Consider the following 57,671-nt stretch of genomic DNA (forward strand, 5'->3'; position numbering starts at 1 on the left):
CACCACCTTGAGTTTCAGGTTGTGGGCCATGGCGATCACGGCCGAGGTGATTTCCATGTCGTCCTGGTTGTCCGGGATTTCATGGATAAAGCTGCGGTCGATCTTGATGATGTCGATGGGGAATTTTTTCAGGTAGCTCAGCGACGAATAACCGGTGCCGAAGTCGTCCATGGCCAGGGTCAGGCCGAAGCTTTTCAACTGGTCCAGTTGCTGGCGCGTGTCTTCGGTGGCCTCCAGCAGCAGGCCTTCGGTGAGTTCCAGCTCCAGCAGATTGGCCGGCAGTTCTTCTTCCTTGAGGATGCTGGCGATGGAGGCCACCAGGTCCGGGTCGGAGAACTGCTTGGGCGACAGGTTGATTGCCACCTGCAGGTTGCCCATGCCGGCGGCGCTCAGTCGCTTGCTCATGCGGCAGGCCTGGCGCGCGATCCATTTGCCGATAGGGATGATCAAACCGGTTTCTTCGGCCACGCTGATGAACTGGTCGGGGCGGATCATGCCTTTTTCCGGGTGGTTCCAGCGCAGCAGCGCTTCCATGCCCAGCAGGCGGCCGCTGCGCAGGCACAGCTTGGGCTGATAAAACACGTCCAGCTCGTTTTGCGTCAGCGCGCGGCGCAGGTTGTTTTCCACGAACAGCTTGTAGCTGGCCTCGGCATTCAACGCCTCGGTGAACACCTGTACCTGATGTTTGCCGTTGGCCTTGGCCTTGTGCAAGGCCAGGCCTGCGTTGCGCATCAGCGTCTGCGGGTCGCGGCCATGCAACGGCGCGCAGGCCAGGCCCACGGAGCCAGTGACGCTGATCAATTGGTTGTCGACGAACATCGGCTTGTCGAGCGTGGCCAGCAGTTGGCTGGCGACCTGCTGGCCGCTCTCGAGGTCGGTGTCGTCGAGCAGCACCGCAAATTCGTTACTGGCAAAGCGCGCCAGGCTGCCGCTGCTGCTCAGGCTGTTGCGCAGGCGCCGGGCGAGGCTGATCAGCAGCTTGTCGCCGGTCTGGTGGCCGAGGCTGTCGTTGATGCGCTTGAAGTTGTCGATGTCCACCAGCAGCAGGCTGATCGGGCTGTCGCTGTCTCGGGCAAAGCGCTCATCGAGGTTGCGGATGAACGCCGGACGGTTGCCCAGGTTGGTCAGGTTGTCGGTGTACGCCAGGCGCTCGATACGCTGCTGGGCCAGCTTGGTCTGGGTGATGTCTTCGTAGATGCCGATGTAATGGGTCAGCTCACGGTTGTCGCCGTACACCTTGGAAATCGACAGCTGGCCCCAGTAGGGTTCCAGGTTCTTGCGCCGGCTCTTGAACTCGCCCTGCCAGCTGTTGCTCTTGGCCAGGGCCGAGGGCGCGTCGAACAGCAGCTCACTGAGGTTTTCCAGGGCCGGCAACTGCGCCAGGCGGTGGCCGTGGACCTCTTCGGTGCTGTACTGGGTGATCGCGGTAAAACTGGGGTTGACGTACTCCACCACGCCGTCGCAATTGACCAGCAGGAAGGCATTCGCGCTTTGCTCCACCGCACGCTGGAACAGGTGCAGTGCGCTGGTGGCGGTGCGCCGGTTGTGGTTGTTGATGACCTGGGCGAACTGGTCCGCCAGCTCGCCGGCAAACGCGATTTCATCGGACTGCCAGGCGCGCGGGCTGCCGCCCTGTTCCAGGCACAGCACGCCCACCACCTGGCCGTCCACGCGAATGCTCGCGTCGAGCATGGCGTAGGTGTCATTGGCGCGCAGGGTCTCGGCCATTTCCCGGGTGCGCGGGTCGCGCATGGCGTTGTTGGCGTCGATGGCGCGACTGGTATGCAGGGCCTCCAGGTAGTCGGGGAAGCCGCTGGCGTCAATCGGATCGGGCAGGTGGTGGCGCCCTTCGGCATGGTTGTACGCCGAGATCGGCACCAGGCGCTGGCCTTCGAGGTTCCAGATACTGGCGAAATCGATCTGGTAGATATCGCAGGCGCTGCGGGTGATCAGCTCGGCGGCTTCCTGCAGCGAATTGGGGGTGGTGTAGCGCTGACGGGCCAGCAGCAGGATCAGCTCCTGCTGTGCGCGCACCCGCTCAAGATGTTGCAGCTGTTCCTGTTGCGCGCGCTGGTTGAGTTCCAGGGCGATCTGCAGGCGGCTGTTCTGGCTTTCCAGGTCGACAGTCGGGGCGGTGGAGGGCAGCTCGTTGAACAGGCCGTCCACGACCATCAGGTAGCCGCGCAGCAGGTGGCGGTTGTGCTGTTTGTAGGCCTCGCCCATTTCCAGCAGATTCAGCGGGCCGTCGTTGGTGTGCAGGGTATAGCGCACCAGGTAGTGAGGGCTCTGGCTCAGCTGTTGCTGGATGGCATCGTGCAGTTGATAGCGCGCCTGTGGCTCCATCAGGCTGGCGTAGGGCGTGCCGAGCAGGGCACACAGTTCCACCGCCGACAGGCCGAATTGGCGTTCGCAATTGGGGTCCAGGTACAGCAGGGCCCAGCTTGCCTCATTCAGCCGCTCGAAACGCAGCATACCCAGGCGCGAAGGCACGGGTAATTGCGTCACTACCTCGGCCGCCATACGGGCGGCATCGGGCTGGCTTTTCATGGGGAAGCTCACTTGAAATAACGCACTTGGCGCCGGGCTCACGCCCTCTTGACTGTTGCTTGTGGCAAGGTTGCATCATGCAGCACAGGCTGACAAGAGAGGATGAAGGCTAAGTGCTATAAGGCTGTTATCGGCCGGCTGGGGGATTTCTGCAGTCGGGTTGATCAAAGGTGTACAAACCTGTTTGCAAAGCCATTGCCTGTGCGGCGTACGCGCAAAAAAAGCCCCGCCATGTGGCGGGGTTGAGGTACGAGCGTGGCGCTCGAAAATCGGTGCAACCCGGCCTCCCCGATGAGGGAGAGGCCGGGTGATGCTTACAGCAGGATGGTGCGGATGTCGTTCAGCAACTGGCTCAGACGCTGGGTGAAGCGCGCAGCCGCGGCACCATTGATCACGCGGTGATCGTAGGACAGCGACAGCGGCAGCATCAGTTTCGGCTGGAACGCTTTACCGTCCCACACTGGCTGGATAGTCGCCTTGGATACACCCAGGATCGCCACTTCCGGCGCGTTGACGATTGGCGTGAAGCCAGTGCCGCCAATGTGACCGAGGCTGGAAATGGTGAAGCAGGCGCCTTGCATGTCGTCGGCGGTGAGCTTCTTGTCACGGGCCTTGGCAGCCAGTGCAGCCGCTTCGGCAGCCAGTTGCAGCAGGCTCTTCTGATCAACGTTCTTGATCACAGGCACCAGCAGGCCGTCCGGGGTATCAACCGCAAAACCGACGTTCACATACTTCTTGCGAATGATCGCCTTGCCGCTTGGCGCCAGCGAACTGTTGAAGTCCGGCAGCTCCTTGAGCAGGTGCGCGCACGCCTTGAGCAGCAGTGGCAGCACGGTCAGCTTGACGCCGGCCTTCTCGGCCACGGCTTTCTGCGCAACGCGGAAAGCTTCGAGGTCGGTGATATCGGCCTGGTCGAACTGGGTCACGTGCGGGATGTTCAGCCAGCTGCGGTGCAGGCTCGACGCGCCGATTTGCATCAGGCGAGTCATCGGCACTTCTTCGGTCTCGCCGAAGCGGCTGAAATCCACGACCGGGATCGGCGGAATGCCCGAACCACCGGTGGCAGCGCCGGCAGCCGGAGCTTCCTTGGCCTTCTGCATCATGGATTTGACGTAAACCTGCACGTCTTCCTTCAGCACGCGACCATGCGGGCCAGTGGCCGACACAGCGTTCAGCTCGACACCGAATTCACGGGCCAGTTGGCGAACCGCAGGGCCGGCGTGAACCTTGGCACCGCTTGGCGCAGGTGCGGCAGCAGCCGGGGCCGGTGCGGCCTCGGCTTTTGCAGCCGGTGCCGGGGCGGCAGCGGCCGGAGCAGCTTCAGCCTTTGCAGCAGCCGGAGCGGCGGCGGGTGCTGGAGCGGCAGCCGGTGCAGCGCCTTGTACTTTCAGCTTGAGGATGAAGTCGCCAGTGCCGACTTCGTCTTCCAGCTTGACCGCGATGCTTTCCACTACGCCGGCAGCCGGCGACGGGATTTCCATGGAGGCCTTGTCGGACTCCAGGGTGATCAGCGACTGGTCGGCTTCGACGGTGTCGCCCACCTTGACCAGCAGCTCGATGATCTTGGCCTTGCCCGACGAACCGATGTCCGGGACGTGAATGTCCTGGACCGTGGCTTCTGCGGGTGCAGCAGCCGGGGCCGCAGGGGCCTCGGCAGCGGCAGGTTTTTCCGCGGCCGGCGCGGGGGCGGCGGCCGATTCAGCCTTGGCGGCAGGGGCTGCATCGGCAGCACCTTCGACTTCCAGCTCCAGCAGTTCGTCGCCTTCTTTCAGGCGATCGCCCAGCTTCACTTTCAGGCTCTTGACCACACCGGCCTTGGGAGCAGGGATTTCCATGCTCGCCTTGTCCGACTCGAGGGTCAGGATGCTCTGGTCGGCTTCGACGGTGTCGCCGACCTTCACAAACAGCTCGATTACTTCACCTTCACCGCTGCCGATGTCAGGTACGCGAATGAGTTCGCTCACAAAAAATCTCCTCAGCAGTCCAGTGGGTTGCGTTTTTCCGGGTTGATCCCGAACTTGACGATGGCGTCAGCCACCACCTTGGGTTCGATCTCACCACGGTCAGCCAAGGCTTCCAGGGCTGCCAACACCACGAAGTGACGGTCAACTTCGAAGAAGTGACGCAGCTTCTTGCGGCTGTCACTGCGGCCGAAACCGTCGGTGCCCAGGACTTTGAATTCCTTGGACGGGACCCACTGGCGAATCTGTTCAGCAAACAGCTTCATATAGTCGGTGGAGGCAATGACCGGACCTTTACGGCCGTTCAGGCATTCTTCGACATAGCTCAGTTGCGGCTTCTGGCCTGGGTGCAGGCGGTTGTTGCGCTCCACGGCCAGGCCGTCGCGACGCAGTTCGTTGAAGCTGGTAACGCTCCACACGTCGGCGCCGACGTTGAATTCGTCACGCAGGATCTTCGCCGCTTCACGCACTTCGCGCAGGATGGTGCCGGAGCCCATCAGTTGCACGTGGTGCGCTGCTTCCTTGGTGTCTTCTTCGAGCAGGTACATGCCCTTGATGATGCCTTCCTCGACACCGGCCGGCATGGCTGGCTGTTGGTAGGACTCGTTCATCACGGTGATGTAGTAGAAAACGTCCTGCTGCTGCTCGGTCATCTTCTTCATGCCGTCCTGGATGATCACCGCCAGCTCGTAGCCGTAGGTTGGATCAAAGGTGCGGCAGTTCGGGATGGTGGCCGCGAGGATGTGGCTGTGACCGTCTTCGTGTTGCAGGCCTTCGCCGTTCAGCGTGGTGCGGCCGGCGGTGCCGCCGATCAGGAAGCCACGGGTACGGCTGTCGCCCGCTGCCCACGCCAGGTCGCCGATACGCTGGAAGCCGAACATCGAGTAGAAGATGTAGAACGGCAGCATTGGCTGGTTGTGGCTGGAGTACGAGGTGCCGGCAGCGATGAAGGAGCTCATGGCGCCCGCTTCGTTGATGCCTTCTTCGAGGATCTGGCCTTTCTTGTCTTCCTTGTAGAACATCACTTGGTCTTTATCGACTGGCTCGTAGAGCTGGCCGACCGAGGAGTAGATGCCCAACTGACGGAACATGCCTTCCATACCGAAGGTACGCGCTTCGTCCGGGATGATCGGCACGATACGCGAACCGATTTCCTTGTCCTTGACCAGTTGCGCGAGGATGCGCACGAAGGCCATGGTAGTGGAAATTTCCCGGTCGCCCGAACCGTCCAGGATCGCCTTGAGGGTATCGAGTGGAGGCGTAGGAATATCGAACGACTTGGCGCGGCGCTGCGGTACGAAACCGCCCAGTGCGGTGCGACGCTCGCTGAGGTAGCGGGCTTCGGCGCTGTTTGGCTCTGGCTTGAAGAACGGCAGGTTTTCCAGCTCTTCGTCTTTGACCGGAATGTCGAAGCGATCACGGAACAGCTTCAGGCTGTCGACGTCGACTTTCTTGGTGTTGTGCGCGGTGTTCTTCGCTTCGCCGGCACCGGTGCCATAACCCTTGATGGTCTTGGCCAGGATAACGGTCGGCTGCTCTTTGTGGTTGACCGCCTGGTGGTACGCCGCGTAGACCTTGTACGGGTCGTGGCCGCCACGGTTGAGTTTCCAGATCTCGTCGTCGGACAGGTCGGCAACCATCGCCTTGAGCTCAGGCGTGTTGAAGAAATGTTCACGCACGAACGCGCCGTCTTTGGCCTTGTAGTTCTGGTACTCGCCGTCGATGACTTCGTCCATGCGACGTTGCAGGATACCGTCGACGTCCTTGGCCAGCAGTGGGTCCCAGAAACGGCCCCAGATGACTTTGGTCACGTTCCAATGAGCGCCACGGAACACGCCTTCGAGTTCCTGGATGATCTTGGCGTTGCCGCGAACCGGGCCGTCGAGGCGCTGCAGGTTGCAGTTGATGACGAAGATCAGGTTGTCGAGCTTCTCGCGGCCGGCCAGGGAGATGGCGCCCAGGGATTCCGGCTCGTCGCACTCGCCGTCGCCCAGGAAGCACCAGACTTTCTGCTTGCCTTCCGGGATGAAACCACGGGCTTCCAGGTACTTCATGAAGCGTGCCTGGTAGATCGCCTGGATCGGGCCCAGCCCCATGGAAACGGTTGGGAACTGCCAGAAATCGGGCATCAGCCAAGGGTGCGGGTAGGACGAGAGGCCCTGACCGTCGACTTCCTGGCGGAAGTTGTTCATTTGTTCTTCACTGATGCGGCCTTCCATGAACGCACGGGCGTAAACGCCTGGGGAGGTGTGGCCCTGGAAGTAGATCAGGTCGCCGCCGTGTTCGTCGGTCGGGGCCTGGAAGAAGTAGTTGAAGCCGATGTCATAAAGGGTTGCGCTGGAAGCGAAGCTGGAGATGTGACCGCCCAGGTCCGAATCTTTCAAGTTCGTGCGCATTACCATCGCCATGGCGTTCCAGCGTACCAGCGAGCGAATGCGGCGTTCCATGAACAGGTCGCCAGGCATGCGTGCTTCGTGGGTAACGGGGATGGTGTTGCGGTATGGCGTGGTGATGGCGTAAGGCAACTGCGAGCCGCTGCGGGTCGCGAGTTCGCCCATACGGGTCATCAGGTAATGAGCACGGTCTTCGCCTTCTTTGTCGAGAACCGATTCCAGGGCGTCCAGCCATTCCTGGGTTTCGACGGGATCGAGGTCTTGCATGGCTTGCTCCAGGGCGGAAAGGCTACCAGAATCGGTTGCCTGAAGTTTGCGACTGGCCTTGTGGGCAGACGACATAAATTCTTGGATGGCCGAAGGTTGCTTCGGCGTCCTGTAGTTTTACTACAAATCGTCGGCCATTTCAGCCTTTCGAATGTATATACGAGTAGTAAAACTACACAAGACCGAGCGTATGGCTCGGTCTGGCTGGTGAGCATAATCGTTAATGTTGATCTTTTGCGAACAAGAAAAGGTTCAAGTTTGATGTTACCTGCCAAGATTAATTTAATTTCAGCTATTTCTAACTTTTGTTCGACAGTTCTTCACCGAGCGCGGTTCTCGCGTTCACCTCTACAGGCCATTTACACGCCGATCAAGGATAGACCATGAGCCTTCCAACGCTGGCCGAACTGCCTGCCATTCTCTTGCCATTTGCCCAGCGGGCCGAGCAGTCATTTCGTGACGCCGTGGCCGCGCTGGACGACGATAATGGACTGTGTGCGTGGACGCCGCAACGGTGGGCAGAGTTTACCCGTGTATGCGCCGCCAGTGATTTTGTCATTGAACAAAGCGTTCGTGACCCTTTGATGTTGCTTGAGCTGGTGGCCTGGGGCGAGCTGGATCGCGGCTTTGCACCGGGCGAGCTGTGCAGCCAGATCGCCGGTGCCGTGCAACAGGCGCAAACGGAAGATGAACTGGGTCGTCTCCTGCGGCGCCAGCGCACGCGCCAGCAAGTGCGCATCATCTGGCGCGACCTGACCCGCCAGGCCGACCTGGTGCAAACCTGCCGCGACCTCTCCGACATGGCCGACGCCTGCATCGACCAGGCCTATCAATGGCTGTACCAGCGCCACTGCGTGCAGTTCGGCACGCCCACCGGTCGGCGCAGCGGCGAAGCCCAGCACATGGTCATCCTCGGCATGGGCAAGCTCGGTGCGGTGGAGCTCAACCTTTCGTCGGATATCGACCTGATCTTCGCCTACCCCGAAGGCGGCGAGACGGTGGGGGTGAAGCGCTCCCTGGACAATCAGGAATTTTTCATTCGCCTGGGTCAGAAGTTGATCAAGGCGCTGGACCCGATGACCGTCGATGGTTTTGTCTTTCGCGTCGACATGCGCCTGCGCCCCTATGGTTCTGCCGGCGCGCTGGTGCTCAGCTTCAACGCGCTGGAGCAGTATTACCAGGATCAGGGCCGCGACTGGGAACGCTACGCGATGATCAAGGCGCGGGTGGTGGCGGGCGATCAGGTGGCCGGCACGGTGCTGCTGGATATGCTGCGACCGTTCGTCTACCGCCGTTACCTGGATTTTTCGGCCATCGAAGCGCTGCGCACCATGAAGCAGTTGATCCAGCAGGAAGTGCGGCGCAAGGGCATGGCCGAAAACATCAAACTGGGCTCGGGCGGCATTCGCGAAGTGGAATTTATCGCCCAGGCGTTCCAGCTCATCCACGGTGGCCGCGACCTGAGCCTGCAACAACGGCCGCTGCTCAACGTGCTGGGCACCCTCGAAGGCCAGGGCTACCTGCCGTCGGCGGTAATCGCCGAGTTGCGCAATGGTTACGAATTCCTGCGCTACACCGAACACGCGATCCAGGCGATTGCCGACCGCCAGACGCAGATGCTCCCCGACAGCCCGGAAGACCAGGCGCGCATTGCCTTTATGCTCGGGTTTGCCGACTGGACGGCGTTCCATGAGCGCCTGATGCACTGGCGTGGCCGCGTAGACTGGCACTTCCGCCAGGTGATTGCCGATCCGGATGAGGAGGAGGGTGAAGAAAGCGAGTTGGTCGTGGGCGGTGAGTGGCTGCCATTGTGGGAAGAGTCCCAGGATGACGACGCGGCCTGCCGCCAACTGGCCGAAGGCGGTTTCACCGATGCGCCCAAGGCGCTCAAGGCCCTGGCCGGCCTGCGCAGCAGCCCGCAATTGCGGGCCATGCAGCGTCTGGGGCGTGAGCGCCTGGATGCGTTTATTCCGCGCCTGCTGGCGCAGGCCGTGGAGCACGCCAACCCGGACCTGGTGATGGAGCGGGTATTGCCGCTGGTGGAGGCCGTCGCCCGCCGTTCGGCCTACCTGGTGCTGCTCACCGAAAACCCCGACGCCCTGCGCCGCCTGCTGACCCTGTGCGCCGCCAGCCCGTGGATCGCCGAGCAAATCACGCGCTTCCCGCTGCTGCTGGATGAATTGCTCAACGAAGGCCGCCTGTTTAAACCGCCATTGGCGCCGGAATTGGCCGCCGAGCTGCGCGAGCGCCTCACGCGTATCCCCGAGGACGACCTCGAACAGCAGATGGAAGCCCTGCGCCACTTCAAACTGGCTCACCGCCTGCGTGTGGCTGCCTCGGAAATCGTCGGCAGCCTGCCGTTAATGAAAGTCAGCGACTACCTCACCTGGCTCGCCGAAGCCATTCTCGAACAAGTGCTGGCCCTGGCCTGGCGCCAGACCGTCGCGCGCCACGGCTCGCCGCAGCGGCTGGACGGCAGCCTGTGCAATCCGGGGTTCATCATCGTCGGGTACGGCAAGGTCGGCGGTATCGAACTGGGCCATGGCTCGGACCTGGACCTGGTGTTTATCCACGATGGCGACCCCCATGCCGAAACCGACGGCGCCAAGCCGATTGACGGCGCGCAGTTCTTTACCCGCCTGGGCCAGCGCATCATTCACCTGCTGACCACCCAGACCAACTCCGGCCAACTGTACGAAGTGGACATGCGCCTGCGACCTTCCGGCGCGTCCGGGCTATTGGTCAGTTCGCTGGGGGCATTCGACCGCTATCAACAAAATGAAGCATGGACCTGGGAGCATCAGGCCCTGATCCGCGCGCGCGTGCTGGTGGGCAGCCAGGATGTGGGGCAGGCATTCGAGCAGGTCCGGGCCAAGGTGCTGGGGCGTGAACGCGACCTGGCGAAGCTGCGCCAGGAGGTCAGTGAGATGCGCGCCAAGATGCGTGACAACCTGGGCACCAGGGCCACGACAGCCGGGACCGCTGCCAATGCCTTCGAGGCCACGGCCGTGTTCGACCTCAAGCAGGACGCCGGAGGTATCGTCGATATTGAATTTATGGTGCAATACGCGGCTTTGGCGTGGTCTGCGCAACATCCTGCGTTGCTGCGCTTTACCGACAATATCCGCATTCTGGAGGGCCTGGAGCAGGTCGGGCTGATGCCCGCCGCCGATGCCCATTTGCTGCGCGAGGTGTACAAGGCCTACCGTTCTGCGGCACATCGCCAGGCCTTGCAGAACGAGGCCGGCACCGTGAGCGGGGAGCAGTTTGCCGACGAGCGGCGGCAGGTGATGCGAATCTGGCGTGAGCTGGGTTTAAGCTGATACTCGATTAATTGAGCGATGCCAATTTAATGTGGAAACCGGCTTTACGTGGGAGCGGGCTTGCTCGCGAAGCAGGCGCTGCGATCTGTCTGGCGGACAGCGGTGATGCTTTCGCGAGCAAGCCCGCTCCCACACAAAGCGGTTCCGTGGCTACCGCAACCTAGGGTAATTGTCGATGCGGGGAGGCATAAGCCTCCCCGCATCGTTTGTGGAAACTACATGAATATTCTGATCGTTGGGCCCAGTTGGGTCGGTGACATGGTGATGGCACAGACACTGTTCCAGTGCCTGCGCCAGCGCCATCCAGACTGCCAGATCGACGTGCTCGCCCCCGAGTGGAGCCGGCCGATCCTTGAGCGTATGCCCGAAGTGCGCCAGGCCTTGAGCTTCCCGCTTGGCCACGGCGCGCTTGAGCTTGCGACGCGCCGGCGCATCGGCAAGTCGCTGGCCGGCCAGTACGACCAGGCGATCCTGCTGCCCAACTCGCTCAAGTCGGCGCTGGTGCCCTATTTTGCCGGCATCCCCAAGCGCACCGGCTGGCGCGGCGAGTTTCGCTACGTGCTGCTCAACGACGTGCGCACCCTCGACAAGGCGCGCTACCCGCTGATGATCGAGCGCTTCATGGCCCTGGCCTATGCGCCGGGTGCCGAGCTGCCCACGCGGTATCCACGGCCGAGCCTGCAAATCGACCCGTTGACCCGCGATGCCGCGCTGAGCAAGTTTGGCCTGCAGTTGGATCGGCCGGTGCTGGCGCTGTGCCCAGGCGCGGAGTTTGGCGAGTCCAAGCGCTGGCCGTCGGAGCATTACGCCAAGGTCGCCGAAACGAAGATTCGCGAAGGCTGGCAGGTGTGGCTGTTCGGTTCGAAAAACGATCATTCGGTAGGCGAAGACATTCGCCAGCGCCTGATTCCCGGCCTGCGTGAAGAAGCGGTGAACCTGAGTGGCGAGACCTCGCTGGCCGAGGCGATCGACCTGCTCTCCTGCGCCGATTCGGTGGTGTCCAACGATTCCGGCCTGATGCACGTGGCCGCCGCGCTGAACCGTCCGCTGGTGGCGGTGTACGGCTCTACCTCGCCGGGCTTTACGCCGCCGTTGGCCGACCAGGTCGAAGTGGTGCGCCTGGGGCTGGAGTGCAGCCCGTGTTTTGAGCGCACCTGCCGGTTCGGCCACTACAATTGCCTGCGCCAATTGCTGCCGCAGCCGGTGACCGATGCGTTGCAGCGGTTGCAGGGCGACACGGTCGAGGTTCACTGAGTTGCGGGTACTGGTGATCAAGACCTCATCCCTGGGCGACGTGATCCATGCGTTGCCGGCACTCACCGATGCGGCGCGGGCCATCCCCGGCATCCGGTTCGATTGGGTGGTGGAAGAAGGCTTTGCCGAAATCCCCACCTGGCACCCGGCGGTCGACAAGGTGATTGCGGTGGCTATTCGCCGCTGGCGCAAGAATATTTGGCAAACCATCAAGAGTGGCGAGTGGCGGCGTTTCAAGCAGAGCATCCAGTCGACCAAATACGATCTGGTGATCGACGCCCAGGGCCTGCTCAAAAGCGCCTGGCTGACCCGCTACGTGCGTGCGCCCGTAGCCGGGTTCGACAAAAGCTCGGCCCGCGAACCCATGGCGGCGCGTTTCTATTCGCGGCGCCTGGCCGTGGCCCGTGGGCAGCATGCGGTGGAGCGGCTGCGCCAGCTGTTCGCCGTGGCCCTGGGCTATGACCTGCCCAAAGGCCTGGGCGATTACGGCCTGAGTGTGGAAAAACTGCTTGGCCTGCCGCCGGAAAAGCCCTTTGTGCTGCTGCTGCACGGCACCACCTGGGACACCAAGCACTGGCCCGAAGCCTATTGGCGCGAGCTGGCCGAGCGCATGGGGCGCCTCGGCGTCGACGTTAAGCTGCCGTGGGGCAATGCCGACGAAAAGGCCCGCGCCGAACGCCTGGCCCTAGGCTTGAGCAATGCCCAGGTGCTGCCCAAACTCAACCTGGCCGGCGTCGCCCGCGTATTGGCCGGCGCCCGCGCGTGCGTGGCGGTCGACACCGGCCTCGGTCACCTCGCCGCCGCGCTGGATGTGCCGACCATTTCCCTGTTCGGGCCCACCAACCCGGGCCTGACCGGTGCCTACGGCAAGGGCCAGATTCACCTGGCCAGCGACTGGCCGTGCGCGCCCTGCCTGCAAAAACACTGTACCTATCAACCGACGGCCGACGACCTGCGTCGGTTCGACCTCCAGCGCGAGTCGCCCCTGTGCTTCACGCGCCTGAACCCTGAGCGTGTGGCAAGCCGACTGAGCACGTTGTTACTGGCTGAGGAGCTGCACTGATGCAACTGGCATTTGTTCTGTACAAATATTTCCCTTTCGGTGGCCTGCAGCGCGACTTCATGCGCATCGCCCTGGAGTGCCAGCAGCGCGGCCATCGGATTCGGGTCTACACGCTGATCTGGGAGGGCGATATCCCGCCGGGCTTCGAAGTGCTGGTGGCGCCGGTCAAGGCGTTCCTCAACCATCGGCGCAATGAAAAGCTCAGCGCCTGGATGGAAGCCGACCTGGCCAAACGTCCGGTGGACCGCTTGATCGGCTTCAACAAGATGCCCGGCCTGGACGTGTACTACGCCGCCGACGGCTGCTTTGAAGACAAGGCGCAAAACCTGCGTCATTCGCTGTACCGCTATTTCGGGCGCTACAAGCACTTTGCCGACTATGAGCGCGCCGTGTTCGCCAGGGACGCCAGGACCGAAGTGCTGATGATCTCCGAAGTTCAGCAGCCACTGTTCATCAAGCACTACGACACCCCGCTTGAGCGTTTCCACCTGCTGCCGCCGGGCATTGCCCAGGACCGCCGGGCACCGCCGAACGCGGCCGAGATTCGCGAGGGGTTTCGCCGGGAATTCAACCTCGGCGATGACGACCTGCTGCTGGTGCAGATTGGTTCGGGCTTCAAGACCAAGGGTGTCGACCGCAGCCTCAAGGCTGTGGCCGCATTGCCCGCCGAACTGAAAAAACGCACGCGCCTGTTTGTAATCGGCCAGGACGACCCCAAAGTATTCCAATTGCAGAGCGCCACCCTGGGCCTGGGCGACAATGTGCAGTTTCTCAAGGGGCGCAGCGATATCCCGCGTTTCCTGCTGGGCGCCGACCTGTTGATCCACCCGGCGTACAACGAAAACACCGGTACCGTATTGCTCGAGGCACTGGTGGCCGGTCTGCCGGTGCTGGTGTCGGCGGTGTGTGGCTACGCCCATTACATTGCCGAGGCCGACAGCGGCCTGGTGCTCGATGAGCCGTTTGAACAAATCCAGCTCAACGCGTACCTGGCTCGCATGTTGACCGACTCTGCACAGCGCGCGGCCTGGGGCCGCAATGGGCTGGCCTACGCCGAGACGGCCGACCTCTACAGCATGCCGCAGCACGCGGCGGATGTGATTCTGGCGGAGCCAAAACCATGAAGTTGATGCTTGCCGAACCGTTCAAGACCCTCTGGGCCGGGCGCGATGCGTTCGCCGAAGTGGAGCGTCTGGAGGGCGAGGTGTACCGCGAACTCGAAGCTCGTCGCACGCTGCGCACCGAGGTCGCGGGGCGTGGTTATTTCGTGAAGATTCACCGGGGCATCGGCTGGGGCGAGATCGTCAAGAACCTTGTCACCGTCAAGCTGCCGGTGCTCGGCGCGGGCCAGGAGTGGCTGGCGATCCAGCGCCTGCAGGAAGTCGGCGTGCCAACCATGACCGCCATCGCCTACGGCGAGCGTGGCAGCAACCCTGCCGACCAGCACTCGTTCATCATCACCGAGGAACTGGCGCCGACCATCAGCCTTGAAGATTTCAGCATCGACTGGGTCAGGCAGCCGCCCGAGCCGCGTCTGAAGCGCGCACTGATCGCCGAAGTGGCGCGCATGACCGGCATGATGCATCGCGGCGGCGTCAACCATCGCGATTGCTACATCTGCCACTTCCTGCTGCACACCGACACGCCGGTGACCGCCGAGCATTTCAAGCTGTCGGTTATCGACCTGCACCGCGCGCAGACCCGCGCCAGAATCAGCCATCGCTGGCGCAACAAGGACCTGGCCGCGCTGTACTTCTCGGCGCTGGACATCGGCCTTACCCGCCGCGACAAATTGCGCTTCCTCAAGGGCTACTTCCAGCAGCCGCTGCGCCGCATCCTGGCCGAAGAAAGCGCCCTGCTGCAGTGGCTGCAGGGCAAGGCCGACAAGTTGTATGCCCGCAAGCAGCGCTACGGGGATGCGCTCTGATGGCGGGTTGGAACCTGGAACCTGCGTACGCCAACCTCGCGGAGGACTTCGGCAGCCTGGAGGCGGTGTTCGACTTGCAGGGCGAACGGCTGACCCGCGACCCGCTGTCGGAAGTGATCCGTGTGGAGCGCGGTGGGGTCAATTACTACGTCAAGCGCTACGTGGGTGCCGGTAAGGGCTTGCGTCGCTACCTGGGCAAGCCCCGGGTGAAGTCCGAGTGGCAGAACCTCAAGCGTTTCGCCAAGTGGGGCATTCCCACCGCCGACGTGGTTGCCTGGGGCCTGGAGCGTAACGGCCTGGCCTACGACCGTGGGGCGATGATCACCCGTGAGCTGCCCAGGACCGAAGACCTGTCGGCGCTGGCCGAGCACAAGGACGCGCGCCTCAAGGACCCCCGCTGGGTCAATGCGGTCAGCCGCCAGCTCGCCGAATACACGCGGACGATGCACGAGCACCGGTTTACCCATAACGATTTGAAGTGGCGCAACCTGCTGGTGGACGACCAGGCCACGCTGTACCTGATCGACTGCCCCAATGGTGATTTCTGGCGCGGCTTCTGGCTCAAGTACCGCATCACCAAGGACCTGGCATGCCTGGACAAAGTGGCCAAGTATCACCTGTCGGCCACCCAACGCCTGCGCTTTTACATGCAATATCGCCAACGCACGCACCTGACGGTGTCGGACAAACTGCGGATTCGCCACGTGGTGAAGTTTTTCGAGGGACGCGAATGAGTGACTTCCTGGCGGCCGAGGACCGCGCTCTGCTTGAGCGTAATGGCCTGGCCACTTTCGACGCCCTGTGGGCCAAGCAATTGGACGCGGTGGATGAGCCGAACACCAGCCGTGGCGGCTGGAGCAGCGTGTTTCGTCTGGAGCTCGACGGCCACGGTTACTACCTCAAGCGCCAGAGCAATTACCTGACGCGCACTCTGCACAGCCCGCTGGGCGAGCCGAGCTTTGCCCGCGAGTTTCGCAATATCAGCCGCTATCGAACGCTGGGCATTCCGGCACTGCAAGCGGCGTTTTTTGGTGAGCGCAAGGTCGCGGGCGAACGCCGTGCGATGCTGCTGACCCGCGCGCTGGACGGCTGGAACGACCTGGATTCGTTGCTGGAGCAATGGTCGTCACTGAGCGACGCCCAGCACCACGCGATCCTGCTGGCCTGCGGCCGGCTGGCGCGTCAGCTGCACAGCGTGGGCCAGGTACACGGCTGCTTTTACCCCAAGCATATTTTTTTGCAGGCGACCGGCGACGGCTACGCCGCGCAGTTGATCGACCTGGAGAAAACCCGGCCGTTGCTGTTCGGCTGGCGTGACCGGGTCAAGGATCTGGAACCGCTGTTGCGCCGCGCGCCGCAATGGTCGCAGGCCCAGGTGCGGCAACTGCTGGCGGCGTATCTCGAGCAGCCGCAGGACAGCGCGCTGGTCGACACCTGGTACCAGCGCCTCACTGCACGGCGCAGCCACAAGGAGAACCGCTGATGCGTTTGTCCGAACTCAAACAGGCCGGGCGCCGCCCAAGCCTGCCGCTGACCATCGAACTGGCGGATGCGGCCGGCACCGGCCAGTTGCAACTGCTGAGCCTGTTACGCGTGTTGCCGGGCGAGCGCTACGTGGGCGCGGCGGTCTGGCGCGGGCGCCCGGTGCTGGCCAAGTTGCTGGTGGGCAGCAAAGCCGCGCGGCACTTTCAGCGTGAGTTGAGCGGTGTGCGCCTGCTGGCCGAACAAGGGCTGACCACGCCGCTGCTGCTCGCCGATGGCTTGCAGGAAGGCGAGGGCGGCTGGCTGTTGTTCGAATTTATCGAGGGCGCCCAAAGCCTGGCCGACGCCTGGCGCGCGGTCGAAGGCTTGCCGCCGTTGGCCGACGAGCAGACGGCGGTGCTGGCCCAAGCCCTGGGCGCGATTGCGCAGATGCACGCCAAAGGCGTGTGGCAGCAAGACCTGCACTTGGACAACCTGCTGCGCCAGGGTGACACGTTGTACCTGATCGACGGTGCCGGTGTGCGGGTTGAAGAGGCGGGCAAGCCGCTGTCGCGCAACCGCGTGCTGGAGAATCTCGGGGTGTTTTTTGCCCAACTGCCGAAGAACCTCGAGCCGTTTACCGAAGAATTGCTGGTGTATTACCTGCTGAGCAACGGCGAGCACGCATTGCCGCTGCAGGCGCTGGAAAAACAGGTGCGCAAGGTCAGCGCCTGGCGCCTGAAGGACTTCCTCGGCAAAGTGGGCCGCGAGTGCACGCTGTTCAGCGTGCAACGCGGCGCCTTTGGCTTGCGCGCGATTCGTCGCGAAGAAGAAGCGGCAATGTTGCCCGTGTTGGAGCAGGCCGATGCACTGCTGGACGGGGGCCACCTGTACAAGACCGGCGGCGCGGCCAGCGTGGCCAGGGTCGAAGTGGCCGGCCGGCCGCTGGTGATCAAGCGCTACAACATCAAGGGCTTCGCCCATTGGCTCAAGCGCTTCTGGCGCCCGAGCCGCGCCTGGCATTCCTGGCGCGAGGGCAACCGCCTGGCATTCCTCGGCATCGCCACGCCCAAGCCGTTGGCGGTATTGGAAAAACGCTTTTTCTGGCTGCGCAGCCGAGCGTATCTTGTGACGGAGTACCTGCCAGGCCCGGACATCATCGAGCGCTTTGCGCCTTACGTGGAAAAGGGCGACGCCCCCGAAGCCGAGTTGCAGGCGCTGGACCAACTGTTTGCCGAACTGATCCGCGAGCGCATCAGCCATGGGGATTTCAAAGGCCACAACCTGTTCTGGGCCGGGGATCGGTGGTCGCTGATCGACCTGGATGCGATGTGCCAACACGCCTCCGATGCCAGCTTTGCGCCGGCGTTTGCCAGGGACCGCGCGCGGTTCATGCGCAACTGGCCGGCGGAAAGTGCCTTGCATCAACTGATTGATCAGCGCTTACCCACTCGCACGGTCGCATGAGATCCAGGGTGAGAGGTGGCTTGCTCCCGATGAGGATGTGTCAGTCGGTACCTGAGTTGACTGCCCGCCGCTATCGGGAGCGAGGCCCCTTTTTATTAAGCACAAAGACAACGTGTAATTTAAAGCCTGAAGTTCCAGGCAAGCACATTCCTGTGGCGAACGGGCTTGCCCTAATGCCGTTCAGTTAAGCGCAGATTCCCTGTGGCGAGCAGGCTTGTCCTGCGTTGGGCTGCGCAGCAGCCCCAAAGCCAGGCGCTGAGCCGTATCAGGTACACCGCGTTTTGCTCGATTGGGGGCGCTTCGCACCCCAACGCGGGACCAGCCCGCTCGCCACAGAGGCTGCGGTTTGCTGCGCGGCAGCACCAAGTCGAAGATTTGTCGCAGGCTCCTTGACTGGAATGATTCATGTCAGATGGATCCATGTATATGTTGCCTGGGCAACAGCAATGGGGCAGTTGGTGTTGCGCAAGAACAGTCGGCGTTTGCTTTTTTCCTTTATTTCATTGATTTAAATAGATAAAAATCCTGGCACGCACTCTGCAATGCCAATCGGTGAACCCATTCACCGGTCGCCTCAGCGGAGCCCTGTATGCCCACCAGCCTTTCCTCGCTTTCCCGTTTGATCTGCCTTGGCGCTGCGCTGTTGCTGGGCCAGGTGTGCACGGCTCACGCCGATGATGAGGTGCCGTCGCTTGCCGGCAAGCGCATCGCCGTGAGCATGACCGGCACCAGTCATTATTTCGATATCAAGGCATTCCAGGCACAGGTCGATGAGATCAAGCGCCTGGGCGGTACGCCGATCACCCTGGACGCCGGGCGCAATGACAGGAACCTGGTGACCCAGCTGCAAACCGTGGTCACCCAGAAGCCCGATGCGGTGATCCAGACCCTGGGCACCCTCAGCGTGATCGACCCCTGGCTCAAGCGCATCAGCAAGGCCGGCATCCCGCTGTTCACCATTGATGCGCCGTCGCAGTACAGCCTCAACAACACCACCTCCGATAACGTCGCCACCGGCAAAGCCCTGGCCGATCAGTTGATCAAGGACGCCGGCGGCAAGGGCAAAATTCTGGTGTTCAACGGCTTCTACGGCGTGCCGGTGTGCGCGATTCGTTATGACCAGTTGAAGCTGGCACTCAAGGATTATCCACAGCTGGAAATCATCCAGCCCGAGTTGCGCGATGTGATTCCCAACACCGTGCAGGACGCCTATTCCCAAGTGTCTGCGCTGCTCAACAAATACCCCAAGGGCAGCCTCTCGGCGATCTGGTCGGCGTGGGATATTCCGCAGCTGGGCGCCAGCAAGGCATTGATCGACGCCGGGCGCACCGAGATCAAGACCTACGGCGTCGACGGGACGCCGGAAGTGCTGGCGCTGCTCGGCCAGGACCATTCGCCAGTGGGCGCGGTGGTGGCGCAGCAGCCGGCGCTGATCGGCAAGACCGCCGTGCAGAACGTGGCGCGCTACCTCGCCGGGCAGCGTGACTTGCCCAGGGAAACCCATGTGGCGACGCTGCTGACCACCGCCGCAAACCTGCCGCAGGTCCAACAGTTGCGAGGTGACTGATGCCGGCCCTACACCTGCAGCAGATGCACAAACGCTTTGGCGCCACCCTGGCGCTGGATGGCGCGAGCCTCAAGGTCGAGCGCGGTACGGTCCACGGGCTGGTAGGCGAGAACGGCGCGGGCAAGTCGACCCTGATCAAGATCCTGGCCGGTATCCACACCGCCGACGCAGGGCAGGTGAGCATCGACGGGCAGTCGTACGACAGGCTGTCACCGCGTCAGGTGGACGCGCTGGGCGTGCAGTTCATCCATCAGGAGCGGCTCTTGCCGGCCAGTTTCACTGTGGGCGAGGCGCTGTTTTTCGGGCATGAGCTGCGCCGTGGGCCGTTTGTGGATCGGCGCCGCCAGCACCGAGAGGCGCAGCGTTTGCTGGCGGACTATTTCGACCTGCAATTGCCGGCTGGCGCCTTGGTGAGCGAGCTGAACAGCGCCGAGCGTCAGGTGTTGCAGATCACCCGTGCGCTGATTCGCCAGCCGAAGATTCTGGTGTTCGACGAGCCCAGCGTGGCGCTGGTCAAGCGCGAGGTCGACCAACTGTTGCACATCGTCAGGCGTTTACGCGATCAGGGGCTGTCGATTCTGTACATCTCCCATTACCTGCAGGAAATCGACAGCCTGTGCGATGAGGTCACGGTGCTGCGCAATGGGCGCGATGTGGCGGTGGTCGAGCCTCGGCATACCTCGAGTGCCGAGATCGCGCGGCTGATGGTCAATCGGGAGGTGCAGGAGATGTACCCCAAAACCCGTGTGGCAGTGGGCGAGCCGTTGCTGCAGGTGAAGTCGCTGAGCCTGGCGCGGCGTTATCGTCACATCGACCTGCAGGTGCGGCGCGGAGAAATCGTCGGCCTCACCGGGTTGGTAGGGTCCGGGGCCAAGGAATTGTTCAAGACGCTGTTTGGCATCGAGCAGGCCGACAGCGGCAGTATTCATCTGCAAGGTCGCCTGCTGCGCCTGCGTTCACCGGGCCAGGCGATTGCCGCCGGGATCGCGCTGGTGCCGGAAGAGCGGCGCAGCCAGGGCATTGCGCCGGTATTGTCGGTGCTGGAAAACCTGACGCTGGCCGGGCTGGGCAGGTTCAGTCGCTGGGGCCTGTTGAGCCGCGCCAGGGAGCAGGCGGAAACGGCGCGGCTGATCGATGAGCTGGCGATCAAGGCGCCGGGGCCTCACGCGGCGGTCAGCCAGCTCAGTGGGGGCAACCAGCAGAAGGTTGCACTGGGCAAATGGCTGAGCCGCCGCTCGGCCGTGTACCTGCTCGACGAGCCGTGCGTGGGGGTGGACGTGGGCGCCAAGGTCGAGATCTATCGCTTGATCGGGCGCCTGGTGCAGGAGGGCGCGGCGGTGCTGGTGCTGTCATCGGATTTACCCGAACTGCTGGGCATCAGCGACCGCATTCTGGTACTGCATCGCGGTGAAATCGCCGGTGAGTTTCGTGCCGGCGAGGCCGATAGCGATCGGTTGCTGGCGTGTGCCACCGGGGCGGTGCCCGCCGCAGCGTTGCGGACGCGGGAGGTGGAGCATGCTTGAGGCGCTGCTGCGACGCGGTTCGGTCGGCGTGTTCCTGGCGATCCTGCTGGGGTTTGCCGTGGCCGCGCCGAATTTTCTCTCGGTGGGCAATCTGGCCAATGTGTTCAGTCAGTCGGCGATCCTCGGCGTGCTGGCGTTCGGGCTGACCTGCGTGATCATCGGCGGCGGCTCGAATGTGCTCGCCGGTGGGCTGGACCTGTCATTGGCGGCCAACCTGGGGCTGTGTGCGGCGGTGTTCAGCCGCCTCAACAACGCCGGGCTGGAGCTTTTGCTGACGGTGTCGCTGACCCTGGCGTGCGGCGTTGTGGTCGGCCTGGTCAATGGCCTGGCGGTGGTGCTATTGCGCCTGCCGCCGCTGCTGGCGACCCTGGCGAGCATGAATGTGCTGGCCGGACTCGAGCTGGTGCTGACCGAAAATACCGTGGTGTCTACCGACTCGCCGCTGCTGGACCTGCTCAGCGGCGGCGCCTGGCTGGGGGTGCCGGCGCTGGCCTGGGTATTGCTGGTGACAGCGGGGCTGCTGACCTTGCTGATCCAGCACTCGCCCTACGGGCTGCGTTTGCATGCAGTGGGCGAATACCCGCAGGCCGCCGAGGCCGCGGGGCTGCGCAATGCGCGCTATATGTTGTCGAGTTATCTGCTGGCGGGGCTGTGCGCCGCTGTTGCTGCGTTGTGTTCGGCGGCGTTTTTCAGCGGCAGCACCACCGGGTCCGGCGACATGCTGCTGTCGGTGGTGGCGATTGCGTTTCTGGGCGTGGTGTTTTCGCGGCGGCTGGTGGCAAGTATCCCCGGCACGCTGTTCGCGGCGTTGTTGATCGGCTTTCTGATCAATGGTTTTCAACTGCTCAACGTATCGAGTTTCTGGGTCAACGGCGTGCAGGGAGTGTTGATCCTGCTGGTGGTGGCCGCGTCCAGCGCGTTGAGTCGAGGGAGCCGTCCATGAAGTTGCGTGCCTTGTTGCCATTGACCTTGCCGCTGGTGTTCGTGGTGATTGTGCTGGTGTTTGCCGTGCAGGCGCCGGGGTTCCTCAGCGCCGGCAACCTCAAAAGCCTGGTGCTGAACAATTTTGTGCTGCTGGCGATTGTGTCCATCGGCATGACCTACGCAGTGGCGGCGGGCGGCATCGACCTGTCGGTGGGAACGGCGCTGGACTTCGCCAGTTTCAGCTGTGTGGTGCTGCTCAACGGCGGGCATGGCTGGGCCGTGGCGACTGCGGGCGCATTGGCCGCGGCATTACTGGTGGGGCTGGTGAATGCTGTGCTGATTGGCGGGCTGCGCATCAGCCCGTTCCTGGCCACCCTCGGCACCTTGTTTATCGGCACCAGTGCGCAGCAACTGCTCTCGGACGGAGGGCAGCCGATCTACATAGCCCAGGGATTGAAACCGGGGGTGGCGGGACTCACGCCGTTGCTGATCGTGCTGGGATTGGCGTTGTTTTACGGTCTTTTACTGGCGCGAGGGCGCCTGGGGCGGGAATTGCTGGCGCAGGGCTCGCAGCCGTTGCTGGCGTATTACTCGGGGTTGTCGGTGCGACGGATCGTGACCGTGGTGGCGCTGGCTACGGCCTTGGCGTGCGGGGTAGCCGGGGTGTTACTCGCGGCGACGGTGAGCGCGTATGTGCCGTTGTCGGGGAATGCGTTTTTGCTGAATGCGATTGGGGCGGTGTTTATGGGCACGACGTTGAGTCGACAGGGCCGGGCGAATGTGTGTGGGACGTTGCTGGGGGTGCTGTTTATCAACGTGATTGCCAATGGGTTGTTGTTGATTGGCTGGAATTTTTATTGGCAGCAGGTGGCGACGGGGGTGTTGATTTTTGTGGTGTTGACGTTCAGTTTTGCCAGCCGGCGGCTGGTCGAGCGAGCCTGATGCCCACATTTTGGTCCCCATTTGTTTGATGGGTATCACACTGCTTTTGCTTTGCTTTTGATCTGCTTTGTTTTTGATCTTGATCTCAGGCGCCCCGTTAACCACGCTGGCCGCACGCAGGCTTGAATCCGTGGGTAACCCGGCAGGACGCCGGGTTAGCTGCACTGGGCCAGGGATGGCCCATTGCGGCGGCCCACGGATTCAAGCCTGCGTGCGGGCACACCGAGCCTAGGCGAGGTGCCGAGTGGTGGGGCAAGAGCGTTTTGCTTACTTTTGCGCTTTTCAAAAGTGAGCCGCTGTAAGAGCGGAACCCCAAGCAGCCGTTACCGAAGCAATGGATATGTACACAACCAAACAAGCCCAGCACCGCATCGGCATCGGCATCGGCATCGGAAAATTCCCACGCTTGCATGCCCTTATTCCGTCTATATCGCACAGGGCCGTAATGCTAGCGTGCGTGACCTACCGGAGGTCACCGAATGAACACTGCACTCAAAATTCTGTTGGCGGCATCAGCACTGAGCCTGTTCGGCTGCGGCACCGTCAACACAGTCATGCGCGAAGACCATGTCGCCGTGCAGGCGCTCAAAAAGCAGAAAACCTACTGCCAGTCCATCACCCGCGTCTACAGCGGGGTCGCCTATGACCTGTGTCAACTGCACGCTCCCCCCTCGACCACCACCGGTGTGTGGGTGAATTTCGTGCCGCTGATTTTCATCGATGTAGTGGCCTCCGGCGTGTTGGATACCCTCGTCCTGCCCTACACGGTCTACCGGCAAAGCACCGACGGCAGCATCGAACTCAGGTAGGCCCCAGTGATGGGCTCTACACCGCCCGCTTTTGCCTTGCCGCTTGCCGCTAACAGCTCCCCCCTGCTTTTAAGCTATAATCCCGCCCTTTAGCTGTTTCCTGCCCAGGCAGGAGGCACACTTTTTTCAGGCGCAACCCGCCTGCATGCAGACTAAAAGAGGCTAGACCCCTGTGGCATTGACGATTCTTGGCCTGTCCGGCGCCCTTAGCCATGATCCTTCCGCAGCCCTGTATATCGACGGCAAGCTGATCGCGGCCGCCGAAGAAGAGCGCTTCGTACGCGACAAACATGCAAAGAACCGCATGCCCTACGAGTCGGCGAAGTTCTGCCTGGAACAGGCTGGCATCAAGCCTTGCGACGTTGATGTGGTGGCGATTCCGTTCGCGCCGATCAGCCTGTTCGGCGAGGCGCGCTGGCACTACGCCAAGCGTTACTGGTACGCCCCGGACCGCGCCCTCGACGCGATCCTGATGGGCAACCGTCGCTACAAGCGTTATCGCAACAAGATCGTCTGGTGCCTGGAGCAACTGGGCTTCGATCCGAAGAAAATCAGGATCGAACCGGTTGAACACCACCTGGCCCACGCCTCCAGCGCCTACCACTGCTCGGGCTTCCAGGAAAAAACCGCAATCCTCGGCATCGACGGCAAGGGCGAGTACGCCACTACGTTCTTCGGCTATGGCGAGAACGGCAAGATCCACAAGATCAAGGAATTCTACGACCCTGACTCCCTCGGCGGCCTGTATGGCGCGATCACCGAGTTCCTCGGTTTCGAGATGCTCGACGGCGAGTTCAAGGTCATGGGCATGGCGCCATACGGCGATGCCAGCAAGTACGATTTCTCGCGCCTGGCCTCCTTTGAAAACGGCGAGCTGGTGATCAACACCGACTACGCCAACGTCATCGGCCTGCGCCGTTATAAAGAGAAGGGCAAGGGCTTCTACTTCTCGCCGAAACTGATCGAGTGGCTGGGCCCCAAGCGCGAAGGCGACATCGCCGACGAGCCGTACATCCACTACGCCGCCAGCATGCAGGCGTTGTTCGAGAAGCTGGCCTTGCAGATGATCGACCATTACCTGGGCGACATCCTCAAGGACACTGGCAAGCTGGCCTTCGCGGGCGGTTGCGCGCTGAACGTCAAGCTGAACCAGAAGATCATCGCCCGTGACGACGTGAAAGAGCTGTTCGTACAGCCGGCCTCCGGTGATGCCGGCACTGCCGTTGGCGCTGCTGCTTACGTGTCCCACGCCCGTGGCGTGCCGGTGGAGAAGATGGAACACGTCTACCTCGGCCCGTCCTACAGCAACGAAGACGTGATCGCTGCCTGCGCCAAACACGAGAGCAAGCCGGTATGGCGCAAGATCGAAAACATGCCCAAGCGCATCGCCAAGATCATGGTCGACGGCAACCCGGTGGCCTGGTTCCAGGGCCGTATGGAGTTTGGCCCGCGTGCGTTGGGCGGTCGTTCGATCATCGGTTGCCCAAGTGCAACCGGCGTGGCCGACCGCATCAACCACCAGATCAAGTTCCGCGAGCGCTGGAGGCCTTTCTGCCCGTCGATGCTCGACACCGTGGCCCCGCAGATGATCAAGGTCGACCACCCGGCGCCGTTCATGACCTTCACCTTTGAAGTGTCGGAAGAATGGAAAACCCGCGTACCGGAAGTGGTGCACGAAGACGGCACCTCCCGCGCCCAGGTGCTCAAGCGCGAGTACAACCCGCGCTACTACGACATGATGAAAGAGCTCGAAGTGCTGACGGGCAATGGCGTGTCCCTGAACACCTCGCTCAACCGCCGTGGCGAAGCGATGATCTGCTCGCCCAAGGACGCGCTGGACATGTTCTTCGGCTCCGACCTGCAGTACCTGATCATGGAAGACATCCTCGTGGTCAAGGACGGTGTGGACCCTTATGACGCCGTGGTCTAAATGCTGAACCGCTTCCAGGGTTGGCGTGAGCGAGGCTGGGTGCCTGTCGAGGCCGAGGCTTACGCTCAAGCCTGGCAGCGATTTGGTGGCAGCGTGGCGACCCATCCTCGGGTCGTCGAGCGTTTGGCCGGCCTGGCGCAGATTCCGGTGCGTTACCTGGGCTGGGAGCAAGACGGCGAACTCAAGGGCGCAATTGCCACCTGGGGGCGCGACCTGGCGCTGTCCAAGGACGTGCTCAAGCGCCACGGCAAGAAGGGCCTGTTTGACCTCGGTAATGCCGAGATCATCCTGCCGATTGCCGCCGATGCGCAGTTGCCGGTGCGCCATCGCGGGCGCTACCTGTCGGCCTTGAACGAAGGGCGCGTGAGTACCCTCAAGCCCCAGGCCGAGCAACTGGCCATGGCGCGCACCCCGGAAGACCTGTCAAAGAAGTTTCGCTACAACCAGCGCCGCGAACTGCGCCTGCTGGAAGAGGCGGGCGGCGTGGTGCGGGCGGTGAGTGAGTTTTCCAGTGCGGAGCTGGCGGCGATTTATCGCGACCTGTTCCAGCGTCGCTGGGGCTTTGCCGCCACCGGCGCCGAACGCCTGGCCGAAGTGCTGGCATTGCTCCAGGAGTTTCTGGTGGGTTCGGTGCTGTTTCTCAACGATGCGCCAATTGCCGTGCAGTTGGTGTATCGCGTCGAGGCGCCCGAATGGGTCAGCATCGAATACGTCAACGGCGGCGTCGACCCCGAAACCCGTGCGTTCAGCCCCGGCAGCGTGTTGAGCTTTCTCAACACCCAAAGTGCCTGGGAGCAGGCTCGCACGCTCAACAAGCCACTGCGTTTCTCTTTTGGGCGCGCCGACCGCGAATATAAAGAGCGCTGGTGCAACCCGGTGCCGGTGTTCAGCCTATGAGCCGCAAACAGCAACTGCTCAAGCGCCATCGGCGCAACAAACGCATCGCCTTGCTGGTGGGCTTGTTGCTGTTGATCGCGGTGGGTGTGCTGGTGGCCTGGTGGCTGCCGTTGATCCTCGCAGTGCTGCTGTGGGTGGCCCACGAAGCCTGGTTTGCCGACCATCTGTTCTACTCGCCCAAGGATGACTACCAGTACCGCTTTGCCCCGCACAGCCGTCACGGCGACCTGCGCCTGGAGGCTGGGCGTTTGCTCTCGGACACACCGCTGGAACTTGCGGGTGATGAAACCCTGATCGTCCAGGTGCAGCTTGAAAGCAGCTGGCTCGGACGTTTCCTGGACCCTGCGGTTGAGCTGGCGGGTGATCGCCAGGCCTTCGAGCGCGGTGTTGCTGGCACGCGTTACCTCAACCTCACCGGTGCAGCGGCGGCCCTGGCTGCGGGTGAGGTTCGCGTGCGTGGGCGATTCTGTCGCATTGTCGGTCAGCCGACGCTTTGGGTGTTCCGCCAGCCGGACCCGGCGCGCCAGCGCGTGATGGTGATCGCGCCCCATGCCGACGATGCCGAGCTGGCTGCGTTTGGCCTGTATGCCCAGGCGGATGAAAGCTGGATCGTGACCCTCACCGCCGGTGAGATCGAAGCCGAACATTATCAACAGATGGGCCTGCCGCAGGCCGATGCTGCGCGTCTGAAAGGGCGCCTGCGCGCCTGGGACAGCATTGCCGTGCCGCGCTGGGCCGGGGTGCCCGAGGCGCAGTGCGTGCAACTGGGCTACTTCTGCCTGCAACTGCCGGCCATGCAGGCCGCGCCGGATCAGCCCCAGGCTTCGCGCGAGGCGCAATGCGCCGATACGCGGCTGTTTCGCCAGTTCAACAGGCTTGCGTTGCCCAGCGATGCGGACGGTTTGCCGACCTGGCACAACCTGCTCGCCGACCTGCGCGCGCTGTTGCTCAAGGCACGTCCCGAGGTGATCGTGTTGCCGACGCCGCTGCTCGATCCACACCCGGATCACATCTGCGCCTACAACGCCGTCATCGAGGCTTTGCAGGGCCTTGAGTGGCAGCCGAGCACATTGCTGGGCTACGCCAACCATTTGCACGATAACGACCGCTGGCCCATGGGCGATTCGGGCGCCGGTGTGGCGTTGCCGCCGCAGTTCGATGCCGACCGGGTGCTGCAGCCGTATTGCCGCGTGCTCAGCCACAGCCAGCAAGTGGACAAGGCCATGGCGCTGGGCATGATGCATGACCTGCAACCGCGCGCGCCGTTCAAGCGCCGCGTCCGACGCCTGTTGCAACAACTGCTGGCGGATCGTGGTCCATCGCCCTACGGCGAGAACGAGTTTTTCCGCAAGGCCGTGCGCCGTCACGAACTGCTTTGGGTGCTGAAGCAGGACTGAAATTGACTTTATCGTCGGGCGGCTTGCAGCGGCCCGATTGCCCCATGGAGTGTTATGAAGCCTCGTTTCAAGGTTTTGCAATTACAGCCGGACTACAACGTCAAGCTCAACGATTTTGCCGACCTCGGTGAGCAAATCGTCAAGTCGTTGCCGCCTGAGCGTTTCGAGGTTACCTCGGCATTCCTCAGCGGGCACCCGCAACCGGGCCAGCCGTTGAGCGTCGCCGATCACTCCAAGTATTTTCAATTTCCCGAGAAAGCCCTGAAGGGCATTCGTCTGGGCGCGATGTGGGAAATCTACAAGTATTGCCGTGAGCAGCAGTTCGACGTGGTCATCTGCAACCGCTTCAAGTCGGTGAACATGATGCTGTCGCTCAATCGCTGGCTGAAGATCCCGTTGTGCATCGGCATTTCCCATGGCTTTGGCGAATATGAGCGTGCTTATCGCCGGCGCCAGACGCGCCGTCTGGTCAGCCCGGCGTGGCGGTTTGTCGGGGTTTCGGCGGCAGTGCGTGATTATCTGGTGGGCCTGGGCTGCGGCTTTACCCGCGAGAACACCACCTTCGTCACCAATGCCATCGACATTCCGCAGGCCGAAGCCTTGCAGTTGCCGCGCGAGCAGGCGCGCCAGGCGCTCGGGCTGGCGCCCGACGCGCGGATCATTGGCGCGTTGGGGCGACTGGTGCCGATCAAGGGTCATACGCACCTGTTGCAGGCGTTCGCACGGCTCAAGGACAAGTATCCCCACGCGCAGCTCGGCATCATTGGCTCCGGCCGCGCGGAAGCTGACCTGCGCGCCGACATCGAACGCCTTGGTCTCACCGGCCGCGCGCACCTGCTGGGCTTTCGCGAGGACGGTCTCCAGTACGTGCGCGCCTTCGATATCTGGACCATGCCGTCGCTGCAGGAAGGCCTCGGCCTGGCGTTGCTCGAAGGCATGAGCGGGCACCTGCCGGTGATCGCCTCCAACGTCCCGGCCATGCTGCCGCTGGTGGAAGGGGCGGGTGGCCTGTCCCACGAGCCGGGCAATGTCGAGCAACTCAGCGCGGCCCTGGACACTTACCTGGCCATGAGTGACGAACAGCTGCGCGCCAAGGGCGAGCAGGTGTTTCGCTATCTCGAAGAGCATCACGCCCTGGCAGAATTCCAGCAGAAGTACCTGGACCTTATCGACACCGGTTTGAAACAAGTAGGTAGAGCATGACAACGCAACAACCCCTGGTCTCGGTGATTATCGCGTCCTACAACCACGGCCGGTACATCGAGCAGAGCATCCTCAGCGTGCTCGGTCAGACGTACCCGAATATCGAACTGCTGGTGGTGGATGACGGCTCTAAGGATGACAGCGTCGAGCGCATCCGGCGTCTGCAGGCCGAGCATGGCTTTGACTTCCAGGTGCAGCAGAACCAGGGTCTCACCGCGACCCTAAACGGAGCGATTGCGCGGGCCAAGGGCAGCCTGATCGCACCGTTCGGCTCCGACGACATTATGCTGGCGGACCGTATTGCCACCCAGGTGGCGTATATGGAAGACAAACCGAAGGTGGGCATCTGCGCCGGCAATATCGAGCTGATCGATGGCGACGGCAACCTGCACCCGGAGAAAAAACAGCGCCGCGACGTACCGTTTCGCAGCCTGGATTTCGATGACATGTTCATGGATCGCAAGCCGTTCCCGCCGGCGCCGACCATGCTGATTCGCCGGCATGTGCTGGAGGAGGTCGGTGGCTTCGACCCGCTGATCCCCCTGGAAGACTTGCTCATTCAGTTGAAAGTCACGGCAGCGGGCTACACCATCGACGCCCTTGGCGTGGTGATGGCGCAGTACCGCCAGCATGCGAGCAACACCTACAAGAACCATCGCTACATGATCGAGAACATCCTCAAGACCTATGCCCACTTCAGCCATCACCCGGCCTATGACGCGGTGCGCTACAACTTCCTGAACTCGATGTTCCTCAAGACCGCCGATCGTGACCGACCGCTGGCACGGGAGATTCTCAAGCAGATCCCGCTCAAATTCTGGGGTCGCAAGACCTTGCGTGGCCTGGTGCGGCTCTACCTGACGCCGCTGCGCTCCTAAGCGCTGGGCGCGGCCAGTACGTGCGCGCGGATCTTCGCCGTGGCGCCTGCGCTGGCAACGGTCGCGTAACCCTTGGTCAACTGTTCGAAGTGGGTATCGAACAGCCAGTTGCGATCCTGCGGATAGCGTTGCATATGGCGCAGGTTGCGTTGGCGCAAGGCGTTGCGCAGGGGCGACGGGAAGATGCGCAGGTCGGCAATGTCGATCAGGCCGAACTCGCCGTCGTCCATCAGCAGGACGTTACCCAGGTGCAGCGAGCGGAAGTACACGCCGCGCTCATGCAACTGCGCCATGAACTGGCCAAAGCGTTCGATCAATGACTCGCGCAGGCTGCTGTCCAGGCTTTGCAGGGCTTGGCGCAGGGTCAGGCCGGGCAGTGGCGAATAGGTGACGGCGCTGCTGCCCTCTGCGAGGGCGTAGATCGCAAGTATCTGCGGCGTGGGAATGCCCAGGCTGCGCAGTTGTTCGGCGTTGCTGGCGAACCGCTCCGAGTAGGGGTTGAAGCTGCCCGAGGTGTACCAGCGGCGGGCGCGGAACACCTTGAGAAAGCGGCCGTCGACCAGGCGCAGGACTTTCGGCCCCAGGCCATCGGCTTCGATCACCTGGGCATCGCTGCACAGCGCTTCAAAAGCGGCAGGCTTGAGGCTGTGCACGGGCAGGCGCAGCAGGCTGTGGCGGCGTTTGGCAATGCTCAAACCGGCGATCAGCGCCAGCGGAATCCACAACAGGAACCAGTGCTCCTTGGGCCGCGACAGGATGCCGCCGCCTTCGGTCAGGCCCGCGCCGATGCCGTAGGCGAGCAGGGAGGAGGCGAGGATGAACAGCGGTTGCGCGCGCTCCTTGAAGCTTTTGTACAGGCCCCAGCCAAGCATGAATATCCACGGGATGAACCCGATGATGCCGACGTAATACAGCACGCCGAGGGCGAAGCTGTGCGGCTCGCGCAGCACGTAGCCGTCCGCCAGGGTCAGGTACAGCTCCGAATCGTAGCTGTGGCCGATCCACGGATGGGCTGCAATTCGCTCCAGCGACATGCTCCACAGTTCGAACCGAAATGAGCTGCCGCGTTGGGTGATGAGTTCCGGGTACACCAGCAGCAGCCCAATGGCACTCACCACCAGCGCCGCGATCAGCACGGCAGAGCGACGGTTGCGGCTGACAAAACTCATCCACAGGATGGCCAGGGTCATGGCGACCAGGGGTGTACGCGAACCGGTCGCCAGTACCGCCGCCGTCATCACTGTCAGGGCCGGCACGCTGAACCACAGCACATGGGCGCGCCGTGTGGTCATGCACACGTACAGCCAGTACACGCAGAAAAAACCGAATAGGTGGGAGCTGAGCAGTGGGTTATCCAGGGCGCCACGGCCGCCGATCATGCGCATGCCGGGTTGGAAACCCTTAGCGAAAGCCACCAGGTTGAGCACGCACACCACCATCGCGATCACCGCAGCGGCGAAGAAGATCGGCTTGAACAGGTCGTTGCGATAATGCAGCAGCAGCCCGCAGCCGCCGAACAGCATGAAGGTGTTCAGCGGGCGTTTGAACAGGTCGGTATCGATGCTCGGTTCGGGGCTCCACAGCAGGCTGGTCAGGGCCCAGGCGGCAAACACCAGAAAAGCGATCGCCAGCGGTTCGCGCAGCAGTTCCCGGAACTCCCTGGGGCGCTGGAACAGCATGAACAAGGTCGGCACAGTAAACAGGAGGTAGACGATTCGATGCAGCACATTACGATTGGAGACAAGGAACAGCGCACTCAGCAGCAGCAATAAGCCAATGGGCAAAATCCACATGACCAGAAAGTCGAAAACGCGATTTGAGCCGTAGTTGAGACGCTTGGAGTGCATACGCAAAAGCCATTCCAGAGAAAGAAAGCCGACCATCGTAAAGCAGGCGTTATTGGTTGTCGTCGGCAGCAAGCGCGGGCGCGCGGGTCATGCCGGGTGCAAGTACAACAGAGAAGCTGTGCTAAAGTCAGCCTCCTTTTTCAAAACGCCGCGTGTTATGACCGATTCCAGTCCGAGCGCAAGCCCTTCGAGCTTGAAAATATACTTCCGTCTACTCAGCTACGTCAGGCCCTACGCGGGGCTGTTTGCACTGAGTATCCTCGGATTTCTGATTTTCGCGTCGACCCAGCCGATGCTGGGGTACATCCTCAAGTACTTCGTCGACGGCCTGTCCAACCCCGAAGCGGTGCTGTTCCCCAGCGTGCCGTTCCTGCGCGACCTGCAGCTGCTGCAGGCCGTGCCGCTGCTGATCATCCTGATCGCGGCATGGCAGGGCCTGGGTTCGTTCCTGGGTAACTACCTGCTGGCCAAGGTGTCCCTGGGCCTGGTCCACGACCTGCGGGTGCAGCTGTTCAACAACCTGCTGACCCTGCCCAACCGTTATTTCGACAACCACAACTCGGGGCACCTGATTTCCCGCATCACCTTCAACGTGACCATGGTCACGGGGGCGGCCACCGATGCGATCAAGGTGGTGATCCGCGAAGGCATGACGGTGATCTTCCTGTTCGCCTCGCTGCTGTACATGAACTGGCGCCTGACGCTGGTGATGATCGCCATTCTTCCGCTGATTGCGGTGATGGTCAGCACGGCCAGCAAGAAATTTCGCAAGCAGAGCAAGAAAATCCAGGTGGCCATGGGCGACGTCACCCATGTGGCCTCGGAAACCATCCAGGGCTACCGCGTGGTGCGCAGCTTCGGCGGCGAGGTCTACGAGGAAAAGCGTTTCCTCAAGGCCAGCCAGAGCAATACCGACAAGCAGTTGCGCATGACCCGCACGGGCGCCATCTACACCCCGGCCCTGCAACTGGTGATCTACACGGCCATGGCCGTGCTGATGTTTCTGGTGCTGTACCTGCGTGGCGATGCATCGGCGGGTGACATGGTGGCCTACATCACCCTGGCCGGCCTGTTGCCCAAGCCGATTCGCCAACTGTCGGAAGTCAGCTCCACCATCCAGAAGGGTGTGGCGGGTGCCGAGAGCATTTTCGAGCAACTGGACGAAGACGTCGAAATCGACCACGGCACCATCGAGCGTGACAAGGTCAGCGGTCGTCTGGAAGTGCGCAACCTGAACTTCACCTACCCCGGCACCGAACGCCATGTGCTCAAGGACATCAGCTTTACCGCCGAGCCTGGGCAAATGATCGCCCTGGTGGGCCGTTCGGGCAGCGGCAAGTCGACCCTGGCCAGCCTGATCCCGCGTTTCTATCACCACGAAAGCGGCGAGATCCTGCTCGACGGCGTGGAGATCGAAGACTACAAGCTGCTCAACCTGCGCAAGCACATCGCGCAGGTCACCCAGCATGTGACCCTGTTCAGCGACACCGTGACCAACAACATTGCCTATGGCGACCTGGCCGGCGCGCCGAGGGCCGATGTCGAAGCGGCGGCGACCGATGCCAATGCCAAGGACTTCATCGACCAGTTGCCCAAGGGCTTCGACACCCAGGTCGGTGAAAACGGCGTGCTGCTGTCCGGCGGCCAACGCCAGCGCCTGGCGATTGCCCGGGCGCTGCTGAAGAATTCGCCGCTGCTGATTCTCGACGAGGCCACCTCGGCCCTCGACACCGAGTCCGAGCGCCACATTCAGGCGGCGCTGGACAAGGTCATGCAAGGCCGCACCACCCTGGTGATCGCGCACCGCCTGTCCACCATCGAGAAGGCCGACCTGATCCTGGTGATGGACGATGGCCGTATTGTCGAGCGTGGTACCCACGGCGAGCTGCTGGCGCAGAACGGTTACTACGCCCGCCTGCATGCCATGGGCCTGGATGCCCCGGTGTCGGCCGACATCACCTGATTCGATGGGGACACACAGGGCGTCTGTGTGAGGCTTGTTGTGGGAGGGGGCCTGCTCCCACATTTGCTTGCGGTGCTCCACAAGCCTTCTATAACCCTGTGCTAATATCGCGCCCCTGTTCATTTTGTAGTGGGTTGCTCCATGAAGTTGTCCATGCCGCGATTCGATCAAGCCCCAGTCTTGGTAGTCGGCGATGTCATGCTCGACCGTTACTGGCATGGCGGAACCTCACGGATTTCCCCTGAGGCGCCAGTGCCGGTCGTCAAGGTCGAGCAAATCGAAGACCGTCCGGGCGGCGCTGCCAACGTTGCCCTCAATATTGCCGCCCTCGGCGCCCCGGCCTCCCTGGTAGGCGTGACCGGCGACGATGAAGCCGCCGACAGCCTGGCCAACAGCCTGCGCGGTGCCGGAGTGCGTGCGCTGTTCCAGCGGATTGCCCATCAGCCGACCACCGTCAAGCTGCGCGTGATGAGCCGTCACCAGCAATTGCTGCGTATCGATTTCGAAGAACCCTTCGCCACCGACGCCCTGGCCCTGAGCGGTCAGGTCGAGGCGCTGCTCGAAGGCATCAAGGTGCTGGTGCTTTCCGACTACGGCAAAGGCGCGTTGCAGAACCACCAGATGCTGATCCAGGCCGCCAAGGCCAGGGGTATCCCGGTGTTGGCCGACCCCAAGGGCAAGGACTTCTCGATCTATCGAGGCGCCAGCCTGATCACGCCGAACCTCAGCGAGTTCGAAGCCATCGTTGGCGGATGCGTCGACGAACACGACCTGGTGACCAAAGGCGCAGCGCTGATGGCCGACCTCGACCTGGGTGCCTTGCTGGTGACCCGTGGCGAGCACGGCATGACCCTGCTGCGCCCCCACCATCCGGCCATGCACTTGCCGGCGCGGGCCCGTGAGGTCTTCGACGTCACCGGCGCGGGCGACACCGTGATTTCCACCCTGGCGGCCTCCATTGCCGCTGGCGAAGAACTGCCCCACGCGGTGGCCCTGGCCAATCTGGCGGCCGGCATCGTCGTCGGCAAACTGGGTACCGCAGCGATCAGCGCACCTGAGCTGCGCCGTGCGATCCAGCGCTCCGAAGGCTCCGAGCGTGGCGTGCTGACCATCGAGCAATTGCTGCTGGCCATCGACGATGCGCGCGCGCACAACGAAAGCATTGTGTTCACCAACGGCTGTTTCGACATTTTGCATGCCGGTCACGTGACCTACCTCGAGCAGGCGCGCGCCCAGGGCGATCGTCTGATCGTCGCGGTGAACGACGATGCCTCGGTCAGCCGTCTCAAAGGGCCGGGCCGACCGATCAATAGCGTCGACCGACGCATGGCCGTACTGGCCGGGCTGGGCGCGGTGGACTGGGTGATCAGCTTCTCCGAAGGCACACCGGAAAACCTGCTGGCGCAGGTCAAGCCGGACGTGCTGGTCAAGGGCGGCGACTATTCGGTCGATCAGGTCGTGGGCGCCGATATCGTCAGTGCCTATGGTGGCAAGGTCAAAGTGCTGGGCCTGGTCGAGAACAGCTCGACCACCGCCATTGTCGAGAAGATCCGCAGCCATGAGTGACGCGTGCGTACTGATTACCGGGGGCGCGGGTTTTATTGGCTCGCACCTGGTCGATGCGTTGCTCGCCAAGGGTTACTCGGTGCGGGTGCTGGATGACCTGTCCACCGGTAAGCGCAGTAATCTGCCGCTGGACAACCCACGGGTGCAACTGCTGGAAGGCGATGTGGCCGATGCCAAACAGGTGGCCCAGGCCGCCGTTGGCGTGAGCGCCGTGGTGCACCTGGCCGCGGTGGCCTCGGTGCAGGCTTCGGTGGACGACCCGGTGGGCACGCACCAGAGCAATTTCGTCGGCACGCTGAATGTCTGCGAAGCCATGCGCAAGGCCGGGGTGAAGCGCGTGGTGTTTGCCTCCAGCGCGGCGGTGTACGGCAACAATGGCGAGGGTGCTTCGATTGACGAAGAGACCACCAAGGCGCCGCTGACGCCCTATGCCTCGGACAAGCTGGCCGGTGAACATTACTTTGACTTTTACCGCCGCCAGCATGGCCTGGAGCCGGTGATCTTCCGCTTCTTCAATGTCTTCGGGCCTCGCCAGGATCCGTCATCGCCGTACTCCGGGGTGATCAGCATCTTCAGCGAACGCGTGCAAACGGGCGCACAGATTGCCGTGTTTGGCGATGGCGAGCAAACCCGCGACTTCATGTACGTGGAAGACCTGGTGGATGTGCTGGTGCAGGCCATCGAAGCGCCGCAAGCGCCGTTGGGTGCGATCAATGTGGGGTGGAACCGCACCACCACGCTCAAGCAAGTATTGCAGGCGCTTGAGCAAGTGGTGGGCACGTTGCCGACGATCACCTACGGCCCGGCGCGCTCCGGGGACATTCGCCATTCGCGAGCCAATAACCAACGGTTGCTGGCCAGCTTCAAGCTGCCCGAACCGACCCCGCTCAAGGTGGGCCTGGAGCGCTTGCTCAACGTCTGACCGCAATCCCTGTGGCCAGCGGGCTTGTTGTGGCGAGCGGGCGTGCCCCGCGTTGGGGTGCGAAGCGCCCCCAATCCAGCAAAACGCGGAGTACCTGATACGGCTCAGCGCCTGGTTTTGGGGCTGCTGCGCAGCCCAACGCAGGACAAGCCTGCTCGCCACAGGAAATCTGCGCTTAACTGAACGGCATTGGGGCAATGCCTGCTCGCCACAGAGGCTTCAGTTTGCTGGGCGAGAGTGCCAAGTCGAAGAACTGGCGGGGGCTCCCACCTTATGTTTTCTTCGGCACCATCTTGCGCAGTACGCGCTTCGCCAGGCGTTTGAGTTTGGATTCCTTTTCCGGCTCTGCCAGGCCTTGCTGGCGCAGCCAGTCCTTCCAGCGAATCCGCTCGTCGCGTACCAGCCAGCCGTCCTGCTGGGCGAAGCTTTCCGCCAGGTACAGGCCCCGAGTGCTGGCCGGGTACAACTGGTCTTTCTTCAACGTATAGAGCTCGGCCAATGGCTGGCCGTCCTTGAGCGGCATCAGGTACAGATCCGGGCGCTGGCGGTCCAGGCGCGCGACCAGTTGATCGCCTTCCAGCCGCTCATCCACATGGAACAGGCTCAGGGACTTGGCCTCCCTGGGCACTTCCAGGCGCAGGTCGTAGATCAATTGCAGCGAGGCCGTGGGCAAGTGCACATAGGCCCGGGGGCGCTCGATCAACTGCATGGTCGCGCAGCGCACCGGACGGGCCGCGCCGGACAGCGGGCTCAAGCGAAACGGCAGCGCTTCGCGGTAGTGCAGGGCGGCGGAGTAGGGCGCCGGCAGCCAGGTGTCGTTGAAGCGTCCGCCAAGCCAGCCTTCCGGTGTTTCCAGCAGGCATTCCTCGGCGATTTCCTGGATGGCGGTGTGCAGCGGCAGGTTCAGTTCGTGGGCAGGCACGTAGCCGGAGATCAGCTTGAGCACTACATCGCCACGGTCCTGGCGGCGCTGGCGCACGAGCACCCAGTAGTCCTTGTTTTGCCAGTGCAACGTCAGGCGTACCGACACGCCCAGATTGGCCAGCTCCAGGGCGAAACGCTCGGGGTCGGCCACCTCCACTGGCTTGCGCCGTTGCAGGGTCTGCGCAAAGTTGAGCGGCATGCCGACGCTCTGGTAGCTCAGGCCTTCGGGGCTGGCTTCGACGTGCAGGGGCAGGGTCTTGAAGTTACTCGGGTTTTTTCTTATGAGCGTTCGCGGCATGTCGGCTCCTTCTTGCGACGGGGTCGGCCGCGTCGGCGGCATCAGAGTTGACGAATGACCTGGGCAGCGGTCGCCACGTTATGGGCCAGGTGCAGCGGATTAATGGTCCCGACAATAGCACTGGCGACGCCCGTTTGCGCAAACAACAACATGAAACTGGCACGAATTGGATCCATTCCTGGGTCAAGGCACACATGGCCGCTGGCCAGGGCTTTTTTCACCAGAATGCCCTTGCCGTGGGCCGCCGCATAATCAATGACGGCTTTCTCCGATTGTTCGTTCAGATTGTAAGTGACCATCGCGCAGTCCCCCTGTTCCAGGGCCCTGATGCCACCTTCGACGGTTTTGCCGGAGAAGCCGAAACCGCGAATCTTGCCCTCTTTTTTCAGCGCGGCCAGGGCCTCATACACTTCGCAGTCGTTGAGGATGTGCAAGTCATTGCCGTCGGAATGCACCAACACCAGGTCGATAAAATCCGTTTCAAGGCGTTTCAAACTGCGCTCGATGGACAGCCGTGTGTGGGCGGCGCTGAAGTCGTGGCGGGAAACGCCGTTCTCGAACTCTTCGCCGACCTTGCTCACGATCACCCAGTCCTTGCGCTGATCACGCAGCAGCGGCCCCAGGCGCTCCTCGCTCAAACCATAGGCCGGCGCGGTGTCGATCAGGTTAATGCCCAACTGGCGCGCCTGGCGCAACAACATCCGCGCCTCCTCGTCATTGGGGATCTGGAAGCCGTTGGGGTACTTCACGCCCTGGTCGCGGCCGAGTTTGACGGTGCCCAGGCCCAGCGGCGAGACCAGCAGGCCGGTGCTGCCGAGGGGGCGGTGCAGGTCGTGCAGGGTTGGCAGGCTCATGGCAACAGGTGCTCCCAGGCAGGTACGCCGATGGCAGGTTTCGGCAGGGCGGGCAGCGGCTCGCCGCCGGCAGGCCGGATGCCGTCACGTTCGAGGCTGTTGATTACGCGATCGGCAAAGTCCGGCGCCAGCGCCAGTTTGGTCGGCCAGCCCACCAGCAGCCGACCCTCTTCAGCGAGGAAGGCATTGTCGGGGCGCACCAGGCCGGACTGCAGCGGTTCGGCGCGGTCGACGCGCAGGGTGGCCCACCGGGTCTGGCTCATGTCGATCCACGGCAGCAGTTGCGCCAGCTCTTTTTGCGCGGTGGCGATCTGTTCCTGTGGGGTGCGCGTCACGCCGTCGGCCTCGGCGATGTCGCCGCCCATGTACCACACCCAATTGCCATCGGCGGCCGGGTGGGTGGTGATGGTGATGCGCGGCTTGGTGCCGCCGCCCAGGCAGTGGGCGTACAGCGGCTTGAGGCCGGGGCCCTTGGCGATGATCATGTGCAGCGGGCGTTTTTGCATGGCCGGTGTGCTCAGGCCCAGGGCCTTCAGCAGCTCGGCGGTACCGCCGCCGGCGCTCAACACGATGCGCTGGGCGCGGATCTCACGGCCATCCACCGTCAGACCCACCAGCGTATTGCCCTCGCGCAGCGGCTCGATCCGTTGCCCGGCGAGCAGCCCGTCACCGGCCAGTTGCGCCAGGCGTTCGATCAGGCTGGGCACGTCGACGACCAGCTCCGCCAGGCGATAGACCTTGCCCTTGAAGCGGCGGTCCTGCAGGGCTGGCGGCAGCTCGTCGCCCTTGACCTGATCGACCCGGCCGCGCACGGCCTTGCTCGCGAAAAAGCTGGTGAGGTTGCCGGCCAGGGTGCCGGGAGACCACAGGTAGTGGGCCTCGGAGAGCAGGCGCACGCCGGACAAATCGAGCTCGCCGCTGCCGGCCAGGGCTTCGCGCCAGCGGCGTGGCATGTCGGCAATCGCCTCGGAGGCGCCGGTCAGCGCGCCGTGCAGCGCATATTTCGCACCACCGTGAATGATCCCCTGGGATTTCACACTCTGCCCGCCGCCCAGGGTGGCGCTTTCCACCACCACCGTGGAAAAACCCTGGCGGCGCAGGCGCGCATTCAGCCAGAGGCCGGCAACCCCGGCGCCGACAATCAGGACGTCGGTGGAAATATCGGATGGCATGGGCGACCTCAGTGTTCAAGACAAGGGGCGCAGTATACAGGCTGTAGCGTGGCGGTCAGTGCCCGGCGGTTTTCGAGAACAGCTGGATCACTACCACGCCCAGCACAATCAAGCCCATCCCCAGCATCGCCGGTACATCGAGTTTCTGCCCGTAGATGAACAACGCCGCGATACTCACCATCACAATGCCCATCCCGGCCCACACGGCATACGCCACGCCCACCGGCACCGTGCGTACCACCAGGGTCAGCATCCAGAACGCCACGCCATACCCCACAATCACCAGCAGCAGGGGGATCGGCGTACTCCAGCCCTTGATGGCTTTCATGGACACGGTGGCGATCACTTCCGAGCAGATGGCGATGGCCAGGTAGTAGTAGGCGGCATTCATGGGGAGTCCTCGGCGTGCGGCGGTATCAGGATGGGCATTCTATAGGCTCACTATTGAAAAAGCCGATAAACTCCGCCGCCATGAATAGAACTCTCTACAGCTGTCTGTTTTACCTGGCGCTGCCGTTGGTGGCTTTACGTCTGTGGCTGCGTGCACGCAAGGCTCCGGCCTATGCAAAGCGCGTGGGCGAGCGGTTTTCCCTTGGCTTGCCGGCGATGCAGCCCGGCGGGATCTGGGTGCATGCGGTGTCGGTGGGTGAAAGCATTGCCGCCGCGCCGATGGTGCGTGGGCTGCTGGAGCGTTATCCGCAGTTGCCGATCACGGTCACCTGCATGACACCGACCGGTTCCGAGCGTATCCAGGCGCTGTTCGCCAACGAGCCGCGCATCCAGCATTGCTACCTGCCCTATGACGTGCCGTGCGCGGCAAAGCGCTTTCTTGATCGCGTGCAGCCCAGGCTTGCGGTCATTATGGAGACCGAATTGTGGCCCAACCATATCCACGCCTGCGCCCGGCGCGGCATTCCGGTGGCGTTGGCCAATGCGCGATTGTCGGCGCGCTCGGCCAAGGGCTACGCGCGGTTTGCCAAGCTCACCGCGCCGATGCTGTCGCAGATGAGCCTGTTGGCCGTGCAGACGCAAACCGAAGCCGAGCGCTTCCGAAGCCTCGGCGCGCGAGCGGACACGGTGGAGGTGACCGGCTCGATCAAGTTCGACCTGACCATCGACCCGCAATTACCGGTACGCGCCGCGGCCCTGCGTGAGCAATGGGGCGCCACCCAGCGCCCGGTATGGATCGCCGCCAGCACCCACGAAGGCGAGGATGCGGTGGTGCTCGCGGCTCATCGTCAACTGCTCGACAGCTATCCCAATGCGCTGTTGATTCTGGTGCCGCGCCATCAGGAACGCTTCGGTCCGATGTTCGAGCTGTGCGAGCAACAGGGCTTTGCCACGGTGCGCCGTTCCAGCGGCGAACCCGTCACGGCGCAAACCGCCGTGTTGCTTGGCGATACCATGGGCGAGTTGCTGTTTCTGTATGCATTGGCCGACAGCGCCTTTGTCGGCGGCAGCCTGGTAGCGACCGGTGGGCATAACCCGCTCGAGCCGGCGGCGCTGGGGTTGCCGGTGATCATGGGGCCGCACCTGTTCAACTTTCTGGAGATCACCGCAATGATGCGCGAGGCCGGGGCGTTGCGTGAGGTGGATGATGCTGACGGATTGGCTGAGGCGGTACGCCAGCTGTTCGAACTGCCGCAGGATGCCCGCCGCATGGCGCAGGCGGGGCTCGAAGTGATGCAGGCCAATCAGGGCGCGTTGCAGCGGTTGCTGGACGGCCTTGGCCGACTGATCAATTGATGTGACTGAGGCACCGCTTTCGCGGGCAAGTTACACAGTCGCTCCCGCAGGGAATCTGCGCTTAGCTGAACGGCATTGGGGCAAGCCCTAATGCCGTTCAGCTAAGGAAAATGTGTGGGCTTATTGTGGCGAGCGGGCTTGCCCCGCGTTGGGGTGCGAAGCGCCCCCAATCGAGCAAAACGCGGTGTACCTGATAGGGCTCAGCGCCTGGCTTTGGGGCTGCTGCGCAGCCCAACGCAGGACAAGCCTGCTCGCCACAGGGAATCTACGCTTAGCTGAACGGCATTGGGGCAAGCCCTAATGCCGTTCAGTTCAGGAAAATGTGTGGGCTTATTGTGGCGAGCGGGCTTGCCCCGCGTTGGGGTGCGAAGCGCCCCCAATCGAGCAAAACGCGGTGTACCTGATAGGGCTCAGCGCCTGGTTTTGGGGCTGCTGCGCAGCCCAACGCATGACAAGCCTGCTCGCCACAGGGAATCTGCGCTTAGCTGAACGGCATTGGGGCAAGCCCTAATGCCGTTCAGTTAAGGAAAATGTGTGGGCTTATTGTGGCGAGCGGGCTTGCCCCGCGTTGGGGTGCGAAGCGCCCCCAATTGAGCAAAACGCGGTGTACCTGATACGGCTCAGCGCCTGGCTTTGGGGCTGCTGCGCAGCCCAACGCAGGACAAGCCTGCTCGCCACAGGGAATCTACGCTTAGCTGAACGGCATTGGGGCAAGCCCTAATGCCGTTCAGCTAAGGAAAATGTGTGGGCTTATTGTGGCGAGCGGGCTTGCCCCGCGTTGGGGTGCGAAGCGCCCCCATCGAGCAAAACGCGGTGTACCTGATACGGCTCAGCGCCTGGCTTTGGGGCTGCTGCGCAGCCCAACGCAGGACAAGCCTGCTCGCCACAGGGAATCTGCGCTTAGCTGAACGGCATTGGGGCAAGCCCTAATGCCGTTCAGCTAAGGAAAATGTGTGGGCTTATTGTGGCGAGCGGGCTTGCCCCGCGTTGGGGTGCGAAGCGCCCCCAATCGAGCAAAACGCGGTGTACCTGATAGGGCTCAGCGCCTGGTTTTGGGGCTGCTGCGCAGCCCAACGCATGACAAGCCTGCTCGCCACAGGGACTCTGCGCTTAGCTGAACGGCATTGGGGCAAGCCCCTCTCACATGTTCAGTTACCGGGCCGGGCCTTGAGCTGTTCGGCGGCGGCTTTGGCGAGGTCCGGTGGCAGGAAATCGCGGTCCGGGTTGTAGTCGGCCTTGAGGTAGCGCGTCAGCTCCTGCAGGTCACCCGGGTTCAAGGTGCCCGCGGCCTGCTTCAGGCGCAGGTTGTCGAGAATGTAGTCATAGCGGCTGTTGTTGTAGTTGCGCACCGACGCGTAGAGCTGGCGCTGCGAGTCCAGCACGTCGACGATGTTGCGCGTCCCCACCTGGTAACCGATTTCGGTAGCCTCCACCGCGCTCTGGTTGGAGATGATCGACTGGCGGCGCGCCTGCACCTGTTCCACATCGGTGTTCACCGCGCGGTGCAGGTTGCGCGTGTTTTCCACCACCTGGCGGCGCAGGCCCTCGCGCTGTTGCTCGGACTGGTCCAGGCGCGAATAGGATTCGCGCACCTGCGAGCTAGTAAGGCCGCCGCTGTAGAGCGGAATGTTCAGGCGCAGGCCGACGGTGCGTTGGGACACATCGCCGCCGTAAGGAATCGGCAATTGGTTCGGATTGCCGAAACCCAACGCGTCGTTGTCACCCTTTTCGTACTGCGCCACCGCGTCGAGCGTGGGCAAGTGGCCGGCCTTACGCTGGCGCAGGGTTTCTTCGGCGGCAGTGACGGCGTAGTTGCTGGCCAGCAGGTTGAGGTTCTGACGGCCGGCAGTTTCGACCCAGGCCTTGGCGTCGTTCGGCATCGGCGGCAGCACCGGCAGGCTGTGGACGATGCCCTGGATTGCGTTGTACTGGCGGTTGGTCAGGGTGATCAGCGCTTCGAAGGCGTCGTCGACCTGGCGCTGGGCGAGGATGCGGTTGGCGCGGGCCGTGTCGTAGCTGGCCTGGGATTGCAGCACGTCGGTCTTGTCCGACAGGCCCACGTCGAAGCGTTCGTTGGACTGGTCCAGCTGACGCCTGAAGGCGTTTTCTTCGGCCTTGGTCGAGGCCAGGTTGTCCTGGGCGCGCAGCACCGCAAAGTAGCTTTCGGCACTTTGCAGGATCAGGTTCTGCTCGGTCGCCGAGAGTTGCAGCGAGGCCTGCTCGTTGACCGCATGGGCGGCCTGCAGCTGGAACCAGCGGTCGGCGCGAAACAGTGGCTGGCTCAGGGTCGCGCGCCAGGAGTGGGCGTCGCGGTTGACGGTGGCCGCCGGCTGGTCGAGCTGGGTGCGCACATTATTGCTGTCGGCACCGGCCGAGAGGTTGGGCAGCAAGCCGGCGCGGGCCTGGGGCACCACTTCCTTTTGCGCGCCATATTGGGCGCGGGCGGCGGCCAGGTCGGCGTTGTTGTTCACCGCCTCCTGGTAGACGCTGACCAGATCGGTGTTGACGGACAAGGGCGCTTCAGCTGCCCAGACCCATCCATTGGTCGCACAAGACACGGCAAGGGCCAGTGAGAGTTTGCGCAGCATGAGGCGATCCCTGAATAAATATTACGCTGATAATTAATCGCCCAAGGCTACGGTGGCGCTTGTAGAGCGTCAAGCCTTGAGGCCGCTCTGGAGTGTAGTGGCGCGACCTCGGCACAACAATCCTGCAATCACGCCATTCATCACGCTTGATCCACCGTTATTGGCAATTTGCCCACGCCATGGTCTAGACTGGCCGCGTTCTTGTCGGGGTGCCTTGTTGGAAGGCTGAGATCGGTAAATACCGGATCCCGTTGAACCTGATCAGGTTAACGCCTGCGTAGGGAACAAGATTTCTCGTCACCCGGCGAGTCCTCTTGTGCTTCGTCCGGGATGCTGTTCGACCATCGAACGCCCTCGTGCACAAAGCACAGCACTGCTATCAGTGCGTCCATCCGTCCCAGGTTCGCTCCGACAACAATCCACCGCCTGGATAAGTTGGAGAGCCTGTGATGAGCACTGAACTACAAAGCCAAAAATCAAAAAATACTGTGCACCTGAGTGAATCGGCCAAGGTCGACTCCGGCTCCGTGCAGCCGTTTACCCGCTCGCAGAAGATCTACGTGCAGGGCTCGCGCCCCGATATCCGCGTGCCCATGCGCCAGATCAGCCTGGACGTGACGCCCACCGAATTCGGCGGCGAAATCAACGCGCCGGTGGTGGTCTACGACACGTCCGGCCCTTACACCGACCCCACTGTCATTATCGACGTGCGCAAAGGCCTGGCCGATGTGCGCTCGCCGTGGATCGAAGAACGCGGCGACACCGAGCGCCTGAGCTGCCTGAGCTCCCGCTACGGCCAGGAACGCCTGGATAACCCGGACCTCGCCTACCTGCGCTTCGCCCACCTGCAGAACCCGCGCCGCGCCAAGGCCGGCGCCAACGTCAGCCAGATGCACTACGCGCGCAAGGGCATCATCACGCCGGAGATGGAATACGTCGCCATCCGCGAAAACATGAAGCTCGAAGAAGCCCGCGCCGCCGGCCTGCTCAAGCAGCAGCACGCCGGGCACAGCTTTGGCGCGAGCATTCCGACGATCATTACCCCTGAGTTCGTGCGCGAGGAAATCGCCCGCGGCCGCGCGATCATCCCGGCCAACATCAACCACACCGAGCTGGAGCCGATGATTATCGGCCGTAACTTCCTGGTGAAGATCAACGGTAATATCGGCAACAGCGCCCTCGGCTCGTCCATCGAGGAAGAAGTGGCGAAGATGACCTGGGGCATTCGCTGGGGCTCGGACAACATCATGGATTTGTCCACCGGCAAGCACATTCACGAAACCCGCGAGTGGATCATCCGCAACTCGCCGGTGCCGATTGGCACTGTGCCGATCTACCAGGCCCTGGAAAAAGTCGACGGCATGGCCGAGGAGCTCACCTGGGAGCTGTTCCGCGATACCCTGATCGAACAGGCCGAGCAAGGCGTCGACTACTTCACCATCCACGCCGGTGTGCTGCTGCGCTACGTGCCGCTGACCGCCAACCGGGTTACCGGCATCGTCAGCCGGGGCGGGGCGATCATGGCCAAGTGGTGCCTGGCGCACCACAAGGAAAACTTCGCCTACACGCACTTCGAAGAAATCTGCGAAATCATGAAGGCCTACGACGTCAGTTTCTCCCTGGGTGACGGCCTGCGCCCGGGCTCGGTGGCCGATGCCAACGATGCCGCGCAATTCGGCGAGCTGGAAACTCTCGGCGAACTGACCAAAATCGCCTGGAAGCACGACGTGCAAACCATGATCGAAGGCCCCGGTCACGTGCCGATGCAGCTGATCAAGGAGAACATGGACAAACAGCTCGAATGCTGCGACGAGGCGCCGTTCTACACCCTCGGCCCGCTGACCACCGACATTGCCCCGGGCTACGACCACATCACCTCCGGCATCGGCGCGGCGATGATCGGCTGGTTCGGCTGCGCCATGCTCTGCTACGTCACGCCCAAGGAACACCTGGGCTTGCCGAACAAGGATGACGTGAAAACCGGGATCATTACCTACAAGATCGCGGCGCATGCGGCGGATTTGGCCAAGGGCCATCCGGGCGCGCAGATTCGCGACAACGCCTTGAGCAAGGCGCGCTTCGAGTTCCGCTGGGAAGACCAGTTCAACCTCGGCCTGGACCCGGACACCGCGCGGGCCTTCCATGACGAGACCTTGCCCAAGGAGTCGGCCAAGGTCGCGCACTTCTGCTCGATGTGCGGGCCGAAGTTCTGCTCGATGAAGGTGACCCACGAAGTGCGCGAGTACGCGGCCAACCAGCGCATTGAAGCGGTGGATGTGGACGTGGCCAGAGGCTTGGCGGAGCAGGCGGAGCGGTTCAAGCAGGAAGGCAGTCAGCTGTATAAAAAGGTCTGATTCGGGATTTTAGTGGTCTGTACCGGCCTCATCGGGAGCAAGCCCCTCCCACAGTTGAATGCATGCCAACTGTGGGAGGGGCTTGCTCCCGATAACCCTCTTGAACACAACAAGTGCCTCTCAGAGACAATCTCCCTTGAACATTCAACCCAGCACCTATTCCCCCGACATCGCCGTGCCCGCCGACAAACGCGTCTTCGGCGCCCGCGACCTGTTCTCCCTGTGGTTCTCCCTCGGCATCGGCCTGATGGTCCTGCAGACCGGCGCGTTATTGGCGCCTGGCCTCGGTCTGTCGGGATCATTGCTGGCGATCTTCCTCGGCACCCTGGTCGGCGTGTTGCTGCTGGCTGCCGTCGGCGTGATCGGCAGCGACACCGGCCTGTCCGCCATGGCCGCGCTCAAGCTCAGCCTCGGCAGCCGAGGCGCGAGCCTGCCGGCGCTGCTCAACCTGTTGCAGTTGATTGGCTGGGGCTCGTTCGAAATCATCGTGATGCGCGACGCCGCCAGCCTGCTGGGCACGCGGGCGTTCAGCGACGGCAGTGTGTTCGCCAGCCCGCTGCTGTGGACCCTGTTCTTCGGCGGCCTGGCGACGCTGCTGGCGGTGAGCGGCCCGCTGACCTTCGTGCGGCAGGTGCTGCGCAAGTGGGGCATCTGGCTGTTGCTCGCCGCCTGCCTGTGGCTGACCTGGAACCTGTTCGCCAGGGCCGACCTTGCCGCGCTCTGGGCTCGGCCCGGTGATGGTTCGCTGCCGTTTGCGGTGGGCTTTGATATCGCCATTGCCATGCCGTTGTCGTGGCTGCCGTTGATTGCCGATTACTCACGCTTCGGCAAACGCGCGAAAAGCGTGTTCGGTGGTACGGCGGTGGGGTTCTTTATCGGGAATGTCTGGCTGATGAGCCTGGGCGTGGCCTACACCCTGGCGTTTGCGCCGAGCGGTGAGGTCAATGCATTGCTGTTGGCGTTGGCCGGAGCGGGTCTTGGCATTCCGCTGCTGCTGATCCTGTTGGACGAGTCGGAAAACGCGTTCGCCGATATTCACTCGGCGGCGGTGTCCAGCGCGATGCTGGTGCGTTTGAAGGTCGAGCACCTGGCGCTGGCTATTGGGGTGGTCTGCACCTTGATCGCTTGCGTTGCGCCGTTGGCCCAGTACCAGAACTTCCTGCTGCTGATCGGTTCGGTGTTTGCGCCGCTGTTTGGCGTGGTGCTGGTGGATCACTTCATCCTGCGCCGTCGCGGCCAGGGAGCGGTCGTTGGGTTGCGTTGGCCGGCATTAGTGGCCTGGCTGGGGGGCATTGCCACTTACCACTTGCTGGCCAACCTGTATCCGGACATCGGCGCAACCCTGCCGGCGCTGGTGCTGGCAGGGATGTTGCAATTTGTCCTGGTTCGAGCCTTCAGCGGCGTGCGGGCACCAGCTCAGGCTTGAGGATGCCTTCCAGGCGCGAGTAGGGGATCTGCAACTCGACGTGGCCCAGGGCGTACGGCGCGATGGTGCTGGTGGGGTACTTGAGGATCACACCGCCATAGGTCAGCGCCACGTTCGGGGTTTTCTGGAAGGGGTATTTCTTCACGAACTCCGGCTCCAGGCTCAGGCGCGTGCTGATCAGCCAGCTGTTGTGCGCCACCTGGGCGGCTTTCCAGAAGGCCTCTTCCTTGCCGGGCAACAGCATATCGGTGAGCGAGAGGGCCTTTTGCTGCTGGCGCGAATAGTTGATGAAGGCACGGCCGGGTTCGCCGTGGGTGGCGCCCTGGTCCAGGTAGCTGGACAGTTCGATGATCACCAAGCCGTCATGCTGCTCGCGTACCTTGGCCTGCAAGTACATGCTGTTGCGTGGGGCGGCGGTCTTCAGGAATTGTTCGCGGTAGGTGTCCAGGCTGGTCGGCAGCGGGTCGCTGGCGTTGGTTTGAGTCATTTCCAGCAGGCGCTGTTCGATCAGCGCGTCCAGCTTGGGCTCTTTGGCAAAATGCACGGTGTCGATATTCACCAGCGGGCAATCGGCGCTGGTGCAACCCGGCTTGCTTTGCTCGCTGGTGTCGCGGGTCGCTTCCAGAGGTGTGTGCCACGCGGGCTGGAACAGGCTCTGGCAGGCGCCGAGGGTCAATGCGATACACGCCACGGAGGCGATTTTCAAGAGCGACATGTAAGGTCTTCTTCCGTCGATAAGAGCGAAATTCGTGGAGCTTCGACTACCGGCAAGGCAGTCAGTTCGCCACTAAGCTGATTAGAGTGAGTTTGACGCCAGCCGTCTATCCCGGCAACTGGAAAGGGGCTGCATCCGAGGGCAGGAGCGCGTTAGGATGGCGCCCATTGCGCAGGCTTATCGAGGATGGGACATGACGGACATTGCGAAATCGACGCCGAGCACAATCGAAATCGTTCAGCGCGACAATGCCTATAAAGGCTTCTACAAGCTCGACCGCGTGCAACTGCGCCACGAAAAATTCGATGGCGGCATGAGCCGAGTGATCAACCGCGAAGTGTTCGTGCGTCACGATGCTGTCTGCGTGCTGCCCTACGACCCGCAACGCGATGAAGTGGTGCTGATCGAGCAGTTTCGCGTCGGCGCCATGGGGCGTACCGGTAACCCGTGGCTGGTGGAAATGGTTGCCGGGCTGATCGACAAGGACGAAGAACCGGAGGAGGTTGCACACCGCGAGGCCGAGGAGGAAGCTGGGCTGACGTTCTCCGCGCTGTGGCCGATCACCAAGTATTTCCCGTCGCCCGGTGGCAGTACCGAATTTGTGCACCTGTTCCTGGGTCGTTGCGACAGCGCGGGAGCCGGTGGCGTCCATGGACTGGAAGAAGAGGCAGAAGATATCCGCGTCACGGTGTGGGCATTCGAAGACGCCCTGCAAGCCGTGCGCGACGGCAGAATTTCCAACGCAGCCAGCATTATCGCCCTGCAGTGGCTCGCGCTGAACCGCGCGGAAGTGAGGGGGTTATGGCAGTAAAGGCACGGGAACGCTATCGCGTTGATCTGATCGGGTTGCAGGCGGCCTGCGAGGCCAACTATGCGCGGCTGATGCGCCTGCTTCCCGATATGCGCCACGCCCCCGAGGCGCGGCGCATCGGGGTGACCCATGGCGACCAGATGCTCGGCGTGCTGGCCCTGGAAGTCATCGTCAACTGCCCCTACACCACCACCTTGCGTGTGCGCCAGGAGCACAGCCTGCCGTGGCTGCCGGTGCCGCAGCTGGAGGTGCAGGTGTACCACGATGCGCGCATGGCCGAGGTGATCAGCGCCGAACATGCGCGGCGTTTTCGCAGCATCTATCCCTACCCGAATGTGTTCATGCACCAGCCCGATGAGAAAGCACAGCTCAATGTGTTCCTCGGCGAGTGGTTGAGCCATTGCCTGGCCCTGGGCCATGAGTTCGAAGTGGTGCGCTAGACCCCGCTTCAGCATAATCGCCACACCTATCCATGACTGTGATCGCCAGGGAGAGCGCCTTGCCCCGCGTACCCACTGTGAACCCTGACGCTGCGTTGCTGGTGCAGCTGTCCGACAGCCATCTGTTTGCCGAGAGCGATGGCGCGCTGCTGGGCTTGAATACCCGTGACAGCCTGCATCGGGTGATCGCGCTCGTGCGCGAGCAGCAGCCCTGTGTCGATCTGGTGTTGGCCACGGGAGATTTGTCCCAGGACGGCACGCTGGCGTCGTATCAGCAATTTCGCGCTATGACCGCGCCGCTTGGCGCACCGACGCGCTGGATTCCAGGAAACCACGACGAACCACAGGTCATGACCCAGGCCGCCGTGAACAGTGACCTGCTGGAACCGGTGGTCGATGTCGGCAACTGGCGCATCACACTGCTCGATTCCGCCGTGCCCGGCTCGGTGCCGGGCTACCTGGAGAACCAGCAACTGCAACTGCTGGCCCAGGCCTTGAGCGAAGCGCCTGATCAACATCACCTGGTGTGTTTTCACCATCATCCGGTGCCCATTGGCTGCGCGTGGATGGAGCCCATTGGTTTGCGCAATCCGGAAGCGCTGTTTGCCGTGCTCGACCGCTTCCCCCAGGTGAGGGCGGTGCTGTGGGGGCATGTGCATCAGGAGATCGATCAAGTGCGTAACGGCGTGCGGCTCCTGGCATCGCCGTCCACCTGCATCCAGTTCACGCCGGGCAGCGAGGATTTTGCGGTCAACGAACAGGCACCGGGTTATCGCTGGCTGTGCCTGCATGCCGACGGGCGGTTGGAGACCGGGGTGGAGCGTGTCACAGACTTTGCGTTTACTGTCGATTACGGCAGTAACGGTTATTAAAAGCTGCAAACACCAAACACATTGGGGGGAGGGGGCTTGCTCCCGATAGCGCTGTATCAGTCGGCACCTGTACGCCCTGATGCAACGCCATCGGGAGCAAGCCCCTCCCACATTCGATCCTCGTTTGCCCATATTCCCTGTAAACTGCGCCTCTTTGGCTGAGTCACGGAGAGCCCCGGCATGTCCGCTTCGATCTTGTATATCCACGGTTTCAACAGCGCGCCGGTGTCCAACAAGGCCCGCCAGCTGAAAACCGTGATGGACAGCCTCGGCCTGACCGATCAGTTGCGCGTGCCGGCCCTGCATCACCACCCGCGCAAGGCGATTCCTCAATTGGAGGAGACCATTGTCCAACTGGGTCGGCCACTGCTGGTCGGCAGCTCACTCGGCGGCTACTATGCAACCCATCTTGCCGAACGCCATGGCCTCAAGGCGCTGCTGGTCAACCCGGCGGTCAGCCCCCATCGGATGTTCGACGGTTACCTGGGCACCCAGAAGAACCTCTATACCGATGAAACCTGGGAGCTGACCCACGACCACGTCACGGCGCTGGCCGAACTGGAAGTGCCGGCGCCTCAGGATGCTGCGCGTTATCAGGTGTGGTTGCAGACCGGGGATGAAACCCTGGATTATCGCCTCGCCCAGCAGTACTACCGGGCCTGCGCCCTGCGCATCCAGGCCGGCGGCGACCATGGTTACCAGGGCTTCGCCCGACAATTGCCGGCCTTGCTCAGCTTTGCCGGCATCGGTGCAGATCAGTATCAATCCTTCGATTTCAGCGCATTGTGAAATCCCAGGGTACTTTTTAATCGCAAGACTCTAGACGAGACCCCATGGCCACTCCCAGCGCTAGCTCTTATAACGCAGACGCCATCGAAGTCCTCTCGGGCCTCGACCCGGTGCGTAAACGCCCCGGCATGTACACCGACACCAGTCGGCCGAACCACCTCGCCCAAGAAGTCATCGACAACAGCGTCGACGAAGCCTTGGCCGGGCACGCCAAGTCGGTGCACGTGATTCTCCACGCCGACCACTCCCTGGAAGTGTCCGACGACGGTCGTGGCATGCCGGTGGACATTCACCCCGAAGAGGGCGTGTCGGGCGTCGAGCTGATCCTCACCAAGCTGCACGCCGGTGGCAAGTTCTCCAACAAGAACTACCAGTTCTCCGGTGGCCTGCACGGCGTGGGTATTTCGGTGGTCAACGCCCTGTCCACGCAGGTCAGGGTCAAGGTCAAGCGCGACGGCAACGAGTACGAAATGACCTTTGCCGATGGCTACAAAGCCACCGAGTTGCAAGTGGTCGGCACCGTCGGCAAGCGCAACACCGGCACCAGCGTGTACTTCGCGCCGGACCCGAAATACTTCGATTCGCCGAAATTCTCCATCAGCCGCCTCAAACACGTGCTCAAGGCCAAGGCCGTGCTGTGCCCGGGCCTGCTGGTCATTTTTGAAGACAAAGGCACCGGCGAGAAGGTCGAATGGCATTACGAAGACGGCCTGCGTTCCTACCTGGAAGATTCCGTCAGCGACTTCGAGCGCCTGCCCAACGAGCCGTTCTGCGGCAGCCTGGCGGGTAATAAGGAAGCGGTCGACTGGGCGCTGCTGTGGCTGCCCGAAGGCGGCGACAGCGTGCAGGAAAGCTACGTCAACCTGATCCCCACGGCCCAGGGCGGCACCCACGTCAACGGGTTGCGCCAGGGCCTGCTCGATGCCATGCGCGAATTCTGCGAGTACCGCAGCCTGCTGCCGCGCGGTGTAAAGCTGGCGCCGGAAGACGTGTGGGAGCGCATCGCGTTCGTGCTGTCGATGAAAATGCAGGAACCGCAGTTTTCCGGGCAGACCAAAGAGCGCCTGTCGTCCCGTGAAGCGGCGGCGTTTGTTTCCGGTGTGGTCAAGGACGCCTTCAGCCTGTGGCTCAACGCACACCCGGAGCTGGGCCTGGCCCTGGCGGAACTGGCGATCAACAACGCCGGCCGTCGCCTCAAGGCCAGCAAGAAAGTCGAGCGCAAGCGCATTACCCAGGGCCCGGCACTGCCCGGCAAGCTGGCCGACTGCGCCGGGCAGGACCCGATGCGCTCCGAGCTGTTCCTGGTGGAGGGTGACTCCGCCGGCGGTTCGGCCAAGCAGGCGCGGGACAAGGAATTCCAGGCGATCCTGCCGTTGCGCGGCAAGATCCTCAACACCTGGGAAGTCGATGGCAGCGAAGTGCTCGCCAGCCAGGAAGTGCACAACATCGCTGTGGCCATCGGCGTCGATCCGGGCGCGGCGGACATGAGCCAGCTGCGCTACGGCAAGATCTGCATCCTCGCCGACGCCGACTCCGATGGCCTGCACATCGCCACCCTGCTATGCGCGCTGTTCGTGCAGCACTTCCGCCCGCTGGTGGATGCCGGTCACGTGTACGTCGCCATGCCGCCGCTGTACCGCATCGACCTGGGCAAGGAGATTTTCTACGCACTGGACGAAGCCGAGCGCGACGGCATCCTCGACCGCCTGGTGGCCGAGAAGAAGCGCGGCAAGCCACAGGTCACGCGATTCAAGGGCCTGGGCGAAATGAACCCGCCGCAACTGCGCGAAACCACCATGGACCCCAACACCCGGCGTCTGGTGCAGTTGACCCTGGAAGACTTCGCCGGCACGTCGGAAATGATGGACATGTTGCTGGCAAAAAAACGCGCTCCGGATCGCAAAGCCTGGCTGGAATCCAAGGGCAACCTGGCCGAGGTGCTGGGCTGATGCGCACAGGCATCGCCCTGGCGATCCTGATGGTGAGCGGGCTGGCGGCCAGCGAAGCACTGGCCGCCCCCGTGGCTGAGCTCAAACTGGTGTCCGAACACGCCGTGGACGGCATGCGCGGCGGTAACCTGTCGGGCCTGGCGCTGTGCGGCAAGGATTTGTGGACGGTGTCCGACCGCGACGACGAGCAGATCTATCGCCTGGATATCAGCGCGCCCGTGTGGCAGGCCGAAACGGTAAAGATCGAGGTGCCGCCGGTGCCCGAGTCCGGTTTGCCCTGGGGCTTGCGCTCGCGCACCACGGCGGCGTCGTTCATTCGCGGCGGCGACCTGGATTTTGAAGGCATCAGCTGTGATGCCGCAGGTAACCGCTACATCGTCAGCGAAGCCCATGCGGCGGTGCTGCAGGTGCCGGTGGAAGGTGCGCCGCAATGGCTGCAGATCGCCCCGCGCATGGTGCGCGAAGCGCGGGCCAGCGGCATGTTGCTGCACTTCAATGCGCTGTTTGAAGGCCTGGCGGTGAACCCCGAGGGCAACCAGATCTGGCTCGCCGCCGAGCGTGAGCGGCGCGGGCTGATGTCCATCAAGCGCCCGCATAGCCTGTGGGACTGTGACGGCGCCTGCGTGTTGCTCAGCGAAGCCGGCCAGGAAGTGCAGCCGGCCCAGTTCACCAACGCGAAGGCGGTGTCCAGGGATTTTGCCGACCTGGCGCTGTTCAAGGGCAAGCTGTTCACCCTTGAGCGCAATGCGTTCCAGATCTGCCGGCGTGACGCGGTTACGGCCAAGGTCGAGCTGTGCTGGTCGTTTGCCGACGAAACCCTCAAGCCCGAGCGGCGCTACGCCCAGCCCTATGGCCTGGCCGAAGCCCTGGTAATTGACGAAGACGGTGCCTGGTTGGGCATCGACAACAACTTCGGCCCGCGCGCCGATGGTGAAAAACGCCCGGTGGTCTACCGTTTTGCCGCCCCGGCCGGTGGCTGGAGTGCCCAGCCATGAACCACCAAACACTTGAATTGACCCGGCGCAGTGGCCTTGCCACCGCGCCTTACCAGACCATGATGAGGCCCGCATGAGTGACATCCTCGCAGACAGCTTAGATGGCGTAGAACGCCGATCGCTGGCTGACTTCACCGAAAATGCCTACCTCAACTACTCCATGTACGTGATCATGGACCGGGCCTTGCCGCATATCGGCGACGGCCTCAAGCCCGTGCAGCGTCGCATCATCTACGCCATGAGCGAGTTGGGCCTGGACGCCGATTCCAAGCACAAGAAGTCGGCGCGTACCGTCGGTGACGTGCTCGGCAAGTTCCACCCCCACGGCGACTCGGCGTGCTATGAGGCGATGGTGCTGATGGCCCAGCCGTTCAGCTACCGCTACACGTTGGTGGACGGCCAGGGCAACTGGGGGGCGCCGGATGATCCCAAGTCCTTCGCGGCCATGCGTTACACCGAAGCGCGCCTGTCGCGCTATTCCGAAGTGCTGCTCAGCGAGTTGGGCCAGGGCACGGCGACCTGGGGGCCGAACTTCGACGGCACCCTCGACGAACCGCTGGTGTTGCCGGCACGTTTGCCGAATATCCTGCTTAATGGCACCACTGGCATCGCGGTCGGCATGGCCACTGACGTGCCACCGCACAACCTGCGCGAAGTCGCCACCGCCTGCGTGCGTCTGCTCGATGAGCCCAAGGCCACGGTCGAACAGCTGTGCGAGCATATTCAGGGCCCGGACTACCCGACCGAAGCGGAAATCATCACGCCGCGCGCCGACCTGCTGAAGATGTACGAGACCGGCAAGGGCTCGGTGCGCATGCGCGCCGTGTACCACGTCGAAGACGGCGACATTATTGTCACCGCGCTGCCGCATCAGGTCTCCGGGGCCAAGGTACTGGAGCAGATTGCCGCGCTGATGCAGGCCAAGCCGTCGAAACTGCCGCAGGTTGCCGACCTGCGTGACGAGTCCGACCACGAAAACCCGTGCCGCATCGTGATCATCCCGACCAACAGCCGGGTCGATCATGAAGTGCTGATGCAGCATCTGTTCGCCAGCACCGACCTGGAGTCCAGCTACCGGGTCAACGTCAACATCATCGGCCTGGACGGCAAGCCGCAGCTGAAAAACCTGCGCAACCTGCTGGTGGAATGGCTGGAGTTCCGCGTGCAGACCGTGCGTCGCCGTCTGCAATTCCGCCTCGACAAGGTCGAGCGCCGCCTGCACCTGTTGGACGGTTTGCTGATCGCCTACCTCAACCTGGATGAAGTGATCCATATCATCCGTACCGCCGAGCACCCGAAAGCCGAGCTGATCGCGCGTTTCGAACTGAGCGAGATCCAGGCCGACTACATCCTCGACACCCGCTTGCGCCAGTTGGCGCGACTGGAAGAAATGAAGCTGCGCGACGAGCAGGATGCGCTGCTCAAGGAACAGGCCAAGCTGCAAGCGCTGCTGGGCAGCGAAGCCAAGCTCAAGAAGCTGGTGCGCAGCGAGCTGATCAAGGACGCTGAAACCTACGGCGACGACCGCCGCTCGCCGATTGTCGAGCGCGCCGAGGCCAAAGCCCTGACAGAAACCGAGCTGTTGCCGAACGAGAAAATTACCGTCGTTTTGTCGGAAAAGGGCTGGGTTCGTTCCGCCAAGGGGCATGATATTGACGCTACAGGCCTGTCCTACAAGGCCGGCGATGGCTTCAAGACCGCTGCGGCCGGGCGTTCCAACCAGTTTGCGGTGTTTATCGACTCAACCGGGCGCAGCTATTCGGTGCCGGCCCACACCTTGCCGTCTGCACGCGGGCAGGGCGAGCCGCTGACCGGGCGCCTGACGCCGCCGCCGGGGGCGAATTTCGAGTGTGTGCTGCTGCCCGATGACGACTCGCTGTATGTGATCGCGTCCGACGCCGGCTACGGTTTCGTGGTCAAGGGGGAAGACCTGCAGGCCAAGAACAAGGCGGGCAAGGCGCTGCTGAGCTTGCCGAACAACGCCAAGGTGATTCTGCCGCGTCCGGTGGACAATCGCGAAAGCAACTGGCTGGCGTCGGTGACCACCGAAGGGCGTCTGCTGGTGTTCAAGATCAGCGATCTGCCGCAGTTGGGCAAAGGCAAGGGCAACAAGATCATTGGTATTCCAGGGGAGCGGGTGGCCAGTCGCGAAGAATACGTGACCGACATCGCGGTGATCCCTGAAGGTTCCACCCTGGTGCTCCAGGCCGGCAAGCGCACGTTGTCGCTGCGCCCTGACGACCTGGAACATTACAAGGGGGAGCGCGGTCGCCGTGGTAACAAATTGCCACGTGGCTTCCAGCGTGTGGATGCTTTGCTTGTGGAAACGCCCGTTTAACGCGGTTTAGAGCCCTTGATCTACGATTTAACCGGTAGATCGGTGCTTTGGCGCTGGAGTCATGGCGCATATTCACGGATGATATGGCCTTTCCAGCGCCGGCGTGGCCGAGCGTGTTTAGGTTATTTTTAGTATTACATTGTGGTTCGCCTTGTGGCAGCCACCTGGATGGGATGATGACTGCTCCACGCCTTCCTCTATTTTTGATGCTCGCTGGCCTATTGGGGCTGGCGGGTTGCAGCACGCACCAGCCGGTGTCGCTGTACCAGCTGGACAGCGGAAGTCCAGCTCAGCCGGCACAAACTGCTGGCATGGCTGTATTACTGGGTCCGGTGGTGGTTGCCGACTACCTGCAACGCGAAACCCTGCTGCAACGTCAGAGCGACGGCAGCCTGCAAGGTTCCCTGGACGGTCGTTGGGCGGGCAGCCTGTCGTCCGACATCAACCAGTTGATGCTGCGCCAGGTGGCCGGTCAGCTCGACAGCCAGCGTGTGGTACTGGCGCCTGCGCCCACCGGCTTCACCCCGGATGTGCAGGTGCTGTTGACCATCACCCGGCTTGACTCCGGCAAGTCGCAGCCGGCGATCCTCGATGCGCAGTGGCGTTTGATCGACCGCCGTGGTCAGGTGCGCGATAACCGCATCGTGCACCTGCAGGAAGAGCATGCCGGCACCACCGCGTCCCAGGTCCAGGCTCAGGGCGTGTTGTTGCAGCAGTTGGCGCAGCAGTTGTCGGTGGCTCTCAAGCCATTGGCCAACCAGCCGCCGATTGCCGAAGCCACGCGCAGGCAAGCACCCGCGCAGGCCAAGCCGGCCGCGCCGGAAAAGCCGAAGATGCCGATGGCCACGCCGATTCGTACGGATATGGAAGTGTTCAGGTTCTGAGCCAAAACCGCTCCAACAAAAAGGCCCGCTGAGTAAGCGGGCCTTTTGTTTGGCCAGGATTCAAGTCCTGGCACCCAGGCAAATGTGAGAGGGGGCTTGCTCCCGATAGCAGTCGGTCAGTCAACTCATTGGTGACTGATACACCGTTATCGGGAGCAAGCCCCCCTCCCACATTGTGGTTTTACCGTGTTGTTCAGGGCTTGCTACGGGTCTCATGCATCCGCGCCAGCTGCCGCTCCAGCATCGATGGGTACGGCTCCATCAACCGCTCCACGCAGCTCGCTCCCTCAGGGCTGGCAATCGGGCGAATGCGCGCGCGCTGGCGGATCAGCCCGTCTTCACTGATCTTGCGTTCCACCAGCAGCAGGTTGCGGCTGTGCTGGGACAGCGCCAGCGCATCCTGGGCGATTTCGGTCAGCAGCAAGTCGATCTGGCTCATGCCGAACAGATCGTCGCCGACCGTCAGGCCCAGCTGCAATTGCAGG

43 protein-coding genes and 1 riboswitch (2 of these 44 cut by a window edge) are annotated in these 57,671 nt (G+C 62.8%); of the genes, 32 read left to right on the forward strand and 11 right to left on the reverse strand.

Going from position 1 to position 57,671, the window contains the following annotated elements; translation table 11 throughout:
• The 3 genes from RHM60_RS18830 to aceE all read right to left on the reverse strand — a co-directional run.
• On the reverse strand, positions 1-2,547 hold the 5' portion of the coding sequence (locus RHM60_RS18830; protein ID WP_231422356.1) for a putative bifunctional diguanylate cyclase/phosphodiesterase. The gene continues 147 nt to the left of window position 1, outside the view; only the first 2,547 of its 2,694 coding nucleotides appear in the window; it begins with the start codon at positions 2,545-2,547; its stop codon lies off the left edge, out of view.
• 314 nt (positions 2,548-2,861) lie between these two features.
• Complete coding sequence (gene aceF, locus RHM60_RS18835; protein ID WP_231422357.1) at positions 2,862-4,511, reverse strand: dihydrolipoyllysine-residue acetyltransferase; 1,650 nt, start codon at positions 4,509-4,511, stop codon at positions 2,862-2,864.
• A gap of 11 nt (positions 4,512-4,522) precedes the next feature.
• On the reverse strand, positions 4,523-7,168 hold the full coding sequence (gene aceE, locus RHM60_RS18840) for a pyruvate dehydrogenase (acetyl-transferring), homodimeric type (protein ID WP_209987747.1): 2,646 nt from the start codon (positions 7,166-7,168) through the stop codon (positions 4,523-4,525).
• Positions 7,169-7,551: 383 nt separating this feature from the next.
• On the opposite strand from aceE, the gene glnE reads away from it, so the two are divergent.
• The 18 genes from glnE to RHM60_RS18930 all read left to right on the forward strand — a co-directional run bounded on the left by glnE (position 7,552) and on the right by RHM60_RS18930 (position 29,733).
• Complete coding sequence (glnE, locus tag RHM60_RS18845; protein WP_209987749.1) at positions 7,552-10,491, forward strand: bifunctional [glutamate--ammonia ligase]-adenylyl-L-tyrosine phosphorylase/[glutamate--ammonia-ligase] adenylyltransferase; 2,940 nt, start codon at positions 7,552-7,554, stop codon at positions 10,489-10,491.
• 219 nt (positions 10,492-10,710) lie between these two features.
• Entirely contained in the window at positions 10,711-11,745 is a 1,035-nt protein-coding gene (gene waaF, locus RHM60_RS18850; RefSeq protein WP_209987752.1) for a lipopolysaccharide heptosyltransferase II, read from the forward strand.
• Between the two features lies 1 nt (position 11,746).
• Positions 11,747-12,808: a lipopolysaccharide heptosyltransferase I gene (gene waaC, locus RHM60_RS18855; RefSeq protein WP_322212472.1), complete on the forward strand. Its 1,062-nt coding sequence runs from the start codon at positions 11,747-11,749 to the stop codon at positions 12,806-12,808.
• Entirely contained in the window at positions 12,808-13,932 is a 1,125-nt protein-coding gene (locus RHM60_RS18860) for a glycosyltransferase family 4 protein (RefSeq protein ID WP_209987759.1), read from the forward strand. The genes waaC and RHM60_RS18860 overlap by 1 nt, the downstream gene beginning before the upstream one ends.
• The gene (gene rfaP / locus RHM60_RS18865) at positions 13,929-14,735 is read left to right on the forward strand and encodes a lipopolysaccharide core heptose(I) kinase RfaP (RefSeq protein ID WP_322212474.1); all 807 of its coding nucleotides are present in this window, start codon (positions 13,929-13,931) and stop codon (positions 14,733-14,735) included. Before RHM60_RS18860 ends, rfaP begins: the two co-directional genes overlap by 4 nt.
• A complete protein-coding gene (locus RHM60_RS18870) occupies positions 14,735-15,469 on the forward strand; it encodes a lipopolysaccharide kinase InaA family protein (protein WP_209987765.1) in 735 nt (244 codons plus the stop codon). Before rfaP ends, RHM60_RS18870 begins: the two co-directional genes overlap by 1 nt.
• Positions 15,466-16,218: a lipopolysaccharide kinase InaA family protein gene (locus RHM60_RS18875; protein WP_231422361.1), complete on the forward strand. Its 753-nt coding sequence runs from the start codon at positions 15,466-15,468 to the stop codon at positions 16,216-16,218. The genes RHM60_RS18870 and RHM60_RS18875 overlap by 4 nt, the downstream gene beginning before the upstream one ends.
• Positions 16,218-17,663: a lipopolysaccharide kinase InaA family protein gene (locus tag RHM60_RS18880; RefSeq protein ID WP_209987773.1), complete on the forward strand. Its 1,446-nt coding sequence runs from the start codon at positions 16,218-16,220 to the stop codon at positions 17,661-17,663. Before RHM60_RS18875 ends, RHM60_RS18880 begins: the two co-directional genes overlap by 1 nt.
• A 589-nt stretch (positions 17,664-18,252) precedes the next feature.
• Positions 18,253-19,230 carry a sugar ABC transporter substrate-binding protein gene (locus RHM60_RS18885; protein ID WP_209987775.1) on the forward strand — a complete coding sequence of 326 codons (978 nt, stop codon included), beginning with the start codon at positions 18,253-18,255 and terminating at the stop codon, positions 19,228-19,230.
• A complete protein-coding gene (locus RHM60_RS18890) occupies positions 19,230-20,753 on the forward strand; it encodes a sugar ABC transporter ATP-binding protein (protein WP_322212475.1) in 1,524 nt (507 codons plus the stop codon). Before RHM60_RS18885 ends, RHM60_RS18890 begins: the two co-directional genes overlap by 1 nt.
• Complete coding sequence (locus RHM60_RS18895) at positions 20,746-21,696, forward strand: ABC transporter permease (protein ID WP_322212476.1); 951 nt, start codon at positions 20,746-20,748, stop codon at positions 21,694-21,696. The genes RHM60_RS18890 and RHM60_RS18895 overlap by 8 nt, the downstream gene beginning before the upstream one ends.
• Entirely contained in the window at positions 21,693-22,619 is a 927-nt protein-coding gene (locus RHM60_RS18900; protein ID WP_209987786.1) for an ABC transporter permease, read from the forward strand. Before RHM60_RS18895 ends, RHM60_RS18900 begins: the two co-directional genes overlap by 4 nt.
• Positions 22,620-23,098: 479 nt before the next feature.
• Complete coding sequence (locus tag RHM60_RS18905; protein ID WP_322212478.1) at positions 23,099-23,428, forward strand: YceK/YidQ family lipoprotein; 330 nt, start codon at positions 23,099-23,101, stop codon at positions 23,426-23,428.
• Between the two features lie 172 nt (positions 23,429-23,600).
• Positions 23,601-25,358: a carbamoyltransferase gene (locus tag RHM60_RS18910; RefSeq protein WP_209987796.1), complete on the forward strand. Its 1,758-nt coding sequence runs from the start codon at positions 23,601-23,603 to the stop codon at positions 25,356-25,358.
• Complete coding sequence (locus RHM60_RS18915; RefSeq protein ID WP_209987799.1) at positions 25,359-26,255, forward strand: antimicrobial resistance protein Mig-14; 897 nt, start codon at positions 25,359-25,361, stop codon at positions 26,253-26,255.
• Positions 26,252-27,652, forward strand: coding sequence for a PIG-L deacetylase family protein (locus tag RHM60_RS18920; protein ID WP_322212479.1), 1,401 nt, complete (start codon positions 26,252-26,254; stop codon positions 27,650-27,652). Before RHM60_RS18915 ends, RHM60_RS18920 begins: the two co-directional genes overlap by 4 nt.
• 54 nt (positions 27,653-27,706) lie before the next feature.
• Positions 27,707-28,855, forward strand: coding sequence for a glycosyltransferase (locus tag RHM60_RS18925; protein WP_322212480.1), 1,149 nt, complete (start codon positions 27,707-27,709; stop codon positions 28,853-28,855).
• Positions 28,852-29,733 carry a glycosyltransferase gene (locus tag RHM60_RS18930; protein ID WP_209987808.1) on the forward strand — a complete coding sequence of 294 codons (882 nt, stop codon included), beginning with the start codon at positions 28,852-28,854 and terminating at the stop codon, positions 29,731-29,733. Before RHM60_RS18925 ends, RHM60_RS18930 begins: the two co-directional genes overlap by 4 nt.
• Here the strand turns inward: RHM60_RS18930 and RHM60_RS18935 are convergent.
• Positions 29,730-31,580 (reverse strand): O-antigen ligase family protein, encoded by a 1,851-nt coding sequence (locus RHM60_RS18935; protein WP_322214642.1) that lies wholly within the window; start codon positions 31,578-31,580, stop codon positions 29,730-29,732. The genes RHM60_RS18930 and RHM60_RS18935 overlap by 4 nt on opposite strands.
• A 157-nt stretch (positions 31,581-31,737) precedes the next feature.
• Between RHM60_RS18935 and msbA the strand changes: the two genes are divergently transcribed.
• The 3 genes from msbA to RHM60_RS18950 all read left to right on the forward strand — a co-directional run bounded on the left by msbA (position 31,738) and on the right by RHM60_RS18950 (position 36,031).
• Positions 31,738-33,543 (forward strand): lipid A export permease/ATP-binding protein MsbA, encoded by a 1,806-nt coding sequence (gene msbA / locus RHM60_RS18940; RefSeq protein ID WP_209987811.1) that lies wholly within the window; start codon positions 31,738-31,740, stop codon positions 33,541-33,543.
• A gap of 141 nt (positions 33,544-33,684) precedes the next feature.
• A complete protein-coding gene (hldE, locus tag RHM60_RS18945; protein WP_060548475.1) occupies positions 33,685-35,109 on the forward strand; it encodes a bifunctional D-glycero-beta-D-manno-heptose-7-phosphate kinase/D-glycero-beta-D-manno-heptose 1-phosphate adenylyltransferase HldE in 1,425 nt (474 codons plus the stop codon).
• On the forward strand, positions 35,102-36,031 hold the full coding sequence (locus RHM60_RS18950) for an NAD-dependent epimerase/dehydratase family protein (RefSeq protein ID WP_322212481.1): 930 nt from the start codon (positions 35,102-35,104) through the stop codon (positions 36,029-36,031). The genes hldE and RHM60_RS18950 overlap by 8 nt, the downstream gene beginning before the upstream one ends.
• A 271-nt stretch (positions 36,032-36,302) precedes the next feature.
• Here RHM60_RS18950 and RHM60_RS18955 read toward each other — a convergent pair whose 3' ends face one another.
• From RHM60_RS18955 to RHM60_RS18970, 4 genes are read right to left on the reverse strand one after another with little or no spacing between them, the layout of a single operon-like run.
• On the reverse strand, positions 36,303-37,253 hold the full coding sequence (locus RHM60_RS18955; protein WP_322212482.1) for a metal ABC transporter ATPase: 951 nt from the start codon (positions 37,251-37,253) through the stop codon (positions 36,303-36,305).
• A 41-nt stretch (positions 37,254-37,294) separates the two neighbouring features.
• A complete protein-coding gene (locus RHM60_RS18960; RefSeq protein ID WP_209987821.1) occupies positions 37,295-38,107 on the reverse strand; it encodes an aldo/keto reductase in 813 nt (270 codons plus the stop codon).
• Positions 38,104-39,279 (reverse strand): NAD(P)/FAD-dependent oxidoreductase, encoded by a 1,176-nt coding sequence (locus RHM60_RS18965; RefSeq protein WP_322212483.1) that lies wholly within the window; start codon positions 39,277-39,279, stop codon positions 38,104-38,106. The genes RHM60_RS18960 and RHM60_RS18965 overlap by 4 nt, the downstream gene beginning before the upstream one ends.
• Positions 39,280-39,334: 55 nt before the next feature.
• Positions 39,335-39,670 carry a DMT family transporter gene (locus RHM60_RS18970; RefSeq protein ID WP_003188013.1) on the reverse strand — a complete coding sequence of 112 codons (336 nt, stop codon included), beginning with the start codon at positions 39,668-39,670 and terminating at the stop codon, positions 39,335-39,337.
• A gap of 80 nt (positions 39,671-39,750) precedes the next feature.
• Here RHM60_RS18970 and waaA point away from each other — a divergent pair, with 80 nt between their 5' ends.
• A complete protein-coding gene (gene waaA, locus RHM60_RS18975; RefSeq protein WP_322212484.1) occupies positions 39,751-41,025 on the forward strand; it encodes a lipid IV(A) 3-deoxy-D-manno-octulosonic acid transferase in 1,275 nt (424 codons plus the stop codon).
• Positions 41,026-42,173: 1,148 nt separating this feature from the next.
• On the opposite strand, the gene RHM60_RS18980 is transcribed toward waaA, so the two are convergent.
• Positions 42,174-43,613, reverse strand: coding sequence for a TolC family outer membrane protein (locus RHM60_RS18980; protein WP_209987831.1), 1,440 nt, complete (start codon positions 43,611-43,613; stop codon positions 42,174-42,176).
• 195 nt (positions 43,614-43,808) lie between these two features.
• Positions 43,809-43,914, forward strand: a riboswitch (TPP riboswitch).
• Positions 43,915-44,062: 148 nt separating this feature from the next.
• Here RHM60_RS18980 and thiC point away from each other — a divergent pair.
• Positions 44,063-45,967 carry a phosphomethylpyrimidine synthase ThiC gene (gene thiC / locus RHM60_RS18985; protein ID WP_322212485.1) on the forward strand — a complete coding sequence of 635 codons (1,905 nt, stop codon included), beginning with the start codon at positions 44,063-44,065 and terminating at the stop codon, positions 45,965-45,967.
• Positions 45,968-46,103: 136 nt separating this feature from the next.
• On the forward strand, positions 46,104-47,393 hold the full coding sequence (cytX, locus tag RHM60_RS18990; RefSeq protein WP_322212486.1) for a putative hydroxymethylpyrimidine transporter CytX: 1,290 nt from the start codon (positions 46,104-46,106) through the stop codon (positions 47,391-47,393).
• Here the strand turns inward: cytX and RHM60_RS18995 are convergent.
• Complete coding sequence (locus tag RHM60_RS18995; RefSeq protein WP_209987839.1) at positions 47,362-48,108, reverse strand: RsiV family protein; 747 nt, start codon at positions 48,106-48,108, stop codon at positions 47,362-47,364. The genes cytX and RHM60_RS18995 overlap by 32 nt on opposite strands.
• Positions 48,109-48,301: 193 nt before the next feature.
• Here RHM60_RS18995 and RHM60_RS19000 point away from each other — a divergent pair, with 193 nt between their 5' ends.
• The 8 genes from RHM60_RS19000 to RHM60_RS19035 all read left to right on the forward strand — a co-directional run bounded on the left by RHM60_RS19000 (position 48,302) and on the right by RHM60_RS19035 (position 57,186).
• Positions 48,302-48,919, forward strand: coding sequence for an NUDIX domain-containing protein (locus tag RHM60_RS19000; protein ID WP_322212487.1), 618 nt, complete (start codon positions 48,302-48,304; stop codon positions 48,917-48,919).
• On the forward strand, positions 48,910-49,359 hold the full coding sequence (locus tag RHM60_RS19005) for a DUF1249 domain-containing protein (RefSeq protein WP_003171323.1): 450 nt from the start codon (positions 48,910-48,912) through the stop codon (positions 49,357-49,359). Before RHM60_RS19000 ends, RHM60_RS19005 begins: the two co-directional genes overlap by 10 nt.
• A gap of 59 nt (positions 49,360-49,418) precedes the next feature.
• Entirely contained in the window at positions 49,419-50,231 is an 813-nt protein-coding gene (gene cpdA, locus RHM60_RS19010; RefSeq protein ID WP_322212488.1) for a 3',5'-cyclic-AMP phosphodiesterase, read from the forward strand.
• Between the two features lie 180 nt (positions 50,232-50,411).
• Positions 50,412-51,020: a YqiA/YcfP family alpha/beta fold hydrolase gene (locus tag RHM60_RS19015; protein WP_322212489.1), complete on the forward strand. Its 609-nt coding sequence runs from the start codon at positions 50,412-50,414 to the stop codon at positions 51,018-51,020.
• A gap of 44 nt (positions 51,021-51,064) precedes the next feature.
• Positions 51,065-52,969: a DNA topoisomerase IV subunit B gene (gene parE / locus RHM60_RS19020; RefSeq protein WP_057010231.1), complete on the forward strand. Its 1,905-nt coding sequence runs from the start codon at positions 51,065-51,067 to the stop codon at positions 52,967-52,969.
• Positions 52,969-53,964 (forward strand): esterase-like activity of phytase family protein, encoded by a 996-nt coding sequence (locus RHM60_RS19025; protein ID WP_209987850.1) that lies wholly within the window; start codon positions 52,969-52,971, stop codon positions 53,962-53,964. Before parE ends, RHM60_RS19025 begins: the two co-directional genes overlap by 1 nt.
• Before the next feature lie 73 nt (positions 53,965-54,037).
• Positions 54,038-56,302: a DNA topoisomerase IV subunit A gene (gene parC / locus RHM60_RS19030; RefSeq protein WP_209987852.1), complete on the forward strand. Its 2,265-nt coding sequence runs from the start codon at positions 54,038-54,040 to the stop codon at positions 56,300-56,302.
• 173 nt (positions 56,303-56,475) lie between these two features.
• Complete coding sequence (locus tag RHM60_RS19035) at positions 56,476-57,186, forward strand: PqiC family protein (protein ID WP_209987855.1); 711 nt, start codon at positions 56,476-56,478, stop codon at positions 57,184-57,186.
• Between the two features lie 193 nt (positions 57,187-57,379).
• On the opposite strand, the gene RHM60_RS19040 is transcribed toward RHM60_RS19035, so the two are convergent.
• Positions 57,380-57,671, reverse strand: the 3' portion of a protein-coding gene (locus RHM60_RS19040) for an AhpA/YtjB family protein (protein ID WP_209987857.1). It continues 1,241 nt past the right edge of the window; the window shows 292 of its 1,533 coding nt (coding positions 1,242-1,533); its start codon lies beyond the right edge, outside the window; its stop codon occupies positions 57,380-57,382.

Origin of the sequence: Pseudomonas sp. MH9.3, assembly GCF_034354675.1 — a bacterium.
Lineage (GTDB): Bacteria > Pseudomonadota > Gammaproteobacteria > Pseudomonadales > Pseudomonadaceae > Aquipseudomonas.

Bases quoted from the DNA above. Each gene is read 5' to 3' on its own strand.
- RHM60_RS18900 (WP_209987786.1), top strand. From the start codon at position 21,693: ATGAAGTTGCGTGCCTTGTTGCCATTGACCTTGCCGCTGGTGTTCGTG.
- parC (WP_209987852.1), top strand. From the start codon at position 54,038: ATGAGTGACATCCTCGCAGACAGCTTAGATGGCGTAGAACGCCGATCG.
- RHM60_RS18920 (WP_322212479.1), top strand. From the start codon at position 26,252: ATGAGCCGCAAACAGCAACTGCTCAAGCGCCATCGGCGCAACAAACGC.
- thiC (WP_322212485.1), top strand. From the start codon at position 44,063: ATGAGCACTGAACTACAAAGCCAAAAATCAAAAAATACTGTGCACCTG.
- RHM60_RS18965 (WP_322212483.1), bottom strand. From the start codon at position 39,279: ATGCCATCCGATATTTCCACCGACGTCCTGATTGTCGGCGCCGGGGTT.
- hldE (WP_060548475.1), top strand. From the start codon at position 33,685: ATGAAGTTGTCCATGCCGCGATTCGATCAAGCCCCAGTCTTGGTAGTC.
- waaF (WP_209987752.1), top strand. From the start codon at position 10,711: ATGAATATTCTGATCGTTGGGCCCAGTTGGGTCGGTGACATGGTGATG.
- parE (WP_057010231.1), top strand. From the start codon at position 51,065: ATGGCCACTCCCAGCGCTAGCTCTTATAACGCAGACGCCATCGAAGTC.
- RHM60_RS18890 (WP_322212475.1), top strand. From the start codon at position 19,230: ATGCCGGCCCTACACCTGCAGCAGATGCACAAACGCTTTGGCGCCACC.
- RHM60_RS18925 (WP_322212480.1), top strand. From the start codon at position 27,707: ATGAAGCCTCGTTTCAAGGTTTTGCAATTACAGCCGGACTACAACGTC.
- RHM60_RS18955 (WP_322212482.1), bottom strand. From the start codon at position 37,253: ATGCCGCGAACGCTCATAAGAAAAAACCCGAGTAACTTCAAGACCCTG.
- RHM60_RS18860 (WP_209987759.1), top strand. From the start codon at position 12,808: ATGCAACTGGCATTTGTTCTGTACAAATATTTCCCTTTCGGTGGCCTG.
- RHM60_RS18980 (WP_209987831.1), bottom strand. From the start codon at position 43,613: ATGCTGCGCAAACTCTCACTGGCCCTTGCCGTGTCTTGTGCGACCAAT.
- rfaP (WP_322212474.1), top strand. From the start codon at position 13,929: ATGAAGTTGATGCTTGCCGAACCGTTCAAGACCCTCTGGGCCGGGCGC.
- RHM60_RS18870 (WP_209987765.1), top strand. From the start codon at position 14,735: ATGGCGGGTTGGAACCTGGAACCTGCGTACGCCAACCTCGCGGAGGAC.
- RHM60_RS18875 (WP_231422361.1), top strand. From the start codon at position 15,466: ATGAGTGACTTCCTGGCGGCCGAGGACCGCGCTCTGCTTGAGCGTAAT.
- RHM60_RS18950 (WP_322212481.1), top strand. From the start codon at position 35,102: ATGAGTGACGCGTGCGTACTGATTACCGGGGGCGCGGGTTTTATTGGC.
- RHM60_RS18905 (WP_322212478.1), top strand. From the start codon at position 23,099: ATGAACACTGCACTCAAAATTCTGTTGGCGGCATCAGCACTGAGCCTG.
- RHM60_RS18885 (WP_209987775.1), top strand. From the start codon at position 18,253: ATGCCCACCAGCCTTTCCTCGCTTTCCCGTTTGATCTGCCTTGGCGCT.
- RHM60_RS18895 (WP_322212476.1), top strand. From the start codon at position 20,746: ATGCTTGAGGCGCTGCTGCGACGCGGTTCGGTCGGCGTGTTCCTGGCG.
- RHM60_RS19025 (WP_209987850.1), top strand. From the start codon at position 52,969: ATGCGCACAGGCATCGCCCTGGCGATCCTGATGGTGAGCGGGCTGGCG.
- glnE (WP_209987749.1), top strand. From the start codon at position 7,552: ATGAGCCTTCCAACGCTGGCCGAACTGCCTGCCATTCTCTTGCCATTT.
- RHM60_RS19000 (WP_322212487.1), top strand. From the start codon at position 48,302: ATGACGGACATTGCGAAATCGACGCCGAGCACAATCGAAATCGTTCAG.
- RHM60_RS18970 (WP_003188013.1), bottom strand. From the start codon at position 39,670: ATGAATGCCGCCTACTACTACCTGGCCATCGCCATCTGCTCGGAAGTG.
- msbA (WP_209987811.1), top strand. From the start codon at position 31,738: ATGACCGATTCCAGTCCGAGCGCAAGCCCTTCGAGCTTGAAAATATAC.
- RHM60_RS18915 (WP_209987799.1), top strand. From the start codon at position 25,359: ATGCTGAACCGCTTCCAGGGTTGGCGTGAGCGAGGCTGGGTGCCTGTC.
- RHM60_RS19005 (WP_003171323.1), top strand. From the start codon at position 48,910: ATGGCAGTAAAGGCACGGGAACGCTATCGCGTTGATCTGATCGGGTTG.
- RHM60_RS18935 (WP_322214642.1), bottom strand. From the start codon at position 31,580: ATGCACTCCAAGCGTCTCAACTACGGCTCAAATCGCGTTTTCGACTTT.
- RHM60_RS19015 (WP_322212489.1), top strand. From the start codon at position 50,412: ATGTCCGCTTCGATCTTGTATATCCACGGTTTCAACAGCGCGCCGGTG.
- RHM60_RS18960 (WP_209987821.1), bottom strand. From the start codon at position 38,107: ATGAGCCTGCCAACCCTGCACGACCTGCACCGCCCCCTCGGCAGCACC.
- RHM60_RS19035 (WP_209987855.1), top strand. From the start codon at position 56,476: ATGATGACTGCTCCACGCCTTCCTCTATTTTTGATGCTCGCTGGCCTA.
- waaA (WP_322212484.1), top strand. From the start codon at position 39,751: ATGAATAGAACTCTCTACAGCTGTCTGTTTTACCTGGCGCTGCCGTTG.
- RHM60_RS18880 (WP_209987773.1), top strand. From the start codon at position 16,218: ATGCGTTTGTCCGAACTCAAACAGGCCGGGCGCCGCCCAAGCCTGCCG.
- RHM60_RS18930 (WP_209987808.1), top strand. From the start codon at position 28,852: ATGACAACGCAACAACCCCTGGTCTCGGTGATTATCGCGTCCTACAAC.
- RHM60_RS18995 (WP_209987839.1), bottom strand. From the start codon at position 48,108: ATGTCGCTCTTGAAAATCGCCTCCGTGGCGTGTATCGCATTGACCCTC.
- aceE (WP_209987747.1), bottom strand. From the start codon at position 7,168: ATGCAAGACCTCGATCCCGTCGAAACCCAGGAATGGCTGGACGCCCTG.